The 57671-nt window shown below is 34.8% G+C and carries 69 protein-coding genes and 1 pseudogene (2 of these 70 only partly in view); 15 read left to right on the top strand and 55 right to left on the bottom strand.

Features of this window, described 5'->3' with window-relative positions; genetic code table 11:
• Window positions 1–728, top strand: the 3' portion of a protein-coding gene (locus tag ACU8YW_RS08630; RefSeq protein ID WP_142314798.1) for an alpha/beta hydrolase. The gene continues 133 nt to the left of window position 1, outside the view; only the last 728 of its 861 coding nucleotides appear in the window; its start codon lies beyond the left edge, outside the window; its stop codon occupies window positions 726–728.
• 18 nt (window positions 729–746) lie between these two features.
• Here ACU8YW_RS08630 and ACU8YW_RS08625 read toward each other — a convergent pair whose 3' ends face one another.
• From ACU8YW_RS08625 to ACU8YW_RS08595, 7 genes are all read right to left on the bottom strand, one after another.
• The gene (locus tag ACU8YW_RS08625) at window positions 747–1118 is read right to left on the bottom strand and encodes a hypothetical protein (RefSeq protein ID WP_046959012.1); all 372 of its coding nucleotides are present in this window, start codon (window positions 1116–1118) and stop codon (window positions 747–749) included.
• Window positions 1119–1207: 89 nt separating this feature from the next.
• Complete coding sequence (locus ACU8YW_RS08620) at window positions 1208–1783, bottom strand: histidine phosphatase family protein (protein ID WP_000208291.1); 576 nt, start codon at window positions 1781–1783, stop codon at window positions 1208–1210.
• Between the two features lie 157 nt (window positions 1784–1940).
• On the bottom strand, window positions 1941–2582 hold the full coding sequence (locus tag ACU8YW_RS08615) for a DUF3885 domain-containing protein (RefSeq protein ID WP_088610069.1): 642 nt from the start codon (window positions 2580–2582) through the stop codon (window positions 1941–1943).
• Between the two features lie 50 nt (window positions 2583–2632).
• On the bottom strand, window positions 2633–3724 hold the full coding sequence (locus tag ACU8YW_RS08610; protein ID WP_426933786.1) for a serine hydrolase: 1092 nt from the start codon (window positions 3722–3724) through the stop codon (window positions 2633–2635).
• Between the two features lie 98 nt (window positions 3725–3822).
• A complete protein-coding gene (locus tag ACU8YW_RS08605; protein ID WP_060489788.1) occupies window positions 3823–4458 on the bottom strand; it encodes a cupin domain-containing protein in 636 nt (211 codons plus the stop codon).
• 161 nt (window positions 4459–4619) lie between these two features.
• Window positions 4620–4781 (bottom strand): peptidase, encoded by a 162-nt coding sequence (locus ACU8YW_RS08600; protein WP_087983163.1) that lies wholly within the window; start codon window positions 4779–4781, stop codon window positions 4620–4622.
• Between the two features lie 65 nt (window positions 4782–4846).
• Window positions 4847–4963 carry a hypothetical protein gene (locus tag ACU8YW_RS08595; protein ID WP_002011946.1) on the bottom strand — a complete coding sequence of 39 codons (117 nt, stop codon included), beginning with the start codon at window positions 4961–4963 and terminating at the stop codon, window positions 4847–4849.
• Between the two features lie 41 nt (window positions 4964–5004).
• On the opposite strand from ACU8YW_RS08595, the gene ACU8YW_RS08590 reads away from it, so the two are divergent.
• Window positions 5005–5427: a YfmQ family protein gene (locus ACU8YW_RS08590; RefSeq protein WP_073529983.1), complete on the top strand. Its 423-nt coding sequence runs from the start codon at window positions 5005–5007 to the stop codon at window positions 5425–5427.
• Between the two features lie 52 nt (window positions 5428–5479).
• Here ACU8YW_RS08590 and ACU8YW_RS08585 read toward each other — a convergent pair whose 3' ends face one another.
• The 5 genes from ACU8YW_RS08585 to ACU8YW_RS08565 are packed head-to-tail and all read right to left on the bottom strand — an operon-like array spanning window position 5480 to window position 11271.
• Window positions 5480–6313, bottom strand: coding sequence for a hypothetical protein (locus tag ACU8YW_RS08585; protein ID WP_000755323.1), 834 nt, complete (start codon window positions 6311–6313; stop codon window positions 5480–5482).
• 20 nt (window positions 6314–6333) lie between these two features.
• Window positions 6334–7596, bottom strand: a complete 1263-nt coding sequence (locus ACU8YW_RS08580; protein WP_142291710.1) for an MBL fold metallo-hydrolase — start codon at window positions 7594–7596, stop codon at window positions 6334–6336.
• A complete protein-coding gene (locus ACU8YW_RS08575; protein WP_088062931.1) occupies window positions 7593–9263 on the bottom strand; it encodes an ABC transporter permease in 1671 nt (556 codons plus the stop codon). The genes ACU8YW_RS08580 and ACU8YW_RS08575 overlap by 4 nt, the downstream gene beginning before the upstream one ends.
• A gap of 12 nt (window positions 9264–9275) precedes the next feature.
• On the bottom strand, window positions 9276–10301 hold the full coding sequence (locus ACU8YW_RS08570; protein WP_088610066.1) for an ABC transporter substrate-binding protein: 1026 nt from the start codon (window positions 10299–10301) through the stop codon (window positions 9276–9278).
• Window positions 10279–11271 carry an ABC transporter ATP-binding protein gene (locus ACU8YW_RS08565; protein WP_088062929.1) on the bottom strand — a complete coding sequence of 331 codons (993 nt, stop codon included), beginning with the start codon at window positions 11269–11271 and terminating at the stop codon, window positions 10279–10281. Before ACU8YW_RS08565 ends, ACU8YW_RS08570 begins: the two co-directional genes overlap by 23 nt.
• 160 nt (window positions 11272–11431) lie before the next feature.
• Here ACU8YW_RS08565 and ACU8YW_RS08560 point away from each other — a divergent pair, with 160 nt between their 5' ends.
• Window positions 11432–12325: a LysR substrate-binding domain-containing protein gene (locus ACU8YW_RS08560; protein WP_097889321.1), complete on the top strand. Its 894-nt coding sequence runs from the start codon at window positions 11432–11434 to the stop codon at window positions 12323–12325.
• A gap of 40 nt (window positions 12326–12365) precedes the next feature.
• Here ACU8YW_RS08560 and ACU8YW_RS08555 read toward each other — a convergent pair whose 3' ends face one another.
• A complete protein-coding gene (locus ACU8YW_RS08555) occupies window positions 12366–12890 on the bottom strand; it encodes a DUF4398 domain-containing protein (RefSeq protein WP_088610065.1) in 525 nt (174 codons plus the stop codon).
• A gap of 126 nt (window positions 12891–13016) precedes the next feature.
• Window positions 13017–14285: an MFS transporter gene (locus tag ACU8YW_RS08550; protein ID WP_088062926.1), complete on the bottom strand. Its 1269-nt coding sequence runs from the start codon at window positions 14283–14285 to the stop codon at window positions 13017–13019.
• Window positions 14286–14403: 118 nt separating this feature from the next.
• Between ACU8YW_RS08550 and ACU8YW_RS08545 the strand changes: the two genes are divergently transcribed.
• The 5 genes from ACU8YW_RS08545 to ACU8YW_RS08525 all read left to right on the top strand — a co-directional run bounded on the left by ACU8YW_RS08545 (window position 14404) and on the right by ACU8YW_RS08525 (window position 17344).
• Window positions 14404–15618 (top strand): helix-turn-helix domain-containing protein, encoded by a 1215-nt coding sequence (locus ACU8YW_RS08545; protein WP_097889320.1) that lies wholly within the window; start codon window positions 14404–14406, stop codon window positions 15616–15618.
• Between the two features lie 66 nt (window positions 15619–15684).
• Window positions 15685–15864, top strand: a complete 180-nt coding sequence (locus tag ACU8YW_RS08540) for an H-type small acid-soluble spore protein (protein WP_097889319.1) — start codon at window positions 15685–15687, stop codon at window positions 15862–15864.
• Between the two features lie 176 nt (window positions 15865–16040).
• Window positions 16041–16376: an antibiotic biosynthesis monooxygenase family protein gene (locus ACU8YW_RS08535; protein ID WP_097889318.1), complete on the top strand. Its 336-nt coding sequence runs from the start codon at window positions 16041–16043 to the stop codon at window positions 16374–16376.
• A gap of 2 nt (window positions 16377–16378) precedes the next feature.
• Complete coding sequence (locus tag ACU8YW_RS08530; protein ID WP_097889317.1) at window positions 16379–16984, top strand: dienelactone hydrolase family protein; 606 nt, start codon at window positions 16379–16381, stop codon at window positions 16982–16984.
• Complete coding sequence (locus ACU8YW_RS08525; protein WP_097889316.1) at window positions 16985–17344, top strand: hypothetical protein; 360 nt, start codon at window positions 16985–16987, stop codon at window positions 17342–17344.
• 27 nt (window positions 17345–17371) lie between these two features.
• Here the strand turns inward: ACU8YW_RS08525 and ACU8YW_RS08520 are convergent, their stop codons facing one another.
• The 19 genes from ACU8YW_RS08520 to ACU8YW_RS08430 form a co-directional block, all read right to left on the bottom strand.
• Window positions 17372–17770, bottom strand: coding sequence for a DUF5367 family protein (locus ACU8YW_RS08520; protein ID WP_141542714.1), 399 nt, complete (start codon window positions 17768–17770; stop codon window positions 17372–17374).
• On the bottom strand, window positions 17763–18347 hold the full coding sequence (locus ACU8YW_RS08515; protein WP_097889314.1) for a TetR/AcrR family transcriptional regulator: 585 nt from the start codon (window positions 18345–18347) through the stop codon (window positions 17763–17765). Before ACU8YW_RS08515 ends, ACU8YW_RS08520 begins: the two co-directional genes overlap by 8 nt.
• An 87-nt stretch (window positions 18348–18434) precedes the next feature.
• Window positions 18435–18605, bottom strand: a complete 171-nt coding sequence (locus tag ACU8YW_RS08510; RefSeq protein ID WP_060489754.1) for a DUF3951 domain-containing protein — start codon at window positions 18603–18605, stop codon at window positions 18435–18437.
• 62 nt (window positions 18606–18667) lie between these two features.
• A complete protein-coding gene (locus tag ACU8YW_RS08505; protein WP_017672964.1) occupies window positions 18668–18979 on the bottom strand; it encodes a branched-chain amino acid transport AzlD family protein in 312 nt (103 codons plus the stop codon).
• A complete protein-coding gene (locus tag ACU8YW_RS08500; RefSeq protein ID WP_075310279.1) occupies window positions 18970–19695 on the bottom strand; it encodes an AzlC family ABC transporter permease in 726 nt (241 codons plus the stop codon). The genes ACU8YW_RS08505 and ACU8YW_RS08500 overlap by 10 nt, the downstream gene beginning before the upstream one ends.
• The gene (locus ACU8YW_RS08495; RefSeq protein ID WP_088610059.1) at window positions 19688–20524 is read right to left on the bottom strand and encodes a TrmB family transcriptional regulator; all 837 of its coding nucleotides are present in this window, start codon (window positions 20522–20524) and stop codon (window positions 19688–19690) included. Before ACU8YW_RS08495 ends, ACU8YW_RS08500 begins: the two co-directional genes overlap by 8 nt.
• Window positions 20525–20915: 391 nt before the next feature.
• Complete coding sequence (locus tag ACU8YW_RS08490; protein WP_426933788.1) at window positions 20916–22046, bottom strand: RNA-guided endonuclease InsQ/TnpB family protein; 1131 nt, start codon at window positions 22044–22046, stop codon at window positions 20916–20918.
• Window positions 22047–22869: 823 nt separating this feature from the next.
• Entirely contained in the window at window positions 22870–23643 is a 774-nt protein-coding gene (locus ACU8YW_RS08485) for a flagellar basal-body rod protein FlgG (RefSeq protein ID WP_088610292.1), read from the bottom strand.
• 42 nt (window positions 23644–23685) lie between these two features.
• Complete coding sequence (flhF, locus tag ACU8YW_RS08480) at window positions 23686–25005, bottom strand: flagellar biosynthesis GTPase FlhF (protein WP_426933789.1); 1320 nt, start codon at window positions 25003–25005, stop codon at window positions 23686–23688.
• Window positions 25006–25019: 14 nt separating this feature from the next.
• Window positions 25020–27086 carry a flagellar biosynthesis protein FlhA gene (gene flhA, locus ACU8YW_RS08475; protein WP_064476528.1) on the bottom strand — a complete coding sequence of 689 codons (2067 nt, stop codon included), beginning with the start codon at window positions 27084–27086 and terminating at the stop codon, window positions 25020–25022.
• 24 nt (window positions 27087–27110) lie between these two features.
• Window positions 27111–28157, bottom strand: a complete 1047-nt coding sequence (gene flhB, locus ACU8YW_RS08470) for a flagellar type III secretion system protein FlhB (protein WP_001040117.1) — start codon at window positions 28155–28157, stop codon at window positions 27111–27113.
• Between the two features lie 10 nt (window positions 28158–28167).
• A complete protein-coding gene (locus ACU8YW_RS08465) occupies window positions 28168–28929 on the bottom strand; it encodes a flagellar biosynthetic protein FliR (protein ID WP_270726158.1) in 762 nt (253 codons plus the stop codon).
• 15 nt (window positions 28930–28944) lie between these two features.
• Complete coding sequence (locus ACU8YW_RS08460; protein ID WP_001098085.1) at window positions 28945–29220, bottom strand: flagellar biosynthetic protein FliQ; 276 nt, start codon at window positions 29218–29220, stop codon at window positions 28945–28947.
• Between the two features lie 33 nt (window positions 29221–29253).
• Window positions 29254–30012 carry a flagellar type III secretion system pore protein FliP gene (locus ACU8YW_RS08455; protein WP_306008169.1) on the bottom strand — a complete coding sequence of 253 codons (759 nt, stop codon included), beginning with the start codon at window positions 30010–30012 and terminating at the stop codon, window positions 29254–29256.
• Window positions 30009–30329, bottom strand: a complete 321-nt coding sequence (locus ACU8YW_RS08450) for a hypothetical protein (RefSeq protein WP_000121176.1) — start codon at window positions 30327–30329, stop codon at window positions 30009–30011. Before ACU8YW_RS08450 ends, ACU8YW_RS08455 begins: the two co-directional genes overlap by 4 nt.
• A 12-nt stretch (window positions 30330–30341) precedes the next feature.
• Window positions 30342–30701: a flagellar motor switch protein FliN gene (gene fliN, locus ACU8YW_RS08445; RefSeq protein ID WP_064449843.1), complete on the bottom strand. Its 360-nt coding sequence runs from the start codon at window positions 30699–30701 to the stop codon at window positions 30342–30344.
• A gap of 10 nt (window positions 30702–30711) precedes the next feature.
• Window positions 30712–31698, bottom strand: coding sequence for a flagellar motor switch protein FliM (gene fliM, locus ACU8YW_RS08440; RefSeq protein WP_088121777.1), 987 nt, complete (start codon window positions 31696–31698; stop codon window positions 30712–30714).
• A gap of 14 nt (window positions 31699–31712) precedes the next feature.
• Window positions 31713–31937 carry a flagellar motor switch protein FliN gene (locus tag ACU8YW_RS08435; protein ID WP_000775712.1) on the bottom strand — a complete coding sequence of 75 codons (225 nt, stop codon included), beginning with the start codon at window positions 31935–31937 and terminating at the stop codon, window positions 31713–31715.
• Window positions 31938–31999: 62 nt separating this feature from the next.
• Window positions 32000–32785, bottom strand: coding sequence for a transglycosylase SLT domain-containing protein (locus tag ACU8YW_RS08430; RefSeq protein WP_330938458.1), 786 nt, complete (start codon window positions 32783–32785; stop codon window positions 32000–32002).
• A gap of 255 nt (window positions 32786–33040) precedes the next feature.
• Between ACU8YW_RS08430 and ACU8YW_RS08425 the strand changes: the two genes are divergently transcribed.
• The 5 genes and pseudogenes from ACU8YW_RS08425 (at window position 33041) to ACU8YW_RS08405 (ending at window position 37574) form a co-directional block, all read left to right on the top strand.
• Window positions 33041–33856 carry a flagellin N-terminal helical domain-containing protein gene (locus tag ACU8YW_RS08425; RefSeq protein ID WP_050843170.1) on the top strand — a complete coding sequence of 272 codons (816 nt, stop codon included), beginning with the start codon at window positions 33041–33043 and terminating at the stop codon, window positions 33854–33856.
• A 45-nt stretch (window positions 33857–33901) separates the two neighbouring features.
• Complete coding sequence (locus ACU8YW_RS08420) at window positions 33902–34717, top strand: flagellin N-terminal helical domain-containing protein (RefSeq protein ID WP_330938457.1); 816 nt, start codon at window positions 33902–33904, stop codon at window positions 34715–34717.
• 45 nt (window positions 34718–34762) lie between these two features.
• Window positions 34763–35587, top strand: a complete 825-nt coding sequence (locus ACU8YW_RS08415) for a flagellin N-terminal helical domain-containing protein (RefSeq protein WP_061685130.1) — start codon at window positions 34763–34765, stop codon at window positions 35585–35587.
• Window positions 35588–35672: 85 nt separating this feature from the next.
• On the top strand, window positions 35673–36539 hold the full coding sequence (locus ACU8YW_RS08410; protein WP_330938456.1) for a flagellin N-terminal helical domain-containing protein: 867 nt from the start codon (window positions 35673–35675) through the stop codon (window positions 36537–36539).
• 253 nt (window positions 36540–36792) lie between these two features.
• Window positions 36793–37574: pseudogene (locus tag ACU8YW_RS08405) on the top strand (flagellin N-terminal helical domain-containing protein).
• Between the two features lie 95 nt (window positions 37575–37669).
• Here the strand turns inward: ACU8YW_RS08405 and ACU8YW_RS08400 are convergent.
• The 22 genes from ACU8YW_RS08400 to ACU8YW_RS08295 form a co-directional block, all read right to left on the bottom strand.
• Complete coding sequence (locus tag ACU8YW_RS08400; protein ID WP_426933817.1) at window positions 37670–38617, bottom strand: DNA-binding domain-containing protein; 948 nt, start codon at window positions 38615–38617, stop codon at window positions 37670–37672.
• Window positions 38618–39198: 581 nt separating this feature from the next.
• Window positions 39199–40107, bottom strand: a complete 909-nt coding sequence (locus ACU8YW_RS08395) for a chemotaxis protein (RefSeq protein WP_064459934.1) — start codon at window positions 40105–40107, stop codon at window positions 39199–39201.
• A gap of 120 nt (window positions 40108–40227) precedes the next feature.
• Window positions 40228–40713, bottom strand: coding sequence for a LysR family transcriptional regulator (locus ACU8YW_RS08390; protein WP_106382795.1), 486 nt, complete (start codon window positions 40711–40713; stop codon window positions 40228–40230).
• Between the two features lie 318 nt (window positions 40714–41031).
• On the bottom strand, window positions 41032–41370 hold the full coding sequence (locus ACU8YW_RS08385; RefSeq protein WP_222660589.1) for a DUF3964 family protein: 339 nt from the start codon (window positions 41368–41370) through the stop codon (window positions 41032–41034).
• A 49-nt stretch (window positions 41371–41419) separates the two neighbouring features.
• Window positions 41420–42733 (bottom strand): flagellar hook protein FlgE, encoded by a 1314-nt coding sequence (flgE, locus tag ACU8YW_RS08380; protein ID WP_088062775.1) that lies wholly within the window; start codon window positions 42731–42733, stop codon window positions 41420–41422.
• 21 nt (window positions 42734–42754) lie between these two features.
• A complete protein-coding gene (locus tag ACU8YW_RS08375; RefSeq protein WP_106382794.1) occupies window positions 42755–43327 on the bottom strand; it encodes a flagellar hook assembly protein FlgD in 573 nt (190 codons plus the stop codon).
• 3 nt (window positions 43328–43330) lie between these two features.
• Window positions 43331–44446, bottom strand: a complete 1116-nt coding sequence (locus ACU8YW_RS08370; RefSeq protein WP_142291705.1) for a flagellar hook-length control protein FliK — start codon at window positions 44444–44446, stop codon at window positions 43331–43333.
• Between the two features lie 10 nt (window positions 44447–44456).
• Window positions 44457–44867 carry a hypothetical protein gene (locus ACU8YW_RS08365; RefSeq protein ID WP_000360879.1) on the bottom strand — a complete coding sequence of 137 codons (411 nt, stop codon included), beginning with the start codon at window positions 44865–44867 and terminating at the stop codon, window positions 44457–44459.
• 116 nt (window positions 44868–44983) lie between these two features.
• Entirely contained in the window at window positions 44984–46288 is a 1305-nt protein-coding gene (gene fliI / locus ACU8YW_RS08360; RefSeq protein ID WP_426933791.1) for a flagellar protein export ATPase FliI, read from the bottom strand.
• Window positions 46285–46971: a FliH/SctL family protein gene (locus ACU8YW_RS08355; protein WP_426933792.1), complete on the bottom strand. Its 687-nt coding sequence runs from the start codon at window positions 46969–46971 to the stop codon at window positions 46285–46287. Before ACU8YW_RS08355 ends, fliI begins: the two co-directional genes overlap by 4 nt.
• Entirely contained in the window at window positions 46958–47962 is a 1005-nt protein-coding gene (locus ACU8YW_RS08350; RefSeq protein WP_000883360.1) for a flagellar motor switch protein FliG, read from the bottom strand. Before ACU8YW_RS08350 ends, ACU8YW_RS08355 begins: the two co-directional genes overlap by 14 nt.
• 13 nt (window positions 47963–47975) lie before the next feature.
• Entirely contained in the window at window positions 47976–49550 is a 1575-nt protein-coding gene (locus ACU8YW_RS08345) for a flagellar M-ring protein FliF C-terminal domain-containing protein (protein WP_426933793.1), read from the bottom strand.
• Window positions 49551–49572: 22 nt separating this feature from the next.
• Window positions 49573–49872, bottom strand: coding sequence for a flagellar hook-basal body complex protein FliE (gene fliE, locus ACU8YW_RS08340; protein ID WP_000701682.1), 300 nt, complete (start codon window positions 49870–49872; stop codon window positions 49573–49575).
• Window positions 49873–49888: 16 nt separating this feature from the next.
• Complete coding sequence (gene flgC / locus ACU8YW_RS08335) at window positions 49889–50302, bottom strand: flagellar basal body rod protein FlgC (RefSeq protein WP_060489730.1); 414 nt, start codon at window positions 50300–50302, stop codon at window positions 49889–49891.
• 20 nt (window positions 50303–50322) lie between these two features.
• Complete coding sequence (flgB, locus tag ACU8YW_RS08330; protein WP_062822519.1) at window positions 50323–50730, bottom strand: flagellar basal body rod protein FlgB; 408 nt, start codon at window positions 50728–50730, stop codon at window positions 50323–50325.
• A gap of 363 nt (window positions 50731–51093) precedes the next feature.
• Window positions 51094–51366, bottom strand: a complete 273-nt coding sequence (locus ACU8YW_RS08325; RefSeq protein ID WP_097881648.1) for a flagellar biosynthesis protein FlgG — start codon at window positions 51364–51366, stop codon at window positions 51094–51096.
• Window positions 51356–51724 (bottom strand): flagellar export chaperone FliS, encoded by a 369-nt coding sequence (locus ACU8YW_RS08320; RefSeq protein WP_098134030.1) that lies wholly within the window; start codon window positions 51722–51724, stop codon window positions 51356–51358. The genes ACU8YW_RS08325 and ACU8YW_RS08320 overlap by 11 nt, the downstream gene beginning before the upstream one ends.
• Before the next feature lie 22 nt (window positions 51725–51746).
• Entirely contained in the window at window positions 51747–53123 is a 1377-nt protein-coding gene (locus ACU8YW_RS08315) for a flagellar hook-associated protein 2 (protein WP_262719594.1), read from the bottom strand.
• Between the two features lie 19 nt (window positions 53124–53142).
• Window positions 53143–54006, bottom strand: a complete 864-nt coding sequence (locus ACU8YW_RS08310; RefSeq protein ID WP_098134028.1) for a flagellar hook-associated protein 3 — start codon at window positions 54004–54006, stop codon at window positions 53143–53145.
• A gap of 41 nt (window positions 54007–54047) precedes the next feature.
• Window positions 54048–55346, bottom strand: coding sequence for a flagellar hook-associated protein FlgK (gene flgK / locus ACU8YW_RS08305; protein WP_088062766.1), 1299 nt, complete (start codon window positions 55344–55346; stop codon window positions 54048–54050).
• Between the two features lie 17 nt (window positions 55347–55363).
• The gene (locus ACU8YW_RS08300; protein WP_088062765.1) at window positions 55364–55816 is read right to left on the bottom strand and encodes a hypothetical protein; all 453 of its coding nucleotides are present in this window, start codon (window positions 55814–55816) and stop codon (window positions 55364–55366) included.
• A gap of 16 nt (window positions 55817–55832) precedes the next feature.
• A complete protein-coding gene (locus ACU8YW_RS08295) occupies window positions 55833–56297 on the bottom strand; it encodes a YaaR family protein (protein ID WP_000946323.1) in 465 nt (154 codons plus the stop codon).
• Between the two features lie 143 nt (window positions 56298–56440).
• On the opposite strand from ACU8YW_RS08295, the gene ACU8YW_RS08290 reads away from it, so the two are divergent.
• Together ACU8YW_RS08290 and cheR are read left to right on the top strand one after the other, a co-directional pair.
• Window positions 56441–56938, top strand: coding sequence for a hypothetical protein (locus ACU8YW_RS08290; protein WP_001020094.1), 498 nt, complete (start codon window positions 56441–56443; stop codon window positions 56936–56938).
• A 39-nt stretch (window positions 56939–56977) separates the two neighbouring features.
• Window positions 56978–57671 carry the 5' portion of a protein-glutamate O-methyltransferase CheR gene (cheR, locus tag ACU8YW_RS08285; RefSeq protein WP_000582890.1) on the top strand. The gene runs 89 nt beyond the window's last position, so 694 of the gene's 783 nt are visible here — the first part of the coding sequence; its start codon is at window positions 56978–56980; its stop codon lies off the right edge, out of view.

The raw sequence follows: 57671 nt of genomic DNA, 5'->3' as shown, positions 1-57671 counted from the left end.
CATACCATCGCCCAGGTTACGGAAAAAGTGAACTAGGAAATTATTCGCGTACTACAAGACAAGCGACAAACGAACTTCATATGTTACTACATGAACTTGCTATTCACGAGCCTATCATTTTAATCGGTCATTCCTATGGAGGCTTATGTGCACAACATTTTGCGATGTTACATGAAGATAAGCTGCAAGCACTTATTTTAGTTGATTCTACTTCTATGAGCTTACACCGATTAGATGAACTGCATTTACCAATTTCTGATCAAACGGATTCGGATGATATGTGGCTTCAAAAATATAATACATACTCCAAAATGGATATAGACATGCTTAATAATGAACTAAAACCTATACTCGTTGATCAATCAAGACAGTACATTGAATTTTCTACCTCCCCTCTATTATATAAAGCGACAGTTTCCGAACTATGTGAGTGGAAAAATTGTGCTCGCTCAATAAAAGAGCTATATAAAACATTAAAAGTACCGTTAATCGTTATCGGTAGAGACCCTCAATATTCTATTACTCAGTTGACTGAGGGTGGCATGCCAAAAGAGGAAGCGACACAACTTGAATCAATGTGGCAAGAACTGATTCATGAACAATTACACCTTTCAATATATAGCCAATATATACTTGCTGAACATGCTGGTCATGGTATAGAAAATGATCGACCAGATATTATTATTGAAGCAATTCACTCTTTGCAAATAAAAAAAGGAAGCAACTAACGCTGCTTCCTTACTTATCTATTCATAATCTTCTTCATCATCGATTTCTTCATAATACGAATTCCCATTACTTACATATATAGGACCATTCGCAACGTCAATACGTAATACCCATGCCCATGGCACAGCTAAACGCTTATGTATTGCTCGCCAAAAGCTCATTGATTTTCTTTCGTACTCCTGGAACTCCTGAAGTAACTCTTTGTAGGAGGAACCGTCTAACTGAATATTTGCTTCTAACAAACGAGAATGGGCATAGTACTGCAGCTCTAGTTCAGCAGCAATTTCCATTTCTTCTTCCGTTGCCATACCAATAATTGCTCCATCTGCTGGTACAATTTCAAATACGTTCTGAACTTCAATAAGCCCTTCTTTCTCTTTCTCAAACATGTAAACAGCCTCCTTTAACACATATTTTTTATGTTACAAAGTCATACTTCTACAATAACTTCTCCCTTTCCTCTTTTTTTGATAAACTTTTACAAATTATTTATCTGATAATCTGTAGACTGTATTCTTTCAGCAGAACTGAAACAATTATTATCAAAAGTTAATTTATACACGTCAGGCATATGAAGGGTTTTCCAAAACTGAAAATCATATTTCGAATCAAAATAATTCATTAGTAATACCATAATATTCCCATGAGTACCTATTACAATATTCTTACCTTTATATTTTTTTAATATACTTTGCATACATATTACAGCACGTCTTTGCGCTACATCATTTGATTCTCCGCCTTCGTATGCAAAAGTCCAGTCTTCCCATACCTTCTGAAGAGCATCATTAAAATCCTGTACTGGTTCTTTACTTAATAGCCTTTCCCGTAAATCTTCTTCCAGTTGTATTGATAAATTATATGTATTCGCAATTCCTTGCACAGTTTGCATTGCCCTTTTGTACGGACTAGAAATCACAACATCAATATGTTTATCTTTTAATAAGCGTGTTACATGCTGCGTATCTAACAAACCTTTTTCAGATAAAGGCCTTTCCCGTTCTTCTTTTGTATATGTAGAGTGGGCATGGCGAACAAAATATATTGTCGTCATTCATTCATCCCCCTTTTCTGTTTCTATCCAAATTCAATACATTACCATCAAATCCCTTTACCTTTATAATAAGTGCTGTCAAATTTGAATGTTGATTTTCATATTAATAAAAGGGAAACACCTCTATGGTATTTCCCTCATTTAAAATAGACTACATTCAATTAAATACTTTATCAATTTTATTTCTGTCGTATTCTAATATCCAATCATTATATGTATGATAAATATCTCTAATTGTATTAGGAGAGGTAGCTAATACATCACAACCCCTATCATCATAAACGTGAAATATAGTATTCTTGTTAATATTTATGAAATACACCCTATGAAAAATACGCGGTTTTATTCCCATATCTTGATTACAAATTGCTTTTAGCATAGGAATGTATTTCAAGTCTGAAACTTTACATTTCAAAGTATATCTATGAGTTTTATATACCCCGTCTTCATCGTCTTCTGGAAAAATATAAGGGATTGTATTTTTCTGTAACTTAAACAAATCGGACTTCTCTTTTACATACTTAGAAAAGATATTCAATTTGTGTTTGAAAATTTCACCGTCTGCATAGTCATTTACATCCACTACGATATAAATATCATCTTCTGTTGCATGTAAAGACTGAAATAAAGTAATCGCTCTATTATAAACGCCTTCTAAATATGGGCAGTTTTCATAAATGTTATTGCAATCATAGTTCACACCTAATCTAAAGCGAATACCAATATCCCCATTATAAAATAGAGGTGGTCTAAGTTCTAAATTTGGAAACATTTCAAGCATATACTCATTCAACCTCATCTCAACACCTAACTTTAATAGCACCTTGTTTACATAATAAAATTATTCTATTATAATTTATTTTTGAATTCCTCACTTGTTATAATGTCTCGAATAAAATAATCTACATTATTTCTCAGCTTTTGATATGCAACTTGATCTTCTATATCGTTAAACATAATGACAACTTCTACTTTATTCCCTTTCTTATCTGTAGTATACAAGCTTTTTGTCAATACGAATGCGGTAGAACCACCTTTTTGACCAGCATATTCGAACTTACTATTTTTAACTGTTCCTTTAAAAATGTTCTCGATTTCTTCTTGCATTGATTTTGGAAAATAATTTCTACTATTTATTTTTTCCATTATACTCATATAATCTTTAGCGTTTGCACTCACTAATCGATCTGACCAAATTCGCTGAAATTCCATATCTACCTTTAATGGAATATCCCGTTTTTTCCATTCTTCTTCATCTTTCATCCATTCATGAATTTGTAACACATGTTTATTATACTCATCCTTTGACATGTTACGTATCATTTCTAATGATTGATTTTCTGGCTCATGAAGCTCTTTTTCTACATACCCTCTCATATATAGTGAAGCAGTATACGAAGAGAATTTGTCATGACTAGTAAGCTCTAATTCTTTTATACTTTCATTTACCCTTTCTATTCCAAGCTTATCTAACAAATATGTTGTATTTGCATTAGAACTATAATGAATCATCCCTTTAGCGACTTCTTCTAAAGCGATCTGTCCATTTTTCACTAACTCTCTCGCTTTGGCATCTTCTAACCAGTCAGGATGAGCTCCACCATCAGTGTTTTTAACGTAATATTTTTCTAACTCCTGCAATGAAATTTGTTCATCCCGACTTATTTTTCCTTCTGACACTTGCTTAGCAAATTCAACTGCTATTACAATTTTGGCCATACTCGCTAATGGCAATTTTACATCTTCATTTATAGATGTTAATACTTCCCCATTTTTTCTAATTAGTAATGAACATGTTTTATCACCTTTATGCTCTTTTATGTACTGTAATACGTAATTAGGATCTTCTTTTGACAAATAGTACTTCATAATAAAAAAGAAAGCTATAGCGGCTACTATAATAATTCCTGCAATAATTCCTATAATCTTTAATATGTTCACAATATGCCCCCCTTTACTAAGTTCCCTACTATATAATTATAACGAATTGAATTACAAAATTATACAAAACAGAGTAACTCTTCCTAAAAAAGAAAGAGTTACTCTATTTCACATGATGTTATTTGTCCATTTAACGTAACGACTATATTTGAGTCGCCACTTTCTTTAGCACCTTTTAATCGATTGGAGTTAGGAGGACCAATGACAACTGACTCCTTAATTTGTGAAAGGTCCTTCCCTAATTTTTCCGCACTTACACCGTATGCAGCTTGAAATACTTCTGGCGGTGTTAATCTAAGTATGTCTGATCCTTCTGCTGTTTCAAACTGATCGTTATTGAAGAACAAATGTAATTGTACTTCTTCTGTTACCGCTGTGATCCAATGCCACCATCCCATTGGAATAAAGACGGTTTGCCCCGCTTTTACATGATAATTTTGCAATTGATTCGTTTCCGGATTTAAGATAGATGTAATCGCTTCTCCTGATACAACAACATCTAATTCCCACGCATTCGGATGCCAATGTGGTTCCCGCATGTGCCCTTTTGTCATAAATAAATCGACAAACGCTCCACCGATCATTGCTGGTAACTGCGTTGACGTAACTTCATAAGCAACGTTTTTCTCATCTCTTTTAAAAAAGATGTTTTTTCTTGAATCAAAGAAAAGGTTTGGAGTTCCTGAACTTTTCTTTAAATTTTTATTATCTGGAACATAACCTGAACTACTCATTTTATCCCTCTTTTCCACTCCGAACATTTCTAGTTTCACACTGTAGCGTATGGAAAAAATGTATGAATGTGCCTATCATTCACATAACAAAAAAACATGCCTTCATAAGGAGAGCATGTTTTGTGATATTCTTCACATTATTTAGTTAAAAAATAAATTTTTTACTTACCATGATGTAACATTAAATCACTAAGTTCTTCTTCAATGTGATTTAATTTCGCAACGCCTTCTTTCCATTTATGAATATAACGTGAAACCCCAACGATAAATAAAATGATAATTGTGGAAAGAATAATACCATACACGATTGTTACAGTACTCATAGTTACACTTCCTTATAATTAGTAATGTGGTTATTAGTTATATTTTTATTATAAACCTTTTTCTCTTAAAATACTTCGATTTCAACTTTTTGTAACAAAATTGATTTTTCTAATATTTCATTCGTAAAAATGGCATATTTTTCACAAATTATACAAAACTTCACCATATGTACTATTACCATATGAGTTATATTATTTAATAGGAAAAAGGGGATGATATACTATGACGACTTGGTTTATTGTTATGTTAGTTGTATTTGGGGCATTTAAAATTATCGTTTCGAGCCTTCCTAACACTGTTATTGAATCCATTATTAGCAAGTACGAAACACATCCGCAACTTGAAGAAGAGAATGCGACTGTTACAATCAATGGAAATAACTTAGAAGGCGAACAAAAATCCAAAATTATTCATGATTTTAACGAAGGTTTATTTTTAGATCGCTATTATGCACCGCCACACAATGAGGGTACGCCTTTAATAATCAATGCAAAACGTGGCAAAAAAGATTTTACATTTTATATTTATAGTCATGAGGAGCATGTTGATGTTGTAAAGCAACATAAAAAGAAAGTAGTTGCTTATAGTTTACGCTCTAAAAACCTTCAAAATAATGATATGTTCGTGTCAGCTGATTTAGCTTAATACTCATATATTAGAAAAAGGAATCCGTGGAATATGGATTCCTTTTTACTATTCACTGAAAAATAAGCTCTGTCTTCAAACTATCTTTCGGTAACAACCATCCTTTTTGTTCTAAACTCTTCATTAATAATTCTCTTTGTTTTGTTGCAATACTTTCCTCTTTTGTTTTAAACGATACTTCTATTACGAAATCATCTTCTATTTTCCCTGTATTACTTAGTGGCCAAACTTCAATATTCGTTTTAATATTTTCAAATTCAGCTGTATACCGTTTCATTAATACAGGACCGTAAATACGAGAATTGTTGAGCATTTCTTCTCCCCAATTCGTATACAACCATTTGTTCATTTTCCCTGGCAACTTTTCTATTAACATGTTTTGAGCATCTCGTTCGTTTGGTAAATCAAGTACTCCATACCCTTTAGCACTGTAGCTTTTCTTATTTGAAATACTTAACGTTTTCTTCTCAAATCCCCAATCTATTTCTGCCTCATAGTTATCAGTTTTACTATCAAATCCATCCTTTTTAGCCACTTCTAGTGCATCTTGAATTACACCATTTTGAATGGGATATCTTTTTTTATATGTTAGCTCAAAATCTTTACTAAATTCTTTCTTTCGAATTCTCGCAAACCAACCTTCATTACTTAAATTTTTATTTGCCGTATCTAAAAATTGCACTTGTATTCTTTCATAATTTGTACCAGCCTTGAAATATTCTAGTACCTCTTGATTTATCTCTTTGTTATAACCTAATACTTGTTCTGGTTTTAATAATAATTTCACTTCAAAACTAGGTGTCATCGGACTGGCAGCAAACCCTTCCTTAACGTTATAAAGGAAACAACAAAAGAAAATGCTTACGAATACAAATACTTTTTTCATATACCTATCCCCTTTACATTTCAAATGACTTCTATACGTTCCATAGTAAGTGAATGTACATTTTCATACCCTGCCGTGCTAAGCTTTTTCTGTAATCGATCCGTATCCTCTTTCAAAGCGTGTACTAACACCGTATGTTCTGGTAATAGTGTATTTAACATTGCCTTAACGTCACTTATACTTTGATGAACTTTATAAGGAACTCGCTTCACCCTACATTCTTTATTTACACGTTCTTTCATAACCTTTTCTGCAAAACTCCCTTTAGCAATATGTCCTGTAAATATAATGGAATTTCGTTCTTCATATCGCAGTTGTTCATAATATAACTGCGCTCGTTTCGTTTGCATATTCGCATCACTCATTACAACTATTCCATAACTATTTTGCGTACCGATGTCATGATCCATAGCGATTATGTTTCTTTTTAAACTCTCCATAAGCCCTTCAAGTTCTTCATTATTTTTGAGCCAATCTTTATATGCGAACATCTCCTCAAATCCATGCAAAATTTCTTGATCTACTATAATGGGAAGTTCTTTATATTTTTTATACAAATACAATACGATATCTTGCGCCCTACCAAGCGGTGGCAACGGTAGTAATGCTATTCCTTTCTTTTGCGCAACTCCCTCAATTTCTGTACATAGTTCGTTTACTCGTTCATGTTGCGAAACATCATCAGTATGATAAGCTGCATCAACAATTGCGACTTTTATATCAGCGCGCAAATTCTCAGGTAAATTAGCTCGTAGTATGTTAGACTCTGCTGAGTAATCGCCAGAATAAAATACATATGTATGACTCATGTCCACTAAAAACCAAACAGCCCCCAATACATGCCCACTATACCCCCATTGAAAACGCAATGTAGGTGTAATCTGTATCCATTCATTCGGATTACTAATTTCATCAATATATACATAATTTAAATCTTTAACATTTTGGTCGTTATAAGGTACATTCCATCCTTGCGTCAAATTATAGTTTCTCCATTTTTCATAATAAACGGGAAGTTGCTCCTTCGTATAACGAGTCGTCCAAATTTTTTTCTTATATCCATACTTCGCTAATAAAGGTAAGCCCATCGTATGATCTTCATGAATATGTGATAAAAATACTGCATCTAAAAACGGTACAACTTCCCTCTCTATTTTTGGATAACTATCCTCATATGATCGATTAATACCACAATCAAATACTATTTTCGTCTCTTTATTTTTTACGAAGTAGCAAGAACGACCGTATTCTCCCGCTCCTCCCCATACTTCTATCCTCATCATGCTACCCCTTTTCGTTTTTGCTCCATATGTTGCAGAAGTAATAAACATATTGTTGTAAGTCCAACTGAAACGACAGCCATTGCCATGCCAATAGATACTTCTCCTTGTTCAAATTGAGCAAAAATAAATGTTGCTGAAGTTTCTACTGATGGAGGCAGTACGAGAAGGGATGCTACTAACTCTCTTATCGAGATTGTAAATGTCATCGCCCACCCAGCAAGAACTCCCGGGATAATAAGAGGTAATATTATTTTTCTAAAAATATAAATATAATTTCCAGAAAAAATACTTCCTGCCTGTACTAGAGAATCATCAATTTGCACGAGCGATGCTTTTACATATTGCACCGTATAAGGTAAAAAAAGAACAACGTACGTTACGATAACCATGACTGGCGTATTGTAAATTGACATGGGCATATAGGGTGAATTCCAAAATAAAATAAGCCCTACAACCATCACGATTCCTGGTACCATATTCGGTAACATACCGCACATATCAAGCCATTTTTCAGAAGAGTTTTTCCCCTTTCGAATCATAAGCGCCAAAAACACTCCAATAGTAGCAGCAATAATCGCTGTTATAAGTGAAAAAAGAAAACTGTTCCATAAAGCCTCTAATCCTGGAGATCCAATTGTAAACAATGCTTCATAATGGCTCGTTGTAAAGTTGTTTATATGTAAGCCACCGCCTCTTAATTTTGATAATGAAGCAATCATTATAGAAAAATACGGGATTCCAATTGATACGATTAATAAACCAATTACATAGCCCCATGCTACAATGCGTGTAAATATAGACAAAGTATACCTTTTAGACTTCACACCTTTTCCACTAACCATTGCATATGAATACTTTCGATTCAATACATTTTGCATATACCAAATGAGCATACACGCACTAAGTAATAAAGAAGATAATGCTGTTGCACTACTAAAATCAATCGGCCAACTCGAAATAAATTTATGAATCTCTGATGTTAACACATGAAATCCTATTCTTCGTCCGAATGTAGCCGGTGTTCCAAATTCAGCGATCGTCTTTACGAAAATGAGTAAAGCACCCATTACATAACTTGATACTAATAGCGGCAATATTATTTTTCGTAAACGATAGAAAAAGTTTCCACCATGAACTGCTGCCGCTTCTTCTTTACTACTTCCAATTTGAAGTAACGTGTTTTTCAACATGAAGTAAAGAAATGGGAATAAATGCAGACTCATAATTAAAACCATACCACCTAAACTAAAAAACGAAGATGAAATCGTCTTTAGCATCGGAAAAAACTGTTCGAAATAGCCGTTCGGTTGCATGAACAAAATCCAGCCCATCGATCCAATATACGGCGGAGTCATAAATGGAATCATAAAAATAATATCCAATTTACTATACTTTCCAACATCTGTTTTGCTCATAATGAACGCCAATGGAAATGCAAATACGGTTGCTCCTATTACTACGAGTACACCTAGAAGCATCGAGTTTAGAAAAATCCCAGCTAATCCACCACTCTGCATCACTTCAAAAGGCTTTAAAAAATTCCAACTACTATTTTCATATACGCTAGAAAATAAAATGAGGAAAAGCGGAATGACGATTAACATCGCCACAAGTAATAACGCTACCGTCATTCCAACTTGTCTTACTGATACGAATCGATTTACCATGTAATCACCATCTTATTGAAATACTTTCTTAAATTGTTTTCCTATTTCATCTTGTTCTTTCTCAACTGTTTTCCAATCAATATTTAATACCGGAATCTCTTCTACATTCGGTCTATTTTCTGCTTTTATATCTGTTCTGCCTGGTAATAAATACGCTTTAGCAACTTGTTTTTGCACATCATCTGATAATAAATAATCAATAAACTCTTTTGCACCTTCTACATTTTTACTATCCTTCATAATACCTGCTGCACGTGGACTAATAACTGTTCCGCTTTTTGGATACACAATATCAACCGGTTCACCCTTTGCTTTTGCACTGTACGTCATATAATCAACACCAGCAATGACCATGTCTTTCGCACCTGTTACTACTGGATCTAACGCTTCTTGGTTTGCCCCTGCTACTGTAACTTCATTTTTCTTAAGCTGTTCAAATAAATTCCAACCATCTTTTCCATTCTTTTTCACATATCCTGTTACAAAGTCTAAAGCTGAACCTGAAAGTGCTGGATCTGGAAGATTCACTTTTCCTTTCCATTCCGCTTTCGTTATATCACTCCAATCTTCCGGCGCTGTCTTCACATTTTTTGTGTTATACACAATTCCTAACGCTGAAGCACTATATCCGAAATAATTTCCTTTATCGTCCGACCATTCAGAACGAAGCTTATCAGCTTGTTTCGCTTCTTTATAAGCTAACGTTTGCCCATCCTTTTTTAATCCTTCCATCGCTGGTAATGATGCAAGTACGACTACATCAACGACTGGATTTTTCTTTTCAGCTTCCATTCTCGCTAAAATCTTACCTGTTGTTCCTTGAAACATTTCTACTTTTATACCTGTTTTCTTTTCAAAGTCCTTTTGAATCTTTTCTGCTAATCCTTTTGGTCCTGCACTATATACAACAATTTTCTTTTCATTCGTATTTTTACTTTTTGCATCTGCATTACCTGTCTTTGAACTACACCCTGTTACTACAGCAGAAAATAATAACGTACATACAAATAAAGACTTAAGCGAACTGAATCTCTTCATACGATTCTCCCCCTATATGATGAATACATTTTTTTGGCACATATAACGATACTGGTTTACCGATGCTTAATTTACTATTGTGATAAACTGTCCATATTCCAAGTGCACCCATGTTTACTTTCATTTCATACCGTTCTCCTACATATGTAACGTGCTGAATTTCACCTGTATACATTTCGCAAACTTCATTTTTCGTCCAGCTCACATGCTCTGGACGAATCATTTGTTTACCCTCTACAAGCCAATTTGCCTTACCAACAAATTTTGCAACAAATTCATGAGATGGCTTCACATAAATGTCTTCTGGTGTTCCTTTTTGTAATACTTCTCCTTGTTTCATGACAATAATTTGATCTGACATTGACATTGCTTCTGTTTGATCGTGCGTGACATACAATGCCGTTAAACCAATTGAATGAACGATGTCCATAAGCTCTAATCGCATTTCTTCTCGCAAAATTGCATCGAGTGCACTCAGCGGTTCATCAAACAAAATAAAATGCGGTTTTGTTACAATTGCTCGAGCAAATGCGACACGTTGCTGCTGTCCACCAGAGAGTTCATGCGGATATCTTTTCTCCATCCCTTGCAAGCGAACTCTCTTTATTGCATCTTCTACTTTTTCCCGCAATTGATTCGTTTGCTTTGTAGCTCTTAAACCAAATGCAACATTTTCAAACACTGTCATATGCGGCCATAAAGCAAAATCTTGAAATACCATACCGATATTACGTTCATGAGGAGATGTTTTTATTTTTTTTGCACCAGAATACATGCACTTATCCCCAAAATATATTTCACCTTTATCTGGCTCTTCAAGTCCTGCAATCATTCTAAGTAAAGTCGTTTTCCCGCATCCCGAAGGTCCTAAAAGTGTGGTGAATTCGCCTTGTTTCATAACAATTTGTAATGGTTTCAACGCCTGTGTTTTTCCAAAGTTCTTTTCTAATCCATGAATTTTAATATCCATCGTATCACCTCTCTCCCCTTACTCTTAACCTGCTTTCATTCTATATGGAAGATTTATACTGAATGTTAATGTACTGTAAAGATTAAATTAAAAAACTTCTAATAAACTATTTATTTCTATAGATTTTTTCTATAGTTAGAAGAAAAAGGAGCAACTTGCCATGAATCTCTTAAAATTAGAAATTGTAGTGCTTATTAAGAAATATAAAAAACTTACACTTGTTGCAGAAAAACTTGGTGTTAAACAACCTACTATTACATTCCATATAAAAAGCTTAGAAGAGGAACTTGGTGTACCTTTATTTGAGTTACGATCCGGGAGATATTTCTTAACAGAGGCTGGTGAGGCATTGCATCATTATGCTTGTAAAATAGATGCACTTATGAAAGAAGCTAGGCGGGTCACGCAAGAGTTTAAAGATTTTCATAAAGGTGCTATAACAATTGGCGCTAGTTATGTACCAGCGACTTATCTTTTACCAGAAATGATTCACCAATTTCAATGCGAATTTCCAAATATAAAAATAACACTCATGGTAAAAACAGCTCCTGAAATTAGAACGATGCTACAAAATCATGAAATTGACCTCGGGGTAATTTCTGCAGCACCGTTTGATGAATCCCTTTTAAAACAGACGAATGTAATGCCTGATACACTTGTTCTTGCTTTCTCCAAAGAACATCATTTTTCAAAAAAAGAAAATGTATCACTACAAGATATCGAGAGGGAACGTATATTATTGCATCGTAATCCATCTACAACGAGAGATTTACTTACACAATGGACGTTAGCACATAACATTACGTTCCAATCTGAAATTGAATTAGATTCATTAGAAACGATGAAACAAATTTTAAAATACGGTAATGGAATTGCTTTTATTTCTAAACTCGCTATCGAACAAGAAATACAACGACATGAACTATGCTACATACCTATCCCTGGATTTGAATTTCAACGTAACATTTATACGATTCATCATGAGGACAGATGGAATTCTAAAATTATTTCTTTTTTACTACATAGCATCACTTCTTATGCCGCAAAAAATTAAAAGGCTGTCGTTATGCACGACAGCCTTTCAAACTATAACTCTATTTATTTTTCTTCGCTTCAACTTTTGCCTGCGCCTCTTCAGCCTTATCTAATGCTTCTGAAACTTTCTTCTCTTTTTCTTTCACGTCATCTATACTATCGACCGCTTTAATGAGTTTATCGATTCCTTCTTCTTCTACTTTTCTCCGCTTTGCCACTCTTTCATTTACTTTCTTTTCCACATCTTTTGCTTTTTGAAGCATATCCTCTGCATTTGATGTCACAGCTTTTTCAAGTGCATCGTCTTTTTTCTTTTGTAATACCTCATTTGCAATATCTTTCGTCTCTAAATACTTACCATCTTTTAATGATGTAGCTCCGCGCTCCAATAACTGAGCGACTTCTTTATATGCCTTCGCTTCATTTCCTGTTTTCTCTTTTTCCGCTTTTTCAAACCACATCGTTGCATCACTATATTTTTCATCTTTCAATGATTGCATACCTGTATCAATATACGTGCCATAATTACTACATCCAGCCATTACGGCTAACAGAAAAAGCATAACAAAACTTAATTTTTTCATGATGTTTTCTCCTTTTCTTTGTCTGCTCACTATACTGTAACATACATGAAAAAGAGTTTCAAAAACTAAAATACTAATTTGGTCATTTCCATGATGATAAGTCAAATTTTTATTATTTTCTTATTTTTAAGCAGACATATCTACTTGTTTTTTCGCCATATGTTGCTTTACTCCAACTAATACAACTAACAATAACCCCCCGCCTATCGTCATCATAACAATGCTAGTTGGCAACATATCTAATAATAATCCATATACAATCATACCGAGTGGTGCGATTGCAGTAGCAATTGTTTCAAGTAGGCCAAACACACGCCCTAAGTAGCTCGGATCTGTCGTTTTTTGCATATGTACTTGCATCGGAATATTTACAATCATAATTGCTATACCCGTTAACATCATAAAAGCAATATAGTAAATAAAACTTGCCCCTTTTGAAATGGTAACTACCAATGGGAAGACTGTACATAAACTTAAACCCGCAAACAAAAACAGCCCAGTATAAATAGAACGAAACGGATTATTCACTTCTTTACGCACCGATAAAGCAATCGCACCCATTAACATCCCGACTGCTAACATTCCCTCTACAGTACCGAGTTGCTTTGAAGATAGATGCAATGTATGGACGATAATATATGGAAGTGCTACGGTTAGCCCACACGCAAAAAAGTTTACCCACAATGCTATTTTCATTAAACCATATATTTCATGCTGTCGTTTTACATATGAAAATCCTTCTTTTATACTCGTCAAGAAACGCTCTTTACTCTCAGCCACTTCTTTTTTGTATAAATCAAATACAATAAATAATTGCAAAATAACTGCTAAAAAGAACGTAATACTATTTAACAAAAAGAACGACTTAATGGAAAAGAAACCAAATACAACTCCACCAATAATCGGCCCTAAAATATTTGATAAAGAAGCTGCCGTTTGATTTAAAGCACTCGCTTTTTGAATACGCCCCGCATCTACTAAATTAGGAATAGACGAAGTTAATGCAACAGAATAAAAACTTGCACAAATTGATAATAATGCCGCTGAAATATAGATAAAAAGAAGTGACGGTCCAAATATAGTAGCAAGAATAAACATAATAAGCATCGTTAAACTACTTAATAAATCAGTGCCAATGACAAGCCATTTTCGATTCACACGATCAGCTACAGCACCTGCAATCGGACCACAGATCATCCTTGGTAGTGATCCGCAAACGAGCGTAATAGCAAACCCCATCCCTGAACCAGTTGTCTTTAATACGTATAACCCCATTGCGAATGTATAAATACCTGCCCCTAATAAAGACGTCATCTTTCCAATCATCATCAAAATAATATTTCTCGTTGCAACTTTCATTCTTGAATCATTTTCTCCTATACTTATATCTCCCATAATGACTTTCTCCCCTTAAAAGTTAAATTGTGTTAAACTTATTATATAATCAACTTTCCAATTTTTACAACAAAAAGTTAAATACAATTTAACTTTTTAATTATAAAGGAGCAATAATATGGCAACTCTCGGTGAAAAAATTAAAGCGTTACGTAAAGAAAAAAAACTTACACAAACAGAACTGGCAGGTTCGGAACTTACAAAAAGTATGCTTAGTCAAATTGAAAATGGAAAAGCTACCCCTTCCATGAAAACATTACAATACATCGCTGAAAAGCTTGAATGTGAAGCGAGTTTTTTATTAGAAGATGATGATGGAGAAATTGTGGAACTCATTACAAAAATGGAGCAACTCATAAAGAAAAACAAATGTGATGAAGTGTACGAGACTTTACTACCTATCGTTCAAAAAGAGCTCCCTTCTACTTTAAATACGGCTCGTATATACAAACAATTCGTAACTGCTGCGGTGATTATGAAAGATTACAACATTGAATCTTACGTAGAAAAAGCTGTTTCTATTTTCGAAAAATATAAGTTATACCGAGACAGTACGGAAACAAAATTAAAATTATCTTTTGCGATATTCACACGTAAAAAGTATGCAGAATGTTTACAACTTATATCTAATATTAGAAATGATTATGAAGAGAAACATTTAGAAATGGATCTTATTATACATATTGATTTATGTTTATATGAAGCCATCATATTACTGGCATGTGGCGATTATGAAAAATGTGAAGAAACGATATTAGAGACACTCACATTTTCAAAAAAACATCAAGTGTATTATAAAACAGATGTATTTTACCGGATTTTATCTTATCAAAAAGTCATTACAGTTGATAAAGAGCGTTATTTATATTACATAAAGAAATCTGAGCAATTTGCCATTTTTACAGAAGATACTCTATCCATTGCGATGACTAATATTTTAAAAGCCTATTACTACAACACGATTACTAATGAATATATAATCGCATTAAAACATCTAGAACAATATCGAGAAAAACTAAAAGATCAGCCCATTTTTCAAGACGACGGATTGTATTATCTTGAAAAAGGAAAATCTTTATACGGATTAAAACGTTACGAAGAAGCTTTAGAAGCATTACAACGTGGCATTATACCGGATTATATGAACCATCCATTGGATCAATCGTGGCTTACAACAGCAGGTGCATATCGTGCACTTTGTTACGTTAAACTGAATGATAAAAAAAGAGCTCTTGAAGAAGCAACAAAAGCAAATGAAATGATACAATCGTATCCGGATTCTATTTTCTCTTCATTTATTAAAGAAACATTACAAATAATACAAAAACTTTAAGAATGTCTCGAAATGGTATATTATTCCTCTTTTTTAGCAAAGATAATAATGATGGGAGGAATATAAATGAATATTCAACGTGCAAAAGAGCTTTCTGTTTCATCTGAACAAGCAAATGTCAGTTTTCAAGGCATGCCTGTTACAATTCAACACGTCGATGAAAACAACGAAACCGCCCGCATATATGAAGTTAAAAATCCAGACCGCGAATTAACGGTCCCCGTTAATAGCTTAGAGGAAATATAAAAAATGCCGCTTCGATTTTGAAGTGGCATTTTTCTTACTTTCATATAAATTCTCTATACCCCCTTGTTTTACAACAACTAAAAAAATAAGAATCTTCTACTTCTTTTCTTTTTTTAACCTGCTAAAATACAAACTATAAATGAATTATTCGCACTATATATTAAGGGGGAAAGATAATGAAATCTGCTTTAGAAAAAAACAATCATTATTATGCAGTTATATTCACTTCTCATTTATCAAATGATACGACAGATTATAGTACCGCCTCTGAAAAAATGGAGGAACTTGCAAAGCAGCAACCTGGATTTTTAGGTGTAGAAAGTGCACGAAATCATTCGGGACTCGGAATCACAATTTCTTATTGGGAATCACTTGCGGCAATTGACAATTGGAAACAGAACGCCTTACATAAAGAAGCGAAAAAAAGAGGTCGTGAGCAATGGTATGAAAACTTCCACCTGCGTATCTGCCTTGTTGAAAAAGAATTTAAGTTTCATAGAGGTACATTGTAACGATGAAGAAAAAATTAGCTCTCGTTATTGTTCATGAAATATATGGTGTGAACGACCATATGCATCACGTTACCCAACACTTCACTTCATCTCATATAGATGTATTCTGTCCTAATCTTCTACAATCGCAACATGCATTTCATTATAGTGATGAAGAAAAAGCATATCAACATTTTGTAAATAATATTGGATTTGATGATGGAAAAGAACAAATTAAAGAATTCATCAATACTCTTTCAAGTAATTATACACATATTGGACTTATCGGATTTAGTGTTGGCGCTACCATCTCCTGGCTATGCAGTAACAATCCGAAAATAGATTTTATTATCGGCTGTTACGGTTCCCGTATACGTGACTATATTCATATAAAACCAACATGTGCTACCTTACTTATTTTCCCTGAAAAAGAAGCTAGTTTTTCAGTATCCTCTTTCATTCAATCGTTGCAGCAACAAAAAAATCCTTTATTAGAAATAAAACAACTACACGGTGAACATGGATTTCTAAATCCGTACACAGAAAAATATAACGAGCACTCTACAAAGCAAGCATACAATGTAATAGATGCATTTCTTGTAAAAAACACTTTTATAAAGGAGCTATAAATGACGCTTACATTATTCTTACTTATTTTCATATTCATTGCCTTTTTCTCAGCACTAACTATCATTATTGTAACTATAAAAAAGGGGGAGTTTTCCAACCGCCCCTACTTACAATCTATTATCGTTTTCGTTTTATTTTCCACAAATTGGATTTTATATGTAACATCTTTTTATTCGTTACTCCCAGAGAAAGTTAGCAAGTTTATATTCTTGCCGATTTGGTTTTCCCTTTGTATGTTAGGGCTTATCGTTTTCTGGCGCGAATGGAGAAATAATCGTGTGTTCTCGATATGTATCGGTTTTCTTTCCTTTATTAGTTTTTTATTTGGGTTATTGTTGTTACTTCTGTCGGGGATGTAATTGTTGTAAAGAGGATAACATACCTCTTTACAACAACTTTTTTCGTTCCATGGCGAAAGGGATTAGTAAATATAAAGCATAAGCAATAACCATCCAAATGGTAAATGATATAATTTGCTGTGAGGAGAATTGTGAGAATAGATTAGAAGAATTATATAAAATGTAAGTATCTAAAATTAAACCGATTGCTGTACCGCATATACCTAACTTAATAACTGCATATTTTGTAGTATCTAGTTTTTTGTATAACCACATTACAAAGTATAAAGCTATAGCCGTTCCTAATTCAAGAAACGTCAATTGTAGAAAAAATCTATTTGAAGTATATTCTAATAAAATGGAAGAACCAAAAATAATGAAAAATGCTGAAGCAAAAAACCAAACGCCAATCGAAAATAAAATGGTGAGCCAAAGTCTATTATCCACTGACATTACCTCCCTTTTGTAGCACTGTAAGCTTTTCCAAGAGCATATACAAATCACCATATACTTTGTCTGTAGAAAAAGATGGATTGAATAATGCTTGCAATGCCAATCCGTCAATTAATGCATTACATAAAACGCTCCATGTTTCCGTTGAAATTTGAGATGTCATTGTATCTCCTATTTTTTTATTTAACACGCCTTTTAATTTTTGATTTTCATAATGTAACAATCCACCAATTTTATCTTTCATCGCATCATTTTGTAATCCACTTGCTACTAATTGAAAGAACAAATGATGATACATTGAATCTTTCACACATCTACTTTCCGCGGACTTTAAAGCCTTCTCTAACTGTACATCCTTTCCTATTTGTTCCCACGATGCTTTACAAAACGATTCAGTTACTTCAAGTAATAATTGATCCTTCGTTTTAAAATGATAATATACGGTACCTTGTGTAACTTGAGCACTTTCTGCAACTGCTTTTAATGTCAACTTTTCCATCCCTTGCTCTGCAATAATTGCTTTTGCTGCTTCTAATAACTTCTCTTTATTAACAACATTCGGTTTTGCCACTTCTACGACCTCCTTTTAAGTTAGTTGTATAACTAACTTAAATTATACAGAAAAATCAGATAAAACAAAAGGAAGAAAAGCCAACATTCAACTTTTCTTCCTTTTATTTTTACCTTTATCTTTCACTGTCACTGATTCACAAGGTGTATAATATATTTGAGGTGTCGCCTTATCAACAAACATCATAAACGTAATAAAGCCGATAATAAAGAAAATAAACAACGTTAACAAAATTGCTCCTATCGTTAAAAGTATCATAACACCACCCCTATATTTTTCATGTTATTACACTTTTCGCTATTATATGAGTGTAATCCTTTTTAGAAAAAGAAACGTAACAAAATAATCACAATCACTCCCGTTAATACTGTACCTAATAAACTACGAGTATATATTGCAACAAGAAATGTTGGGATTGCTGCGATAAGGTAATCCCACTGTATCGTCTCATGCATAAATAGTACTTGTGCTAAAAGTGCTGCTAATATCGCAATTGGTATGTAATTTAGCCATTTTAAACCCCAGTCTGGAATTTGTAGTTTGCTAAATACGAGTAGAGGTAAAATACGTGGCACGAGTGTGACAGCTCCAGCTGCTAGTAAAAGTAATAGTACGTCTAATCTCATTTCCATTTTTCAATCACAACTCCAATCGTCGCAGCTAGTAATGTTGCGATAATAACCGCTATACTATCTGGCATAAATAAGTGTGAAACGTATGCGATCATAATCGCTACAATTGCAACAGTAAGATGAATTGCTAGTTTCGGTTTACTACTTATGAGCTGAAGTACAAATAATCCGATAAACATTGCTGGTAATGCATAATCCATCCCGTACGTATGTGGATCTGGTATCCACTCACCAAACAGCCCGCCAATAATAGTAGCAAGAATCCAATTTAAATATGCTGTTACATTTAAGCCCATCATCCACCTGTCGCCTACATATCCTTTTTGCGCTGCATGCTGCACTGCAACGCCGAACGTTTCATCTGTAATTTGAGAACCGATAAATACGTTTTTTAATAGCGGAAGTTTCGTAAAGTATGGTGCAAGCGCAGCACTCATTAGAAGGTGGCGTAAATTAACAAAAAAGACGGTGAAAATGATTGCTGAAGCAGGAGCACCGGCTGCATACATACCAGCTAATATAAATTGGGCAGAACCTGCATAAATTAAAGTGGACATAAATGCAATTTCAATGATGGAGAAACCTGCTGTTTTTGCAATTACACCAGCTGCTATACCGATGCTTAAATAACCAAATACAGTTGGTAAACAATCTTTTACTCCTTGCTGAAATGTATCATCGCTCTGCAAAGCTACATGTGCCTGAGCCTTACTCATCCATATCATCCTCCATTCTTTCCATCGCTCTTTTTCCTGTTACGACATGAACTAAATCTATATTTTCACGCCACAACGTATCTAACTTATCAGCCCCAAATTCCTTCGTAATTTCTTCGACCATAATATCGTGCCGCACATACTCTGTAGCAACGAGCACTAAAGCTGGGTCATACGTTGTTACGGCCCATGAGGTACTATCATTTGAAAAGTTCGCAATTAATACTTCCTCTCCATCACGAGCAATAACAGTTAAATGACCACCCATTCTCTTTTCAACAACGTGGGGCGTCATATAATTATGGTGAAACGTCGCGCCTATTTTTGTATTTGGAGCGCCAAATAAGATTGAAAATATATGTACACCTTCCTCTTCCTTTTGACGAATATATGGCTCAATTTCATGCACTTGATCTTCCCATACAGAAATCCATAACTCGTCCTTTGCCCTATTAATTATATTGCATATTTCTTTTACAACACGATCATTGGAGCGAATATGCGAAATTACATCTATTTGTCTCTCTTGTTCTAAACAATTTAATTTCCGGTCTAAAAATTCAAAGGACTTTTCAAAATCTTTTCGCATTCGATCCATTAGTTCCGTAGCTGGTACTGGTACATATTTCACTGGTTCAGTAGGAACGATATGCACTGCTCCTTTATCCATCAATTTACCGAGCACTTCATAAATCATCGAACGAGGTACTCCTGTCTGTTTACTCACTTCATACCCAGTTACTGGGGAATGTTTTAATAATCCAATATACGCTTTACATTCGTACTGGGAAAAACCTAACTTTTGTAATTCCTTTATTATTTCATCCAACGGTAATCCCTCACATTCTATATAACTCTCATCTCAAAACGATACATATATATTAGTAGTTATTAGTATACCTACTAATATAAAAAAACAGACCTACAAAGTCAATTGATAATTCTGAAATTTAACCCAAAAATAAAAAGCCTTTCATCAGAAGGCTTTTTCTACATACTATTTCACTTATTTTAGTTGCAACGTATTTGATAGATTCTCCTCCAAATGCTCCCGTAAAGTAGAACCTGTATACTCTTCCGATACGATAAACTTAACTAAATCTATACAATTCAATCAAATTTATACAAATTAGTGCTTCATCGTGTTCTCGCAACCCCGAGGGGACGAGGGGTATAACACTCCACACGAGGCAGTATCGTTACCTCCTATTATCAAGCATTTATTTTACCCATCTTGATAAATTTATCGAAGCATTTACATCCCTATCATGATGGCTATTGCACCCAACACAACACCACTCACGTATTTTTAAACTCCACTGTCCTTCTGGTTGAACTGAATGGTCGTATTTTACTCCGCAACATGAGCAAATCTTGCTTGAGGCGAACCATTTATCAGCTTTTACATACTCAATGCCATACTTCTCGCACTTGTATGATAAACATTGAAAGAAGAAGTTTAATTTTTGAAATGAAAATGCTTTCGATAGTTTTTTGTTTTTTAACAGGTTTGAGATAGATAAGTCTTCCACAACAATCCTCATTGGTTTGGTTTTCACCAATTTAGCTGTTGCTTGATGGATATGGTTATTTCGGATATTCATAATTTTCCTAGATAACCGCAGGTGCTCAGTTTTGGCTTTTTCATATCCGGCAGATTGAATTTTTACACCTTTTTTAAATCTCCTAGACATATCTCTTTGCGCTGACTTTTTCCTTTTCAAAAGTTTTTTAACCTTAGCATCTTTGTTTATATTTCGTTCTTTCGTACCATTAGAAGCTACAAACAGCTCTTTTAAACCAACATCCACACCAATCGACTCATTGGTTAGTTCTTGTGATGCAAAGTCTTCTTGGAACCCTACACTAATCCACCAGTGACGACCATCAAAGGTAACTCTTGGATTTGATGGCTTTTTGTTTCTTGGTAGTTGTTGGCTTGTTTTCACTTCTCCAACGGACTGAATATGAACTACTTTCTTTCCTATAATCAGTCTTTCATAATTAGCATAAAATCCTTGGATTAAATCTTTTTTGGATTTATAAGAAGTGTGAGAACCATTTCTGTACTTTTTGAACGAATGTTTCCTCGCCTTATCAAAATCTTTTGAAGCCTGTTTGGGAACTTGTGCGTTGATGTCATTTAACCACTCATATCTCTTTCGCTTCTTGATCTTTGTAAATCGTTTCTGTAAAGCTAACTGTGAAACAGATTTTCCAAATAGCTTATAGTATCTATCACTCATTCTTTTACAATAGTTATAAGCGAATCTTGCAGCACCAGCATGGTTTCTAAGCACTTTTTCTTGTTCAGGCGTTGGAATCAGTCTGACTTTCTTCGCCAATATCATCAGAAGCCTACTCCTTTACTGTGCGATTATTCGGGCACTCACCTTTCAGATAATGAAAGATTTATTCTTCTGAATAGTAGCGTACTCCACCAGCATTCTCCTAAGACTACTAGGATACAAACCTGTTAATTCCGATACTTGACTAACTCGTGAAAATTTCATTATTATTCTCACCTCATTGAATCCACCATAGCACATACGTTCTATATATTCAATGAAGTTTGATAGATTCAATAAAATTTATCTCGTTCAACTAAGGGCGCAATTCCTTAGCCAGTTCTCTTATGAACTTCTCATGTTTTCACATGAGCGCAGACTATATGTTTATCTCTTTAGAGATAGAGGATTTTCCACCACCATAGGCTTGTGGTGTACTCTCGTCAGTTATACGAGATAGTCGTTGAACGTTCATCTTATCCATTTTGACTTAGATGATTCGAGGCGGAAGACCCATTATTCTAATGTTTAGGATTTAACCTTGCACCATCTGATTGATTTTTTCTGCTTTCGCGACATTCACACTCGCTATTTCTAGCCACGTTGTAGTTCAATCAGCTTTAGGGATTGCCCGCAGTTACCCCTCACTACTAGCCAATCACTTGACTAGCAGGGCTTGCTGATATATTTAATTAACTTTGGTTATAATTGGTTAAATAAATCGTAACAGTTAGTTACCCCTTTTTTAATTCACTTAGTTAAATAAACATTGCTATCATTATGAAATTCTATCCTCACAATAACGATGTTGATAATCATTATCATTTTATGATGTAACTGTAATAAAAGCAATAATAAAAAAAAGACTTCCGCTATGGGAAGTCTCTTATCTCAATATTTCATTCGCTTCTTTTTCATAAATTTTATCAAATGAAGTCATAACACGTTGTGACGCTGAAATCATTTTTTGATCTGTCATAAGATCAGCCATCTCTTTCGTCATATCTACATTTGAATTTTCTAGCATATGATTTTTTACTGTCCCTGTTCCGTTCGGTAAATCAGCAATGTTTCCTTCTGCTAGTGTAAAGCTTTTGTTCTCTCTTTGTACGAGACGATTATTCGCTTCTGCACCTACTGTTTTTGTTTGCAGGCGGGCAATATTATTTTGTGTTACTGCATCATATAACGTACCGTCTGCTTGTACAGCTACTTTTGCTCCTTCTGGAATACGAATACGTTCATTATTCTCTCCCATTACGAAAGCGCCTGAAGTTGTTTGTAAATAACGATCACTATTTAATGTAAAACTACCGTCTCTCGTTAAAAACGTTTCATTATTTTTAGATGTAACGAAAAACGATGATGTGCCGGCCGTACCGTCATCTAAAAAGAAATCTGTATCACTATTTGTCATTTGTATATTTCCTTGTACTAAGTTCACATGCGTTGCGGCTGGTACTACAGCGTAATCAGTCGAACCGATATTTGTCACAGCCCCATCTCCGCGGCGATATGTGTCTTGTACATCAAATACTTTAGAAGTCATATTTTCTGCTTTAAATCCTGTCGTTTGAGCATTTGCAACGTTATTCGAATGAACATTAATGCGCTGCATGTAATTCATCATACCCATAGAACCTATATAAAGACCGTTCATAATCGTTTGAATAAGGCAGTTGCCTTATCCTTCACCTCTCTTCTATGATGTTTGCAACATTTGTTTCGCTAAATGTTCAGCTGTAGCGATATGTATATGTTGCTTCACGTCTTGTCCGTCTGTCATTAATACAATTGGAGCTGATGATACTGCTGGAATTTTCAACAATTCACCACTACTTGCTGTTTCATCAAATTTCGTAAATACGATACCATCAATATGAATATCTTTAAAATTCGTAATGATTTCAATCATGTCTTTACTTTTCATCGAAGCTGATAACGTTAAACAAATATAATCTGGCTCTACTTGTCCCATCGTTTCAATCATTTCTTCTACTGTTTCTGACGCACGATAATTTTTTCCGGCTGTATCAATTAAAATATAATCGACGCGCGCTTCTTCTTTAAAATACGTAAGCGCTCTTGTCATTGCAGCTTCATCACGTACAGCGATTACTTCAAATCCAATTGTCTTTACGTAATCTTGCAGTTGCTGTACTGTTCCAATGCGCGAATGATCTGTCGTAATAAAACCGACCGTTTTTTTCTTACCGTGAAACTGCCATGCCATTTTCGCAAGAGTCGTCGTTTTTCCAACTCCAGTTGGGCCGATTAATGCAATTGTTTGCACTTCTTTTTCAAAAACGTTTTCCGTATTGAAATGAGATCTCATATCTTCCAATATGTATCCGATCACTTCTTCTTCTGTAATCATCGTTGCATTCTCAAACTTCACTTTTAACTTCTCAGCATATGCATGAATGAAATATTGTTCTACATCGTTTTGCTCTAGCATGCGAATTACTTTTTGAATAATAAACGGTACAGATTCTTGGTTTTCTTTTTTTACAAACACTTCTTCTTTCTTGACCGGAACAACTTTTTTCACAGTTTTTTGCTTTTTTGTTACTTTCGCTACTTTCGTTTCTTCCGTCTGTTTCACAACGACGATACCTTTTTCAAACAGCTTTAATAGTTTCTCTTTCTTTCTTGTCCATTCTTCACTATTTCCTGTTTGCATCGCCGCATATGACATAGAAGTCGTCACGTTTTCTAAATTGTGCAGTACCGATTGAATTCCGTTCGCCTTTACAATTTGTTCTGAAGAATCGTTTACAACATCCATTAGTTGTTCATGAAATTGAGCTGTGCCTTCATTCACTTCTTCCTGTTTATCCTCTGGAAAAGCAACTAACATTTCATAATTCTTTTTCCAAAAAAACGGGATATTTCGTTTTACACTTTCATCGACAACGTAATAATAATCTGTACCATATTGGTCAAATAACTTTCGATACAATTCATTTTTCGAAGCTGCTTTTATTCGCATTAACGCTTCTTTCTTTTCTGTACTTTCCATTACTTCACCCCCTACTATTCAATATAGGCAATTTGATCTACAACAATTTCCGGTGCTAATTCGCTAATACAAAGTACTTGCGCTTCTACTTGATAACGCTCAAGAAGTCTTACAATCGCAAATCTGAAATCTTTTCTACGCGTTAGTAATACTGGTTCTCTTCCCATTAAACGAGCTTGTTTAAAGACACGCTGTACTTGTTCAACAACACGTGTTTCTAAATCTAAATCCCAGTTTAATAAGTAACCTTGGTATGAATTATTTACAACATCCGCATCTAACTCGATTGAATCTGAGAAGAGCGCCGCATAAATTTTACCGTCAGGATTTTTCGCATTTTCACAAATCACTTTTGAAATACATTCACGGACGAATGACGTTACACCGTCAACGTGGTTTTGATAAATTTCTTTTCCGTCAATAATACCTTCAATAATGGTTGGTAAATCACGAATAGAAATACCCTCTTTTAAAAGTTGTTTAATAACATTTTGAACGAGTGATAAGTCAATTTCTTTCTTCTTAATCTCTTCTAATAAAACACCGTTATCATTTTCAAGCGAGTTAATTAAGTCTTTTACATGTTGACGCTGAATTAACTCATGAAGATTACGTCTAACGACAACATCTAAATGTGTAATTAATATGCTAAGCGGCTCTAATACTTGATAGCCTTTCATTTGTGCATCTTGTACCATATGCTCTAAAATCCAATATCCATCTTCACCGAAAATTGGATCTTTCGCTGGTTCTGCATCTAAATCGGCCATTACATTTGGTGTTTTCAATGCTAATAAATAACCTGATTTTAAAACACCTTCAGCTGCCTTCGCACCTTTAATACGAATAATGTAACGTCCGCGTGGTCTAAAACTCGTATTATCTTTAAAGTTAATGCCAGGAACGTTAATACCAAGGTCGGTAATAATCGACTTCCTCATAAGAACAACTTTATCACGAGCTGTTTCCCCGTTAATCTTCTGCTTTACAAGTGCTGCTAAATCTAAACCGAGTTCTACAATAATTGGATATTTATCTGTAAATACTCCGAATGAATCTTCCACTTGTTGCAGTTGTTCATCTTCGCCTTGAATCATTTCTAATTCTTTTTGAAGCTCGTCTTCTTTTTCTTTCTTTATTCGGTTTTTATTACGAATTCCTAAGAAAATAATTGTTCCACCAACAAGAGCAAACGGTAGAAATGGTAGCGGAGTGAAAATACCCATCGCAATAAATAAACCACCAAGCGCATATACAACAACTTCATGTGCTAATAACTCTTTAAAGATACCTTCAGTTACCGTATCCGCTGAACCATCAAATACACGTGTTACGATAATACCTGTTGAAATCGCAAGCATTAACGAACCGATTTGGTTTACGATTCCGTCACCGACAGTTAGCTGTGTATAGTGAATAGCTGCTTCAGCAAAACTCATGCCCTGCTGCATCATCCCGACAATTAAACCGAAAATAATGTTTACGAATAAAATGACAATCCCGAAAATAACGTCCCCTTTAATGAACTTTCCGGCACCATCCATCGCTCCGTAAAACTCTGTTTCCATATTTAATTTCTTTCGTTTTGCCTGTGCATCTTTTTCAGTAATAATACGCTGGTTTAAATCAGCATCGATCGACATTTGTTTCCCGGGTAAAGAATCAAGTGTAAAACGAGCTGCAACTTCAGCTGTACGAGATGCACCGTTTGCAACGATAAACTGGAATATGATTAATACTATGAAAATAACGATACCAATTAATAAGTTCCCGCCAATAACAAACTGACCGAACTCTTCAATAACATGCCCCGCATTTCCGTCTGTCAAAATCGCTCGCGTCGTCGATACGTTAATCGATACGCGGAAAATCCCGATTAATAACAGCATCGTCGGAAATGACTTTAATTCATCCCACTCGTTAATACTTGTTGCTCGCATATAAATAAGCACTGACATACTTAGTAAAAAAACGATAACGATATCAAGTATAAATGGTGGAAGTGGAATTAAGAGCGCCACTACGAATGACGCTGCTAAAAAGATAGAAAAATAGGTTCTTGCAGAATCTATCTTAAACACAAGAGATCTCCTCCAACCGCGCTATTATACTTCAAGTTCATTCGTTTGAATTAAATAGCGCATAACTTCAATTACAGCTACGTATAAATCTTCTGGAATCGTCTCATCTTCCTCGACTTGATAATATAAAGAACGAGCAAGCGGACGGTTTTCCACCATTGGTATTTCTTGTTCGCGGGCAAGCGTTCGTATGTATAATGCGAGCTCATCTTCCCCTTTTGCAACGACAATTGGCGCCGCATCAACCTGTTTATTGTACCGAAGTACGACCGAAATATGAGTCGGATTGTTTACAATAAACGTTGCACCATCCATCTTCTTCGCAATTGTCCCTTGCAAGATGGCATGCATAAAGTTTTTTCGCTTTCCCTTTACTTGCGGGTCCCCTTCATTATCTTTATGCTCTCTTTTTACTTCTTCTTTTTTCATCTTAATATCTTGTTCGTACTCCCATTTTTGATAAATAAAATCAATAATAGAAAGAACGATTAATATAATTAAAATAGCTAAAAAGATAAATTTAATTTGCCTAATAATTTCAGTAAGTGACGCAGTCCAGTTAAATCCAATCATACTAACGATTTTCTCTAAATTCTTTTTAAAGAGAACGTAAGCAACGTAGCCGATTAATCCCATATAAAATAGTGATTTCAAAATATCTACTAAACTTTTACGACTAAACAATCTCGTAAAATAGTTTTTGGGGTTAATACGCGACGCTTTCGGCTTAATAACTTTAGAAGAAAATAAGAAACCGACTTGAATCATATAATTAAATAAATGAAAAGCGTATACGAGTATTAATATCGGCGCGGATACTTTTAATAATAAAATCCCCATTAAATAAAAATACTCAGTTGAATCTGTATTTTTTCCAATTTGATCAAACAGCACCGCTACAGAATTTGCAATCTCATATCCGAGCCAATCTCCGAAAAAGTAAACGACAACTGCTAATACAAGTATGGAAAATAAATTATTTAAATCTTTACTCCGGGCAATATTCCCTTCTTCACGCGATTTTTTACGCTTCTGCGGGGTGGCCTTTTCTGTTTTATTATCCTTTGCCATGCGCGTCCCCCTACTTCGTTAAGAAAAAGTTAAATAGTTTCGTATATTCCTCAAGCAATACATCCGTCATATTTTTAAACACATAACCGAGCATTGGTACACTCATCGCAATAAACAAAATACCACATGTAATTTTAATAACATACGCATTCATAAAAACGTTTAATTGCGGAGCGTTTTTTGCGATTAAAATTAAAACAAAGTTAATGATAAATAAACTTCCCATAAGCGGAAGAGCAATTTCAACCGCTGATGTAATCGCAAATAATAACGTTGCGAGTAGACTATCTAAAAAACTAGTCGTCAGCAATTTTGAAATCGCCTCTGTATATTGAAACGACTTTAAAATCGTGGCAACGAAATAATTAATGCCGCCAAGTGAAATAAAAATAATGAGGAAAAATATATCAAAAATGGTTGATAGTAAAGTAGACTGTGCACCTGCATTTACATCAAACAAACTTGCCTGTGATAAACCGATATCAAAGTCTAAAATATGTCCCGCCATTTTCGGAATGTTCCACAGCATTTCTACAATTTTTGAAAGTGATAATCCAATTACAATTTGCGTACCTGCATAAGCTGCTACGTCCCAAGTTGTCTTTATGTGAGAGACATCAACTTGATCGGCCACTGTTATGGAAAGAGCAAGTCCAAATGTAACCTTCGCCATTGCTGGAATAGATCGGCCTGAGAAAAATGGTAAAAAATATAAAAATGAAGTAATGCGGCAAAACGCAAAAAACGTCGCCGCCCATAATTCCATATTCATTTCAGTTCACCTATCTTAGTACGAACGCAATAGCGATGGGATTTTATCAAATAAATCTAAAATAAGCGTCGTTAACTCTTGAAACATCCACGGACCTAAAATGATAATAACGAGTACGATACTCGCCATTTTCGGTAAAAACGTCAGCGTTTGCTCTTGAATTTGCATCATCGCCATAATGACAGCGATGATAATAACGACAATCATACTTACGCCGGCAACCGGCATTAAAATCATAACCCCTTTATAAAAAAAGGTTTGAAAAATATCTATAATTGGTGACGTATTCATTTATATGACTCCTATCACATAGCATCAAACGCTTCAGGCGACTGTTTTAAACATAATGTCGACGATTTTTGTATATCCACCTAAATATACGAAAACGAGTATTTTAAACGGTAAACTTAAAATCATCGGCGGTACCATCATCATCCCGAGGTACATTAACAGTGTACTAATAATCAAATCTATAAATACAAACGCTAAATAAATGAACATCCCCGTTAACAATCCTTTTTGGATTTGCGTTAACGTAAAGGATGGTACGAGCGTAAATAAGGAAAGATCTTTCAAATCTTTCGGCAACTCTTCTCCGCGCACTTTCAGCATCATTTTTAAATCATGCTTATACGTATGCTTTGACATATACTCTTTCATAATCGGAGCTGTCGTCTCTGCAGCTTGACTTACTGTTATTTTCTCTTTCGTCATCGGATCCCACACATCGCTCTTTAGCTGCCCAAGTACAGGCTGCATCGTAAAGAGTGATAAAAATAATGCAAGTCCAACAAGCACTTGGTTTGGTGGTAAATTCATTACTCCAAGTCCTTGACGCGTAATCCCAAGAACGATCATAAAATAAGTAAAATGTGTAAATAATAGAACGATAGATGAAGATAATGACAAAAGTGTAACGAGCGCAAATAGCTGAACGCTTGAATTACTCGTAAACTCTTTTCCATTTTCGAAATTAATAAAACCGTTTTGGGCGGCATACGCTGGATTTACAAAAATAATTGAAAAAACGATAGAAAATACGAAAATAACGGCTAATACTGATAAATGTTTCTTTATTCTCATGATGGATCCTCTACTTTTTTCGTTTCACTCTTCACCGCGTCTTCTAGCGCTTGTTGAAACTGATTTCCTGTTCCTGTTAATTGCACGGATTGCACACCGTTATTACTAATAACAGTGAACACTTGCTTGCCGTCCACTTCAAATAAAAAGGCGCTCGTTTGATGATTTAAATAAACGCCGTCCTTCACTTGAATATGGCCATTTTCACCTTGTTTAAAAAACTGCTGTTTGCGCGTCTTTTTCGTCATATAATATGCACCGTAGCCGAGCGCGCCAAACAGTAAAACGACTTGAAATAAGGTCGTCATATACGACATATGACTCCTCCTCTACTCTTTATCTTGCATTTGACTTTGCGCTTTCATAAGCGCGGCTTGCTTCTTGTCAGCTTCAATTTCAGAAATGATAATACCGAACTTTTCGTCCATTACGATCGCTTCACCGATGCCGACTTTCATATTACTTAAATACACATCTACTTTATGTCCTAAGTTTTTCTCTACTTCCAGAACATCGCCCACTTTTAATTGCTTCACATCACCGAGCGTAATAGATGCCTTCCCAAGCTTTACACCAAGTTCAATAGAAATATCTGAAACAGTATCAATATGTGCCTTACCTGCTTCATTTCGCTTTCCTGCAAAATCTTCTAATCCCATTAATGATACAGGAGATACTTCATGCTTCATATGGATCCTCCTACTCTACAAAACTTTTAAATAAGAGCGCCTTACGCGTTCCATCTTTTCCAATAAAACAATTAAATTTATGCTTTCCATCTACATAACCGAGTAATTCATCCGAAACTTTCGTATGAAGCGGAATAATATCGCCTTCTTCAATTTGTTCAATCTCGCCCATTGTCATTTTTTGCTCACCAATTGCAACGTGAACAGGTTTGTACACTTGATTTACTTTCACTTCCACTTCAGACGTATACTTTTTACGTTTATCCGAAGAATGTTCGACAATATTTTCAGATGTTAACTTATCCATAATTTCTTCAACAGATAAGAATGGAATTCCGATGCGCACCGTCGTATCCCAAAACTCTGTTTTCATATTTACATTCAGTAATGAAATAATATCGCTTGCTGTCGTAATCTTTAATGCATTCGGGTCTGTCTCCGTCGTTACAAATTTTGGTTCAATCGCAACAACGCTTTCAAATGATTGCTCTAAATTTTTACAAAGGAGCATAAAAATATTATCCAGTGTTAAAAACTCAAATGCGGTAAGTGGTCTGCGCATCGTAAAGTTACGCTTACTATCTCCACCAAGCCAACATTCATGAATATAAATAACGAACGCTAAATCAATTTCAATGACAATTTCTCCAAGCTCTGGAAGGCCAAGATCAATAACGCAATATAAATAGTAATCTTTCGGCATTTTCTCCACATACTCACTCGTGAATGGAACTTGTTCAACCGTAGAAGGCTCTAACTCAATCGGAATACGCATACGCGCTGACAACGTCTGTGACGTCTGTTTACCAAATGTAGAGGCAATTGCTTGCAAGCTACGTAAATGCTCAACACCGAACTTCTCCGGTCTATTAAAATCATACTCTTGAAATTTCTCTTGCTTTCCTGCTTCTTGTGCAAAAGCTGGCATTTCCTCGCCTTCATTTACCGCCTTCAGCAGGGCATCAATTTGCTCTTGGCTTAATTTTTCGCCACTCATGACAATCCCCTTCCCTACCTTTTCAATTCAACGATTTCAACGTACATCTTCCCGTTTTTCGTCAAAATCTTTCCGGTTCCAATCTCTTCATTCTCAAGCATAAGACGCACCGTATTTTTCGTTGAATTTTCAAGACGATACAATGTACCTTTCGTAATATGAAGCAAATCTTCAATTTTCTTTTTCGTATTTCCGATTTCAAAATAAATTGTTAACGGAATATCATCTTGTAATTTCAAATCTAGCCAACTCCCATATCATGTTCACGAAAATTTCATGTTCTCTCTATATATGAAACTTCTTATTTTGAAACGTCGATATTTAATATTTTTTTAATATATCCTTGCGTTTCTTTAAATGGTGGTACGCCTCCGTACTTTCTCACATTACCAGGACCCGCATTATAAGATGCAAGCGCTAATACGAGATCGCCGTTATTTTTCTTCAAATAACCGCTTAACTCTTTCATACCGCCCTCAATACTTTCAGCTGGTGAAAATGGATTTTTTATACCCATCTCTTTCACATTCGCTGGCATAAGCTGCATAAGACCCATCGCACCTGCATGTGACACCGTTTTCGGATTAAAATCAGATTCTACTTCAATCATTTTTTGAATTAACGTTTTCGGAATTCCGTATGTACGACTTACACGATCTATAATATCCTCATACTTCCCTTCATTGGAAGAACGTATTTTTTGAATATTATACTTCTTCGTTAATCCCCACGTATCAACAGCCTCATTTTTCGTTTCTGGGAAACGTCGTTCAAACTCTTTTTGTGCGACTTGTACTTCATCTACGCTCTTCGTTTCAGCCTTTTCTTCAGGCTTACTCGCTTCCTCTACTTTATTAATAGATTCTTTCGGTTTATTTACGACCGTTTCTATTTTCGTAGATTGTACCGGCTGACTCATATCCTCTACATTTGCCGGCTGCGTAGTACCCCTCGTCTCCTTCGCAGGTTCACTCTGCAACTTCTCTTGAAAACGACTACTAACGAATGCTTGTGGACTACTTAGCTTTTGCTGAATTTGTCCTTTCTTATATGCAAGCACTTCTTTTACTATATTTCCAACTATCATAATATCACCTTTTCGGTAAACAAAGATAATCTAATATTAGAGTTTTTTTTAAAAGTTTGCAATAATCCTTTTGATAATATTGTAATAAAAAAATGAACAAATAGGAAATTATCATTTTTTTATATTCATTAATTACAATTATTCGTTGACACGATATATACCAAGGATTACAATTAATCTCGAAATTGATTTTTTTGCATATTTATGTTTAACAATTAACAGAAAAATCAATATAAAAAAATGGGGGTTCTTAACATGAGAATTAATACAAATATTAATAGCATGCGTACGCAAGAGTACATGCGACAAAACCAAGACAAAATGAATACTGCGATGAATCGTTTATCTAGCGGGAAATCTATTAACAGTGCGGCTGACGATGCGGCTGGCTTAGCTATCGCTACTCGTATGCGTGCAAAAGAAGGCGGATTAAACGTTGGGGCGCGTAACACGCAAGACGCTATGTCTGCTTTACGTACAACTGACTCTGCTTTGAATTCTATTTCTAACATCTTACTTCGTATGCGTGATATTGCAACTCAATCTGCAAACGGTACAAATGATACAAAAGACCAAGATTCGTTAGACCTAGAATTTCAAGAGTTAAAAGGTGAAATTACTCATATTGCTGAAAAAACAAACTTTAATGGAAAAACTTTATTAGCTGGAGTTGCCGCTGCAAACAATATTGACGTTCAACTTTCCGATGTATCTGGTGATAAACTTACAATTACAGCAATTGATGCAACAGCTGCTACGCTTAAAATTACTGGAGATGTTAAAAGCACCAAAAACGCATCTGACTCTATTACGGCTCTTGACGCAGCTATTCAAACAGTTGCTGATAATAGAGCTACCTTTGGCTCTCAATTAAATCGCTTAGACCATAACTTAAACAACGTAAACAGCCAATCTACTAATATGGCGGCAGCAGCTTCTCAAATTGAAGATGCGGATATGGCAAAAGAAATGTCTAACATGACGAAGTTTAAAATCTTGAACGAAGCTGGTATTAGCATGCTTTCTCAAGCTAACCAAACTCCTCAAATGGTTTCTAAATTACTACAGTAAAATTCATTTGATGATATAAAATAAAAACTACTGGAGGCTCTTAACATGAGAATTAATACAAACATTAACAGCATGCGTACGCAAGAGTACATGCGCCAAAATCAAGACAAAATGAACACTTCTATGAACCGTTTATCTAGCGGGAAATCTATTAACAGTGCTGCTGATGATGCGGCTGGTCTAGCTATCGCTACTCGTATGCGTGCGAAAGAAGGCGGATTAAATGTTGGGGCGCGTAACACGCAAGACGCTATGTCTGCTTTACGTACAACTGACTCTGCTTTGAATTCTATTTCTAACATCTTACTTCGCATGCGTGATATTGCAACTCAATCCGCAAACGGTACAAACGAGACAAAAGATCAAGCGTCTTTAGACTTAGAGTTCCAAGAATTGCACAAGGAAATTGATCATATCGCTGAAAAGACAAACTTCAATGGTAAGAATTTATTAGCTGCAACAGGAGCGGATATTGATATCCAGCTTTCTGATGTATCTGGCGATAAACTTACAATTGCATCAATTAATGCAAAAGCTGATACACTACTTACGGCTACTGGTACCAATGTTAAGACCACAGGAGATGCAAGTACTGCTATTACTAATCTAGATAAAGCTATCCAAACAGTTGCTGATAATAGAGCTACTTTCGGTTCTCAATTAAATCGCTTAGATCATAACTTAAACAACGTGAACAGCCAATCTACTAATATGGCGGCAGCAGCTTCTCAAATTGAAGATGCAGATATGGCAAAAGAAATGTCTAACATGACGAAGTTTAAAATCTTGAACGAAGCTGGTATTAGCATGCTTTCTCAAGCTAACCAAACTCCTCAAATGGTTTCTAAATTACTACAATAAAATTCATTTGATGATATAAAATAAAAACTACTGGAGGCTCTTAACATGAGAATTAATACAAATATTAACAGCATGCGTACACAAGAGTACATGCGCCAAAATCAAGACAAAATGAACACTTCTATGAACCGTTTATCTAGCGGGAAATCTATTAACAGTGCTGCTGATGATGCAGCTGGTTTAGCTATCGCTACTCGTATGCGTGCGAAAGAAGGCGGATTAAATGTTGGAGCGCGTAATACACAAGACGCTATGTCTGCTTTACGTACAACTGACTCTGCTTTAAACTCTATTTCTAACATTTTACTTCGCATGCGTGACCTTGCTACTCAATCTGCTAATGGTACAAATGACGGTAAAGATCAAGATTCCCTGAACTTAGAATTTAAAGAATTACAGGGGGAAATTGATCATATCGCTGGAAAAACAAACTTTAATGGGAAGAGTTTATTAGCTGCAAAAGGAACTGATATTGATATCCAGCTTTCCGATATATCTGGCGATAAACTTACAATTGCATCTGTAGATGCAACAACAGGAGCCGATGGACTCAATCTTACGAAAACTATTGCATCTACAGGAAAAGGTGGAGATGCTGCGGAATCAATTAAGGAACTTGACAAGGCTATCCAATCCGTTGCTGACATGCGTGCGACATTCGGCTCTCAATTAAACCGTTTAGATCACAACTTAAACAACGTAAACAGCCAAGCTACTAACATGGCGGCTTCCGCTTCGCAAATTGAAGATGCGGATATGGCAAAAGAAATGTCTAACATGACGAAGTTTAAAATCTTGAACGAAGCTGGTATTAGCATGCTTTCTCAAGCCAACCAAACTCCTCAAATGGTTTCTAAATTATTACAATAATTTGTTTAATGACTTAAAATAAAAATAACTCTCTGTAATACAGAGGGTTATTTTATATAACTAAAAACTACTGGAGGTTCTTAACATGAGAATTAATACAAACATTAATAGCATGCGTACGCAAGAATACATGCGCCAAAATCAAGACAAAATGAACACTTCTATGAACCGTTTATCTAGCGGGAAATCTATTAACAGTGCTGCTGACGATGCGGCTGGTTTAGCTATCGCTACTCGTATGCGTGCGAAAGAAGGCGGATTAAATGTTGGAGCACGTAATACGCAAGACGCTATGTCTGCTTTACGTACAACTGACTCTGCTTTGAATTCTATTTCTAACATTTTACTTCGCATGCGTGACCTTGCTACTCAATCTGCTAATGGCACAAATGACGGCAAAGATAAAGATTCTCTAAACCTGGAATTTAAAGAATTGCAGGAGGAAATTAATCATATCGCTGGAAAAACAAACTTTAATGGAAAAAGCTTATTAGCTGCGGCTGGAACAGATAAAAATATTAGCATTCAGCTTTCTGATGTAGCTAGCGATAATCTTACAATTACGGCTGTTGATGCGACAACAGGTGCTACAGGACTTGGCCTTACAAAAACTATTGGAGCACCCGCAGCACCTGTAATACCACCCGCACCACCCGCACCAGCTGCAGATAACGATGCTGCGGGTGCCATTGTACAACTAGATGCAGCTATCCAAAAAGTAGCTGACATGCGCGCAACGTTTGGTTCTCAGTTAAACCGTTTAGATCATAATTTAAACAATGTAAACAGCCAAGCTACTAATATGGCCGCTTCTGCTTCTCAAATCGAAGATGCAGACATGGCGAAAGAAATGTCTGAAATGACTAAGTTCAAAATCCTGAACGAAGCTGGTATCAGCATGCTTTCTCAAGCTAACCAAACTCCTCAAATGGTTTCTAAATTATTACAATAAACCATTTGATTTAGTTTCATGAATAAACCTCTCTGCTTGCGGAGAGGTTTATTTTTTCTATATAGATAGATTAAAGGCTCCCCTTAGCTGGAAGAGAAGATTTAGCCATATTTAGAAGCAGTCAGGGCTGATTGTAGCCTGGTCCTGTGTATGAAAACAAAAAGATAAAGTAAGTACAAACCCTTTTATACTTCCATATCCGTTTATTGGCTTTAGAACACTGACTATATCAATTTTATAAGGAGTGTCTATTATGCGTATTGGTACGAATGTTTTAAGTATGAATGCTAGGCAGTCGTTGTATGAGAATGAGAAGCGTATGTATGTTGCAATGGAACATTTGGCGACTGGTAAGAAGTTAAACCATGCTTATGATAATCCTGCGAATGTTGGCATTGTGACTCGTATGCATGCGAGAGCCAGCGGTATGCATGTGGCGATTCGTAATAATGAGGATGCAATATCGATGCTTCGCACGGCAGAAGCTGCACTTCAAACTGTGATGAATATTTTGCAGCGTATGCGTGATTTAGCTGTTCAATCTGCAAACAGTATAAATTCAAACAAGAACCGTGATGCACTAAATAAAGAGTTTCAGTCTTTAACAGAACAAATTGGCTATATTGGTGAGTTATCTGTATTCGACGATAAAAACCGTCCAGTTACATTAGACAATATCAGTCATACAGTAAATATAACAAATCATATTTCCCTTCCCCTACACAACCTGACATCAAGATTTCAACAGAACAAGAAGCAAGAGCGGCAATTCTTAAAATGGAAGAGGCTTTACAAAATGTATCACTTCATCGTGCTGATCTTGGGGCTATGATGAATCGTTTACAGTTTAATATTGAAAATTTAAATAGCCAAAGTATGGCCCTAACAGATGCTGCATCTCGAATTGAAGATGCGCATATGGCGCAGGAAATGAGCGATTTTTTAAAGTTTAAATTGTTAACTGAAGTTGCACTTAGTATGGTTTCACAAGCAAATCAAATTCCGCAAATGGTTTCCAAGTTACTACAATCTTAAAAAATCATCTTCCTTCTTTGAAACGATTCCATACAAAACAAAAGGGAAATACATATAAACTATGTATCTCCCTTTTATTTTGTACCCAAATTTTATTACTGCGTTACAGTCATAACCTGCCCACTACGATCAACCATAATTTTCATTTTACCGTCTTGTGCGTTATATAACCCTAATTTATGCAAATCTTGTTTACATTCTTTTACGAAGAAAGGTAATGTGCGAATTTGATTAATATCAGAGCTCGTAATGAAATGAATTAAATGATGCGTCATTTCTTTTATATCATGAACAAGCTCTTCCTTTTCTCGTTTTAGCCTTTCATTTTCAGCTCGTAATACATGTAATTCGCCTTCGAGACCACGAGCATTCTTTTCATCTTTTGAACGCTCTGCAGCCATGCTAGAAAGCTTATAGATTCCTTCCATGAACTGATGTAGTTCATGCTCTTTTCTTTCACTACACTGGCTAATCGTTTCAAAATTATCAACAATACCAGATATAACTGTTACAAGGCTTTTTTCGTTCTCTGTATTTGGAACTTCATTTCTTAATTCTTGTTTGTTTTCTTTTTTCATTTCAACAATTGATTCTTTTACAGGCGTATATTTTCGCTTTCGTCCTGGTTTTTGTTTTTCAATATTTTCAAACGGTATTTCACATTTTTTTAATTTGTAATACGTATTTTGCAATTGACTTGCTGTTTTTGGAAAAAGATTTAGTTCTTTTTTACTAATGTATTTTGAAATATTAATAATGTTTAAACCGTGACGTTGGGAAAATTGATACACTTCATACAGTAACTCTAGCTCAGACTTCAGCCATGTAATTGTAGATTTTTCATACGCTCGCATCCCACCATTTTTTTCGATATCTATTTGAAATAATACCATTCTATTATATAAATCAATTAATTCTTCATACTCTACTCGGAATTGTTTTTCTATTTTTTTAAATTCCTCTTCTAGTTGTACATCGTTCATTTTATTATTTGACATGTTTTGTAAAAGATTTAATACATTGATTGCTGTGTGGTGATACATAATCTGTGTCACTCCCCCTCATCCTTTCACAATTCTCATCTGACTCCCATGTCTTCTCAGAAAATAGCAATTTTTACATATCCATATTATAACATTTCGAAATTATCTGTCAAATATTAAACATACAAAAATGTATAGAAAGTATAGAAATATAAAAATTATTTTTAATTAATATGTATAATTACATATTAATTATATTATATGGTATTTCGGATATATTTTCACCGAAAAAGTTTGCGTTACTACGCAACCTTACTAGCATAATCCAAAAATACAATCTCTTATATTTTCAAATAAACAAGCCCGCTATTTATTCATTAAACAAATTGAAAATCTCGAAATAGAGACTATTCATACAGCCACAAACACTCTAGAAACGTTTAATCTTTCTACCTGTACAGAGTATAGAATACTAAAAAGGAACTAGCCAGTATTACTTACACATGGCTAGTTCCCTCCTCCCTACTAAAAGAATAGAGTTGTATATCGGTTCTTCAAACCCTCAATTGAAGGCTCTATTAGGCACTGACCCCACTTCCACACTTCGCTAGATTCTCTCTTCCAGCTACTAATAAAAGCTTTTAAAGCACTAACTTATCAACTAAACCAATTAACTCTTGAATATCTGGCTTACTTACTTGCGCATTTGCTCCTACAGCTTCGCCTTTATGGAATAATTCATTTGTAATTAATGAAGAGAAAATAATGACTGGTAAACGATTCATTACTTCACTATCTTTAACTACTTTCGTTAAATGATGTCCATCCATTTTCGGCATTTCAATATCAGTAATTAGCAAGTGAATATGTTCAAACATTTTTTCCCCTTGCTCTTTCGCTAGCTTTTCAATTTGTGCTAATGCTTCTGCACCATTGCTGAAGAAATTCATTTTCGTATATCCAGCTGATGATAATGTTTCTTCTAATATTTGACGAAGCATTGCTGAATCTTCTGCAATATAAATAACTTTTTCAGCTCGATCCGTTTTTTGCTCTAAACCTGCAAGTGATTTATTGTCATAGCCAGTACCGCTAATTTCACATACAATTTTCTCGTAATCTAATAGTAAGATGATTTTTCCATCTAGCTTTACAATACCAGATGTCGTTTCCTCTAGTCCCATAGATAATGAAGCTGGCTCATCAATTTGTTCCCACGAAATACGTTGAATACGATGCACTTCATCAACGCGGAAAATAACTTTCATTTGGTTTAATTCAGATATAATAAATTTCGTTTGATCAAGTGGCTTTGTTGATTTTAAATTAAGAGCCGTTGCTAAATTAATAACAGGTAAAATTTCACCACGTACTTGAACAACACCTTCAACTGCATGATGAGATTCTGGAACAGTTGTAACAGGGAATGGATTAATGATTTCACGTACTTTCATTACATTAATACTAAATAGGTTTTCACCAACAGTATATGTGACAATCTCTAATTCATTTGTTCCACTTTCTAATAAAATACTTTGTGCTTGTGACATAAAGGTGTCGCTCCCCTTCCATTAATTCCGTATATCTAATTATTAAGCTTTATTAAACCGAAAAAGTCAACTACCTATATGAAAAATATAGATAGTCGAACGATTTATTTTAAAACACGCTTAATCTTGTATAAAAGAAGCAAGTGCCTCTAATAATACTTCTTGTGCTCCTACAATTTCTGTCGGCAGTGCTTCCCACTTTTTCGAAAGCTCCGTTTCTACTCTTATTCTTAGCTCCGAATCCATTTCTTCTAGCACATATTCTTTCGTCGCTATATCAACATCAAGTAGCGCAAGCGCATATAATTCTGGATCATTTATTTTTTTAAATAATTGTTTCAATATAGATGGTGCTATATGTTTTAATTTTTCAATATGAATTTCCTTATCCGAAAATAGTAACTCATATTGAATAAATGTAACATTTTCTTTAATCACTTTAAAATAGCAATTATTTTTTTTATCATTTACAAAATAACCGTTCGGATCTGCAATAATACTCTCTACTTTACGAATTAAATCCGGCAAACTACTCGCCGCCATTACAGTCCGCTGCTCAACCTCACTTGGCGAAATGAATGTAACGCGATACTTATTCTGCGCCATCCTCCTCACCTCTCCTTTTATAGAAATCTATCGTCACATACTATCCAGAAGGCACTGGCCTAATATGAAATGATTATCTCATTCCAAACCATCTCCGTAAGCCTCCATAGCTCTATTCTTACAAATAGGAGCTCGTCTGGATCATAACTGTTTATCCACACTAAACTTTGCTTACCTCTTCTTATACTACCCTAGTAACTCTCCATACCTCTGTCCTTACACACCAGTCGCGGCCCTATTAGGCACTAACCGCTCCAAAACAACGCTAGGTCCTCTCTTCAACCCTAAAAAGAGCTTTTAAGGTCTTTTTAGATCTTTTTAAGAGCTTTTCAATAACTCGATGTTATTGAACCAAAATGCAATCTGCTGATCCGTTATCCCTGATAGTGTAATAAAAAACTCACGGCACTTCATCTCGTCCTTAAACAGTTGATACTTCCATTCTCCTTCGCTACCAACACTTACGAAATAAAACTCATGAATACGGCCAATGATTGATTGCTTTTCACCAAATGAATATGCAGGTACTTGCTTAATTTCAAATTGATCAGGTAAATATATATGCTCTTCTCGTTCCATTTTTAACACTTGCTCTGCAAGTTCACATTTATTTTCGAAAAAAGGCAATTGTAAAATTCGCTCTTGTCTTGTCGTCATACGAATAAAAAACCCTTTCTACTACATTACAATTTTACTTTATGATATATTATCGAATTAAGTTTACAACTTCATTTAATACTTCATCTGAAACTTTAATTACTTTCGCATTTCCTTGGAATCCACGTTGATAAAGCATTAAATCAACAAATTCTACGGATAAATCTACGTTTGAACTTTCTTTTGCTGATCCTCGTACATTACCTGCACCATTCTCACCAGCAACACCTATCCCCGGAATACCCGCTGATGGTGTCGCAACGTAATTTCCATTCCCAGTTTTCATTAATCCACCTGAATTTGGGAATGTAGCTATAGCTAGTTGTCCTACAACTTTCATACTACCATCCGAATATTTCATCATAACGAAACCACCGTCAGAAATAGAGTAGTCATTTGCAATTGCAGCTGGACGCCCCGTTACTTCTGTGGTAGAAATCGTTTTCCCTGTCGGATAATTTGTTAATCCGCTTAAATCAAGTGTTAGACCACCACCAAAAGGAATTTGAACAGATCCACCTTTAGTGATTTTACCAGTTACTGGATCTTTTTGTACAACCTCATCTGTCTCCTTTAAATTTCCTAATGTATCAAATTTAAGATTTTTTTCACCCGTCATGCCTTCGACAGGCTTAAATTCTTTTTCGTTTTTAGAATCATTCCTTACAGAAACTGTATATGTATATTCGCCTGGCACTGGCTTTTCAACTTCTTTACCATCTACAGTCTCTTTTGTAGTCTTTTGTTTAATATTTACACGTAACGTTAACGAGTTCCCTTCCGCATCAAAAACTGTAAATTCGTGAGATAATGCATTTTGGTTTCTAGGAAGGTTTCCGCCTATTGTCGCTTTATCTGTTTGAATCCCACCAACAGCTGATCCCATTGGAATATGAATTGGGCTTGGTCGTGAAGAAAAATCTACTTCTTGTGTTCCTGTTTTTACACCATAACCTAGTACATACTGTCCACCTGTATTTGTAACATAGCTATCTTTCGATACACCGAAAGACCCTTTTCTCGTATACTCTACATTTCCAGCATTACGATCACCAACTAAGAACAAACCGTTTCCTTCTATCGCTGTCTCCATCTTATCACTAGTTAAAGTAATAGAACCATCACTAAAATCTGTAGATGTCCCACTGAACTTTACACCGTTACCAATACTCTTTGGATTCGTGCCAGCATAAGCACCATCACCACGTGAACCAACCGTATTATTATATAGCAAATCATCAAAAATAGCCTTTTGCTTTTTATATCCAACTGTTTGTGCATTTGCAATATTATTTGAAGTCACACTTAATGCATTTTGTGCTGCATTCATCCCTGTAATACTTGTATATAACGCTTTAATCATAACCCTTGTACACTCCTTTTATTAATCTGGTTTAACCTCTTCATTTTTTTCTATATCATCTTTCTTCTCATCTTCCGGATTAGTTTCTGTTATCGGTTTATCAGAAACCCTCTCTATGAAACGAAGTGAGACAACTTGATTATCAACAATAAGTTGCACCTCGTTATTTTCAGCAAGTCGAACTGTTTCCACTTGACCAGTCACTTGCTTTCCATTATTGCTTACACCTCTAACGTACTTTCCTAAAAACTTCATCCCCCCATCAAGAGCTGTCGAATACATCGTTGATTGCAGTTTATCTACTGCTTTCGTCATATTCTGTACTTGCTCCATAAGCGATAGCTGTGCTGTTTGGTTCATCATTTGGTTCATATCCATCGCATTAAACGGGTCTTGATGTTGAAAGCTTGCTAAAAAAAGTTTCAGGAAATCATCTTTATCCATAATACCGGGTGTTTTTTGAGTACTTGCTGATACTCCGTTTGCTTGTTGAGCTGTCGACTGTGCACCAGTAACAGATGCGTTTTTTGTTTGTGCTCCTGCTTGTAACGGAATATGATTTGTACTCGTTGTATTTAATCCAACTGTTGGCACACTTTATTCCTCCAATAATCCCGCAAATTCTTTTGAATGTTGTTTTTCATGTTTCGTACTTGCTAATTTTTGTTTTTGTCTTTGCTCTTGTTCTCGCTGTTCTTTTCGATTTTCATCTTTATCTGAATAGCTAATTTGAATATTGATTTCTTTTTCTTTTAACTTCAATCTCAATTCATCAAAAATGATTTCAACACGTTTTTTCGCATCATGTTTTTCCATTTCTACGTGAACATCAATTTGATCTCCATTTTTTTTCATAAACACTGTTAATGTACCAAGTTTTTCTGGATTTAACTGAAATAAAACACGCTCTTGTTTCACTACAAATTTTTGCAATGCTTCTACTTGCGCTTCCATTTTCTTTCCTAAATCAGGCAATGAAACTTTCTCAGCGCCACTATTTGATTTTCCTATTTGATCCGTACCCGTTGCTTTATTTAGCAACTCCGCACCCGTTGAACTCGAATCGTTTAACACATCACCTTCCGGCAACTCTATCTTTACATCATCGCCCTCAGCTTTTGGAAGATCTACATCTAAGTCTTTGGAATCTTCTTGTTTTTTTGCGATATTACAAGTTTCTGTTTCTACAACTTTCAATACTTGCATCGTTTGCTCTGGCATCTTCACTTTATCTAACGCCATTTGCATTGTATCTTCTAAACATATAGCATTTTTGATATTCATATTTGAAAGAAGCTCTTGCAACTGTTGTAATTCATTGGCGGGTAATTCGTTAAGTTTTATATTCCCATATTCTTTATATAGCTCTTGTATTTTTTGTATGTATTGATATAACAATTCCGGTTGCACACGTAATTGCTCAATTGCAACCATTTGCTCAGATACAGCTAATAGTAACTGTTCTGTCTCTTTTTTTTCTTCTTTCTTTACAATTGGCTCTTCTTTCGTTACTGATTGTTTAGAAAGAATATATTCTTTTTTTTCTTCTTTTGGTGCTTCTTCTTGTTTCATTTTCTCCGTTTTCGGCTGCTTTTTATTTTCCATTCTCATCGTACGATCGAATGAAGAATCTTCACTTTTTGATTGTACTTCTAGCCCTTTTTCTTTTTGCGGAGGTAAACTTTGTTGCACCGGTAATACAGACTGTATCACTATATTCACCTCATCCATTCATACACATTTTCAAATCAAGAAGCATTTTTTCTTCCTGCTTTTCTCGTACTTTTGCAAGCTTTCTACAATCTTCTTGATACATCTCATCAATGACACGTTCTTTTTCTTTTACTTGTTCTAAAAGGCTTTCATTTTTTTGAATAAAATCTTCCGTTTTTTTAATTTTCCGATTCCATTCTTCTATTCTTTCAGGTGAAAACGTATGTGACGAAAGCATGCCGGCCATTATACGCTGCCCAGTTTGTACGACTTTACTACGCGATTTTACTACATATAAATCATATTCTTTTTTTTGTTCTATTTTTCTTTTTTCACCTGTTAATTCATACACTTCTTTCAAAATCTGTTCTTTTTCTTGATTTATTTGCAATTTTATCGTGTCGTACTGCTGCTTATCCACCTGTTTTCATAGCCCCTTCCTATTATAACGTTCTCTTTTTCTATTATATAGTTTTTTTCCAAAAAAATCTGTGAAATATTAAAAAACAAAAAAATAAGACCTCTTGGGCAGAGGTCTTATACTGTATGGTGCATCGCTTCAACAATATCATCAAATTGGAAACTATCAGATCGACCTTGTTTTAAAAACGTATTTATACCTTCTACTTTGTTTTTACATTCAAAAATATAAGCATTTTCTGCATTTTCTTGAATCGTCCCTAATTTAAAATACAATTCATTTTCTTTATAAACAGATAAGATTTTTCTCATTTCATTTGCAAGTTGCCAATGAGTTGGCGAAACGATTTCTTCCATAATCCTACTCACTGAGTCTAGCACTGAAATAGCAGGGTAATGACTAAGTGTTGCAAGCTCACGTTTTAATACAATATGTCCATCTAAAATACCACGCGCTAAATCTGGTACAGGGCCGTTTAAATCGTCTCCATCAACGAGTACGGTATAAATACCTGTTATGGATCCCTTTTGTGTTTTCCCAGAGCGCTCTAACAGCTTCTTCATATAACTTTCCATTAAGAGTGTTTTACCACCGATTGGCAACTCTTTAACGGCAATATCAACACTTCTACGCGCATCAGCAAAACGAGTAACAGAGTCCATCATAAGTAGTACGTTATTACCTTGATCACGGAAATATTCAGCAATAGACGTTGCAAGTTTCGCTGCACGAAGTTGCATTAGGTGACTTTCATCTGACGTCGCTACAACAACGACGCTTTTTCGCATTCCTTCTTCACCTAATTCTTTTCGAATAAAGTCTTTTACTTCCCGGCCACGTTCTCCTACTAAGCTAATAACATTAATGTCAGCTTTTGCATTTTTTGCAATCATTCCGAGTAAAGTAGATTTACCAACACCAGAACCTGCAAAAATACCAATCTTTTGACCGATGCCAATTGTTAGCATAGAATCAATCGATTTAATTCCTGTTTCAAATACATCGGTAATCTCTTCGCGTTCAAATGCATGAATAGGCGGGGCATCTAGTTTTATTTTTTGTAATGGAATATTCTCTGCATCCTCATTTAGTAATTCGCCGTTTGCACTTAACACTTTTCCGAGTAAATGATTACCACGAGGTACAACAACATCTTCTGCAATTAGTGTAACTGAATCTCCATAACATACTTTTTCTGTTTGTTCAAATGGAAGTAACATGTTGTTCTCTTTTTCAATTGCAATTACTTCACATAAGACGCTATGTTCTCCAACGAAACAAACATCTCCTATTTTCGCCTTTGGCCCTTTCGCTACAAAAAACTGTTCTTGTACACTATGAACTTTACCGACTTTCGTATAAAACGGCGTTTCAATAAATGTATTCCATTTTTGGTTTTCATTCATTAATAGTCGATTCATACATTTTGCTCCTCAAATAACTTCTCTTCTTCCCATTTCTGGCGAAGTTTCGCAAATATAGGTGCAAATTTAAATTCAAAGAACTCTTTCTCTTCTTCTAGAACAAATTCACCGAACTGTAAGGAGAAATCATATTTCCATTCTACTAATTGTAGTAACCAATATTCTTTCGTATTTTCCTTCTCTTCTTGAATACGTTCAAATGTTTCTGGATGTACGGTAATGATTAATTTTTCAAACGAAGTAGGCAACGTTTGAACGATACCAGTTAAAATGGGTAACACATCAAGCAATCGTGAATCTACCGCTTGATTCACGATTTTTTCTGCTAGTTGAAAAGATTGATCCCATAATAACTCTGTCCATTCATATGCTGTTTCTTGTTGTTCTTTTTGAAACTGCATACGTGCTGCTTCCATCTGTTCCATTTGTTCATGAATATGCATTTGAAATTGTTCTTTATCTTGTAATAGCTGTTGACGCTCTCGTTCTAACATTTGTTGTTCTTGCCTTAGTTGATTCAGTTCAGTATGTAATGATTGTTGCTGTGCAAGAAGCTCTTCATGGTCCACCTGTATTTCTTCTTCTACTTGAACTGGTATTGGTTTTGGAAATTGTAATTCAAACGTTTCTTCAGAAAAAGAAACAGAATTCTTCGGAATTCTGTTTTTAAATAAGGACATCATCTTCACCTCTTTGAACGATAATTCTTCCTTCCTTCTCTAGCTTTTTCACTGTGCCTGTAATCGTTTGCTGTGCCTTTTCAGCATCTGTCATCTTAAGCGGTCCTAAGCCATCTAATTCTTCTAGAATCATCTCTTTACGGTTTGAAGACATACATGTAAATAATTTCTCTTTAATTTCTTCTTTTGCAATTTTAAGTGCTTTCGCAATAACACCGTTATCTGTAATTTCTTCTAATACACGACGAAGTGCAAGATCTTCAAGTCCGAGTAAGTCTTCAAATACAAACATGTTTTCTTTAATTTTCTCAGATAACTCATAATCCATTTCATCCAGCTTTTGAAAGACTGTTTTTTCAACACCTCGTGAAACATTATTTAAAATGTTTACTATTGTTTTCAAGCCATCCGTTTTATTAATTGCATTAAATGCCATATTATTTAATTTTGATTTTAATAAATCACCAATTTGATTTATTAATTCACCATCAACTTGCTCTAGCTTCGCAATCCCCATTACCGTTTCTACTCGCTTATGATCTGGTAATCTCTCAATTAATTGAGAAGCAAGCTGCGGTTTAATATAAGAAGCGATTATCGCAATCGTTTGTGGCGATTCATCATTAAGTACAGTAAGAAGCGGTTCTAAATCCGCAAGTGAATTTAAGAATTCAAACGGATTATCTTTGTTATACCAAAGATCTTCCAATAATTTTTCTAATTCGTCTTCTGGCATATTTTTAAATATGCGACGAATATATTCTTTATCCGGAGTCACTAGGTTTAATTCTTTTACATTTAATTCATATAAGAACTCCCCTAGTACATTTTCTAACGTTTCCGGTTTATATACACGAAACTTCGCGATTTCACGAAGTAATACTTCTTTTTCCTCAGCCGTCATATATTCAATGACTTTTGCTGCCACCCCTTCTTCTAATGTACGAATAAGGATGGCAGCTTTTTCTTTGGAGGAGATTTCATCTAACATCGTTGTTCCTCCCTTACTGTCCATTTAACCATTTTTTAATTACTTTTGCAGTTCCTTCTACATGTTCTTTCGTAGCATCATGCACTTGTTCATCTAACGTTGGTTCTTTCGGTTCTTCTGGTTCTGGTTTTGGCTCTGGTACTATTTTTTCTTCAGGAATTTCCATAATACTTTCATTACTTGCAGCAATTTCCTCTTCTGCTAAGTATTCTTCATATTCCTCTTCTTCTTTCTTTCTCTTACGTCTTGCTAATAAGAACCATACTAGACCACCAATCGCTAATAAACCAGCTGGAATTCCACCGAATAACCACCAGTTTATACCGCTTTCTTCTGGTTCTTTCTTCTTCTCTTCTTTCGGCTGATCAAACTGAACAGTTACAACGTTAACTTGACCGTTTGTAAAGGTTCCATTCGGATCAGCTTGAAGCCCAGCAGCTGTGCCGATTGCTTCTTTGAAAGTAGTCATATCTATTTTTCGTTTTACTAACGTATCATTGTCTACCCATACTACAACATTTGTTTTCGTTAATTCTGGGTGTTTCTTAATTGTTTCAACTGTTTTATCTATTTCATAGTTTTCAATTTTGTTACCATTTTTATTATCATAGACGATTTTACCATTTTGATTATTGTTCGTACCGTAATTTGGTACTTCACCGTTCGCTGTAATACCAGCGCCTTGTTTCGTCTCTGCTCCTTCTTGTGCAGTAGAGCTTTCTTCTTGCTCTTGTTTACTACGAAGTACACCTTTATCACCATATTTTTCTGACTGGCGTGTAACTTCATCATAGTTTACAGACACTTTCGTATTCACTTTATATTCATTCGGTTTAAACATCGTCATTAATGTTGCATCAATATCTTGCTTTAATTTACCTTCAATTTGTTGCTGCATCTCTACTTCTTTTTCATAAGAAGAGGAACTAGTAGAATGCGCTTCATCTGCTCCTTTTGAGATAATACCTTTTTTACTATCAATCACACTTACTTCTTCTGCTTTTACACCTGGAACTGCTGCACTAATCATTTGCTGTATACCTGCAACCTGATCTGCAGTTAATAATTGGCCACGTTTCACACCTACAGTAATTGCAGCTGTTCCTTTTGCTTTTTCTTCATCAAAAATTGTCTCTTTTTCAGGTAATGTAATTTGAACATTCGCCGTTTCAACTGTCGCAAAGTTTCTTACGATATCTTGCTCCAATTGCTTTTTCGTACCGACAATTTGCTTCATTTTTTTATCTTGCTCACTTGAACCGAGCGAGCTTTCTAATAAAATTTCCTCACCGCTTTTAGAATTAAATGGTAAGCCCATCCCATTCATTTCTTTTCGAACCCATGGAGCATCATTCTTTTGCACACGAATCGAACCATCGGCTGCTAATTGATAATCGACACCTAACTTCGATAATTCTGCTGTAATCTCTTGCTTATCTGTATCATTTAAATTTTGATATACAACAACATATTTATCTGGCAAGGTGAAGTATAAAAGTGCTCCTGTTACAATCGCTAAAAGCGCAGCACCGATTACTAACTTATGCCACGTTTTTAATGATTGGATAACATTTTTTATCTTTTCCATTTAAACACACCCGTCCACTTTCCTAAATTTGCATATTAATTAGTGACTTATAATTTTCGATAAGATTATCACGTACGAGAGCAGCCGTTTTCATTTGGGACTCTGCCTTCTTCTGCTGAATTAAAACGTCATGCGTTTCCCCTACCCCTTTAGTTAGTAAATCGTATACTGCTGTTTGCGCATTGTTTTGCGTTTGATTCATATCTTCCAATAAATCAATAAACTTTTTCCCCTCAACTACAGATGTTTGAGACGTTTTCGGTGCACCAATTGACTGAATTGCTCCAAATGGTTGTGTATTTAACATTGGTTGAATTTTCATATTACTATATTCCCCCTTATCCTCGGCCGATTTCTAAATCTTTATCCAGCATTTTTTTATTCGCATTTAATACACTTGTATTCGCTTCGTACATTTTTTGGGCAACCATTACATTCGTCATTTCAGCAGTCACATCAATATTTGGATAACGTACATATCCTTCTTCATTTGCATGCGGATGTGTTGGATCATACACTAAGTTTTCAGTTTTATCTGCTTCAATACTTTTTATTTTTACTCCATTTGTAGGAGACCCCTCTAACATATTTGCAAAACTATTGTTTGATTCTAGCACTACACTACGACGCTCATATAAATTCGCCCCCGGAGCAGCCGTTGTATTTGCATTTACAATATTGTTAGAAGTAACTTCCATCCACTTTCTCGCTGTCGTTAGCCCTGAGCCACTTGCATTAATTGCCTGAAACATCGTTGTCTCTCCTTCTACTTTTAACGTCCGCGTGCCGCTTGGTTAATTGCATATTGTGTATTAATCGCGTTAATTGAAATACCGTATAACTGATTTGCTTTCATTAAATCTAGCATTTCTGTCGTTACATCCACACTATTTCCATCTTTATTCGTTTGCATTGATTTTGTTTGCATCTTTGCATATGTATTTTTCGCATTCACTGTCGGTAAGTGCATTTCATTCGTTTGATATAAATCTGGATTGCTCTTTAAGTCCGCAGCATTGTTTTTATATAATGCACTACTTTTATTCATTTGCTCAGCAAATGTTACATCTTGTGCTTTATAGCCGGGTGTATTCGCATTTGCAATATTACTAGAAACAGTATTTCGTTTCGTCACTAAATAATTCATATAATGGCCTACATCACTCACTAGATCTGGCATATTCCACACCCTTTCTTTTTTAACTTAATGATCCACTGATGGAAGTTTCACTTCATTATTTATTTTCTTATATGTGTTTATTAAAATATTAACAATCATGTACCCTTACATATTTTATTCCATTTTTCCATTGTTGTCTTTAGAAAAATACAAAAATATAAAAAAAGAATACAAAAAAATGTATACACGTAGTAATCCATGAAATATTTCGATATATGGAATACAAATCAAAGTCAATTTTTATATTATTTAGATTATTTTCTCATTACAGGCATAAAGTGAAACCTCAATCAGCGGAACTCTTTATTTAAACAAGGAATGGATTCCCTTTTAAAAAGGGGAATCCGTTTCCATACTTTATCATTAATATTTACCATAAAATGAATTAGCTTTCATTCGCCCATCATTTTCCATAATCATTTCTTCCAAAATCTTTTGCTTATCTCGAATATGCTGCGCTGCCTTAATAATCCACGGGGTAACTTCCATTGCAACTTGCGTGCGCGTTTCTTCATCCAATGTCATCATCCAACGATTTAACATCTCACTTTTCTCAGCAAATTCTTCATCTGAAACCTGCAATTCACCGATTCCATTAAAACAACTGACAAACGTTCGATAAATATCATTGTTCATTTTCGAGCGCTCCACGGTAACCGTCTATTAAATCTTGTAACACTTGTACAATCGCATCAATGTCTTTTGCTTGGCGCGTTACTTTCATCGTTTGAATTTGAATGCTAATCCAATCGTATAAACCAAATAGACTGTCATATAAATCTTTCGAAATATCAGGATTTAATTGAAGCTTCAACTCTTCAAATATACGTTCTAACTTTTCAAGAAGGTCGTCTCCTTCTTGAAGTTTAAATGTATTTAAAAGTTCTTCTAATTTACGAAACTCTACGATACATCTTTCATAAATAAATATTGTATTTTTAATCGGATTACTCGTCATAATATCGTTTTGCATATAACGTTGCCATGCTTGCATATAATCACTTCCTCAGCTTTCATTAATCATTACTTTTTGTTTTTGTCATTGCTTTGATTGTCTGCAGCTGACTATCAAGCAATGCTAGCTGGCTTTCCAACTTTGCATATTTATCAATAATTGATTCTTGTTTTTTCTTATTAATTGTATCAATATCTTGAATTTTTCTCTCTAAATCAGTTACTTGCTTTTCAATACTTTTAGAGCGTTTTCCAATAATCCCTTCATCTCCAAAGATTCCCTCGAGCTTTTTATCTATATCATGACCAATGCCATTAAAACCAAAGAAAAATTGTTTTGTAGATTCTGGATTCTCTTTAAAAGCTATTTTCAATTTCTCTTCATCAAGAGTCATATTTCCTGTTTTATCAATTTGAATTCCAAAAGAAAATAAATACTTATCATCTTGGGAAAATCTAAAAATGCTTGTCATTGCATTACTTATAGCAAATGAAACATTATTCCCTTGCATTACTCCATTTTCACCAGAAAACAAATCTAAGCTTTTAACAGCGTTATTATACTCATCTTTCATTTTTTTGATTAAATCTATCGAATTTTTTAAATCTGAATCTTCGATAGTTAATTTAATTGGCTCTGTAGTTACCTTTTCTAAGTTAATAGTTAATCCTGGAATTGTATCAATCTTATTTGTTTTACTAGTTCCTTTAATTCCATTTATTGTATATTCTGCATTTGCTGCCCCTGTCACTTGATGTGCAATGGCATTCGTTCCATCCGTATTTTTCGCAGAAGTAACCAGTCCTATATTTTGTAAAAAGCCATTGGCACCATCCGTTAATTTCAGCTCTCCCTCTGTTCCTGCAATAGTAGATGTAAAAAATAGTTGATCCCCTAATGTGTATACGGATACACCATAATTTCCATTATTAATTTTATTGACAAGATCTTTATACGTCATATCTCCCGAAATTTTAACTTCTTTTCCATTTATCTGGAATACATCATCTATTCCAAGCTTTAAATCTAAACTGAATTTTTGCTCCGTACCTTCAGGAGTTTTTGGGGGAGTAAGTGGAGCTGTAGTTATTTGATGCCTTTCTGCTACTCGCTCTACTGTAATTGTGTATGTTCCAGGAATTGCAGCAGCATCCGCCTGTGCTGTCATAAAACCATCTTTGGATAGAGTTGTTTTCTTTTCATCACCTTTAAATGTGTTTAAATCTTTGAATACTTGCACAAAATTTGCAAACTCTTTTTTCATGCTCGCATACACTTTGTTTTCATTTGTTAACGTTTGTTTTTGTGTAGTATATGGTGATTTTTTCATTTCCAATGCTTGTAACTCTAAATCTACTAATTTCTTTGTATCTATCATGTTATTTCCTAAATTCCATATTTGCTGTCTGTCACCATAATTAGATATTGTCCCTGCCATATTTTTCACTCCTTATCATTTACATGTAATCTAAAATACTCGTTTTACTCATCGTACTAACAGCTTTTAATGTTGCTTCGTACGTTGCGTTTATATAAGCTAAATCAGAAATTGCGACCGCTAAATCAACATCCTCAATTTCTTTACGGTTTTCTTGAAGTGCTACATTTTGCTCGCTTAAAATTGTTTTAAACGTCTCCATTGTGTTCATTGTCGAACCAACTTCAGTTGTACGATTAATGATGCCATCTAAGTTTTGCTTATTTCCTTCTAATAACGGTTTTAACGCTTTTGGGTCACCGTTTTGCATCGCTTCACTCATCTGTTTTAACGTTTTTATAACTGGGGATAATAATGCTTCTCCGTTACGAAACGCTTTGAATTCATAACCGTCATTTAGTTGCCAGTTCACATCATTTTTTCCACCTTGGTATGTACCATCTTCTGTAAACGGCGGCTTCTCTGCACTATCACCACCGAAAATATAACGGCCTTGCTCTTTCGTATTCGCTAAATATACAACTTGTTTTAAAATTTGATCAATTTCTACACCAATAGCCTTCAATTCTTTTTCACTATTTGTTCCATTTAATGCTTGTACTGTTAATTGATCTGCTCTTGTTAAAGATTTCAAAACACCTTGTAAAGTATTTTCAGTTTGTGTTAACACATTTTTCGAATCCGCTATATCTTTTTGCATTTGTTCAATATTCGCCAATGAATGTTGAATCGCAAATGATTTACTTGCTGCAAGTGGATCTTCACTCATAAGAAGGTTTTTCTTCCCTGAAGTTACTTGATTTCGATGGTATTGTTGTTGCACATTTAAATCCATTAACTGATTCTTTGCCCAGCTTGCATTTTGAAATGTAGATACTCTCATTTTTATCTCCTCCTTATATATTTCCAATCAACTACTATCACTTATCGAATAATCGAAAATAGGCTATCAAACACTTCATTCATCGTCGTAATAGCTTTAGAGTTTGCGACGAAATATTTTTGGAAGGCCATTAAATTAACCATTTCCTCTTCCATATTAACGCCTTCAACACCCATCTTTTCTTGCTGAATTCCCTCTAATAAATCCCCATGGATTTTTTGATAAGCATTCACTGCACTTTTATCAGATGCTACACCAACTATAAATTGGTCTAATGCTTGTTTATATGTAAGTCCTTCTTTATAATCATCATTCGTAATTGCTGCTAGGTTATTTGCTGTTTCAGCAGATATTTTCATTTTCGAAACATCTTTTGCAAATTCAGGGTTTAATTTCATATCTTTCGCTTGATCTTCCACAAAGAACTCTTTTCCCATTTCTGTGTTCACTTCATTCTTTACAGAAATCATTAATTCTTCAAGGTTTTTCTTATAACTAGCAATCTTCGCTTTCGTATCGATCGCTGATTGGATTGCTCCACTAGTTAAAGGAATTTCCGAACCGTAAATTTCAGCAGTCATTGGTTCTTTTTCTTTATTTAATTGAAGTGGATATGTATCTTGTCCATTTACTGTTAAAACACCATTCATTCTAACACTCGCGATATTAGGATTCATAGATTCATAAGACACTTCTATATTTGCATACTTAGACATTTCTGTAATGATACGATCACGTTCATCCAAAAGTTGATTTGGCACTTGTGTACCTGCTTGTCCAATTTTTTTATTCGCTTCCGCTAAGCTGCCAGCAAGACGATTAAATTCATTTACATGCGCTTCAATATCTTCTGTCGTTTGTGCTTCTGCTGTATCTAAGCCTTTCGCTAGACGATTTACTTGACTTGTAAACTTCCCAGTTTCAGAAATTAATGTATCGTAGTAATTTGGTTGTTCTGGATTTTTTGCAACTTCACGAAAGGCATTAAAGAAGCCATCCATTAAACTAGATAATGAATTCTTTCCTGTCGTTCCAACCATAGATTCTACACGTGATAAAGTCGAATTCATGTAGTTATAGTAAGAGAGTTGAGATAATTGATCGTTAAACTGTTTCGTCTTCACTTCATCTGTAATACGGTCAATGCCTAACGTTTGTACACCGTAACCTATTTTTTGTTCCGGTGAATAGCCCTGACTTGCTCCAGCCGATCCGTAATTCACCATTTGACGCACATAACCAGGCGTATGAATGTTTGATAAATTTTGTTTCGTCGTTTGTAATCCCATTTGTGCCGCTAACAAACCCGATAACGGCGTATTATAATCAGATAGTCTCATAATGTTTCACTTCCCCTTTACAATAGTTCGTTCATAAAGATTTGTGAATTATTGTTTCGCTCTAAATTATATTCAGAAACGGAATCCACAATACTTTCTGTAGTTTTTAATAGTACGTTTAAGTAATATTGATTTTTCAAAAGAATCATTTTTACATTCTCTTCTAATTCTGTTAGGTTTTTTTGTAATTCTTCCATTTTTTCAATTTCTTCATGAGAAAAATACGAAAATAACGCACTTACGCGAAATGCTTCCACTCCCTGTTCTTTACAAAACTGAGCAACCATTTCTTCAAATGAACTTGATAACTTTTTTAAACCATCAATGTACTGCAATTGCTCTACTTGTAACTTTTGAACTGCATTTACATTTTTATGTTTTAAATTCTCATATATTTGTTCTCCAAGTATTTGAATGTTTTCATATGCTTTTTGAATAATAACGAGCTTTTCATATAATTGTATGTACATATAGCTTCCTTCCCTTTTACAAGACTAAATTTACAATTAAACCGTGGATTTCTCCAATTTGATTTAACATTTCTAAATGTCCTGTTTTCGTATTAATTAAGTTCATAACATCTTCTAACTCATTTAATCCCATTTCCGCCTGTTTCACAATCGTCATTTTCTGTGAATATCCGTAACGCGGATGACGAGACATGACATCTTTATATTGCAATACATTATCTACGTAAAAATTCAAAAATGATTTTACTGTATTTTTGTATTCCATTACATTATCAAGCGTTAATTCCATTTCAATTTTCTCTTTAATTTCTCCAATGTTATCGACAAATGCTTCCATTTGTTCTAGCAATTTATCTTTTTTCGGATCTGCATGCAAATTATCCGAAAATGCAAGTCCTGTCCTGACATTTGCTTCTTTCGGCATTTGAGTAGCAGGCGGTATATGCGATAAAATTGGATTATGCGAGATCGAACGCAGCATATATATCACCTATTTATTTTTTTATTTCTTCCTAAACTTAATCGTAAAATCCAGTTATTTATAATTATACTCTGAACACTAATATTTTGCAGTTATTTTTTATAAAAGATATGTTACAATTTAGCATGAGGTGGCACAAATCTATGAATATTTTTCTTTGTGGTTCAAATCAATTAACAGCATTAGATCAAGAAGAAATAAAAAAATTTTTAACTGACTATGCTCACAAACATAAAATTTACATATTATGTTATAAATCTATCGAAAATGAGATTCTTCGTTTTTTCATCGAAAACGAAAGACTCGCTCAAAATTTATGCCTTTACACGCTACAGCCGTTACAAGCATTAACAGATGAATTTCAAGAGGTCGTTGATTACTTAAAAAAACACGGAGCCGAGTATGTCGCTTTTGATCATCCTTCCGACTCCATTTACCGATCAGATTATATGTTTTTTGTAAAACAAATAATCGAAGATACCGATTTAGTTCTCTGTTTTTATAATGGGGACAAGCATACTTCTGTCATTCCCGTTGACGTTGCAAAAGAAGCAGGAATTGATGCTGTTATTTATGATTTACCAGGTTTACATGAAAAACAGATGAAAAAAAACTTTGAACAAAAAATCCGTATGATGTAAAGGGGGAGGCACAATATCGTTATTGTGCCTATTATAAATATGATAATTGAACAAGATTATGATCATTTTATCGCGAGTTTTAAACAACAATTCAATATGGATATCGCTTCATATAAACAAGATAGAATGCGTCGTAGAATCGATGCTTTTATTTCGAGAAAGGGCTTTGAGAACTACACTAGTTTTCTAAGCAATTTACGTACCGATCAAAATTTATTTTTAAGTTTTATTGACTATATTACAATTAACGTTTCAGAATTTTTTAGAAATAAAGAACGTTGGCAAACGTTAGAGACGAAAGCACTACCAAAATTACTTGAACAAAATAACGGAAAATTAAAAGTATGGAGTGCCGCTTGCGCTGCCGGTGAAGAACCATATACACTCTCTTTGATTTTATCGAAGCATCTAGCTCCATTTCGTTTTGAAATACAAGCAACAGATCTTGATTTTCACATTTTAGAAACTGCAAAACGCGGTCAATATACAGAACGTTCTTTAAAAGAATTACCTATCGATTTGAAAGAGCGTCATTTCACAAAAGAAAATGATATATATTCATTACATCAAAATATTAAGCAAAACGTCACGTTCAAACAACACGACCTGTTAATGCAGTCGTTCGATACAAATTACGATTTAATCATTTGTCGCAACGTAATGATATACTTTACTGAAGAAGCAAGGGTAAAACTTTATGAAAAGTTTAGTCGTTCTTTACGAAAAGGCGGCG

Source organism: Bacillus pretiosus (assembly GCF_052947655.1).
Note: the sequence above shows the minus strand (reverse complement) of the source record. Positions and strands in the feature narration are given on the sequence as shown.

Excerpts from the sequence above, each read along its gene's own strand:
- ACU8YW_RS08290 (WP_001020094.1), top strand. The coding sequence starts at position 56,441 with ATGAATATTTTTCTTTGTGGTTCAAATCAATTAACAGCATTAGATCAA.
- ACU8YW_RS08420 (WP_330938457.1), top strand. The coding sequence starts at position 33,902 with ATGAGAATTAATACAAACATTAACAGCATGCGTACGCAAGAGTACATG.
- ACU8YW_RS08455 (WP_306008169.1), bottom strand. The coding sequence starts at position 30,012 with ATGAGAATAAAGAAACATTTATCAGTATTAGCCGTTATTTTCGTATTT.
- ACU8YW_RS08530 (WP_097889317.1), top strand. The coding sequence starts at position 16,379 with ATGAAGAAAAAATTAGCTCTCGTTATTGTTCATGAAATATATGGTGTG.
- ACU8YW_RS08450 (WP_000121176.1), bottom strand. The coding sequence starts at position 30,329 with ATGTCGTATATGACGACCTTATTTCAAGTCGTTTTACTGTTTGGCGCG.
- ACU8YW_RS08540 (WP_097889319.1), top strand. The coding sequence starts at position 15,685 with ATGAATATTCAACGTGCAAAAGAGCTTTCTGTTTCATCTGAACAAGCA.
- fliN (WP_064449843.1), bottom strand. The coding sequence starts at position 30,701 with ATGAAGCATGAAGTATCTCCTGTATCATTAATGGGATTAGAAGATTTT.
- ACU8YW_RS08580 (WP_142291710.1), bottom strand. The coding sequence starts at position 7,596 with ATGATGAGGATAGAAGTATGGGGAGGAGCGGGAGAATACGGTCGTTCT.
- ACU8YW_RS08460 (WP_001098085.1), bottom strand. The coding sequence starts at position 29,220 with ATGAATACGTCACCAATTATAGATATTTTTCAAACCTTTTTTTATAAA.
- ACU8YW_RS08510 (WP_060489754.1), bottom strand. The coding sequence starts at position 18,605 with ATGATACTTTTAACGATAGGAGCAATTTTGTTAACGTTGTTTATTTTC.
- ACU8YW_RS08550 (WP_088062926.1), bottom strand. The coding sequence starts at position 14,285 with ATGGGAGATATAAGTATAGGAGAAAATGATTCAAGAATGAAAGTTGCA.
- ACU8YW_RS08560 (WP_097889321.1), top strand. The coding sequence starts at position 11,432 with ATGAATCTCTTAAAATTAGAAATTGTAGTGCTTATTAAGAAATATAAA.
- flgC (WP_060489730.1), bottom strand. The coding sequence starts at position 50,302 with ATGTTTCAGGCAATTAATGCAAGTGGCTCAGGGCTAACGACAGCGAGA.
- ACU8YW_RS08430 (WP_330938458.1), bottom strand. The coding sequence starts at position 32,785 with ATGATAGTTGGAAATATAGTAAAAGAAGTGCTTGCATATAAGAAAGGA.
- ACU8YW_RS08600 (WP_087983163.1), bottom strand. The coding sequence starts at position 4,781 with ATGAGTACTGTAACAATCGTGTATGGTATTATTCTTTCCACAATTATC.
- ACU8YW_RS08295 (WP_000946323.1), bottom strand. The coding sequence starts at position 56,297 with ATGCTGCGTTCGATCTCGCATAATCCAATTTTATCGCATATACCGCCT.
- fliE (WP_000701682.1), bottom strand. The coding sequence starts at position 49,872 with ATGAAAATTCAACCAATGTTAAATACACAACCATTTGGAGCAATTCAG.
- ACU8YW_RS08620 (WP_000208291.1), bottom strand. The coding sequence starts at position 1,783 with ATGACGACAATATATTTTGTTCGCCATGCCCACTCTACATATACAAAA.
- ACU8YW_RS08575 (WP_088062931.1), bottom strand. The coding sequence starts at position 9,263 with ATGGTAAATCGATTCGTATCAGTAAGACAAGTTGGAATGACGGTAGCG.
- flgK (WP_088062766.1), bottom strand. The coding sequence starts at position 55,346 with ATGAGACTATCTGATTATAATACGCCGTTATCGGGTTTGTTAGCGGCA.
- ACU8YW_RS08615 (WP_088610069.1), bottom strand. The coding sequence starts at position 2,582 with ATGAGGTTGAATGAGTATATGCTTGAAATGTTTCCAAATTTAGAACTT.
- flgB (WP_062822519.1), bottom strand. The coding sequence starts at position 50,730 with ATGCCAGATCTAGTGAGTGATGTAGGCCATTATATGAATTATTTAGTG.
- ACU8YW_RS08395 (WP_064459934.1), bottom strand. The coding sequence starts at position 40,107 with ATGTCACAAGCACAAAGTATTTTATTAGAAAGTGGAACAAATGAATTA.
- ACU8YW_RS08545 (WP_097889320.1), top strand. The coding sequence starts at position 14,404 with ATGGCAACTCTCGGTGAAAAAATTAAAGCGTTACGTAAAGAAAAAAAA.
- ACU8YW_RS08605 (WP_060489788.1), bottom strand. The coding sequence starts at position 4,458 with ATGAGTAGTTCAGGTTATGTTCCAGATAATAAAAATTTAAAGAAAAGT.
- ACU8YW_RS08505 (WP_017672964.1), bottom strand. The coding sequence starts at position 18,979 with ATGGAAATGAGATTAGACGTACTATTACTTTTACTAGCAGCTGGAGCT.
- ACU8YW_RS08350 (WP_000883360.1), bottom strand. The coding sequence starts at position 47,962 with ATGTTAGATGAAATCTCCTCCAAAGAAAAAGCTGCCATCCTTATTCGT.
- ACU8YW_RS08385 (WP_222660589.1), bottom strand. The coding sequence starts at position 41,370 with ATGACGACAAGACAAGAGCGAATTTTACAATTGCCTTTTTTCGAAAAT.
- ACU8YW_RS08320 (WP_098134030.1), bottom strand. The coding sequence starts at position 51,724 with ATGCAAGCATGGCAACGTTATATGCAAAACGATATTATGACGAGTAAT.
- ACU8YW_RS08625 (WP_046959012.1), bottom strand. The coding sequence starts at position 1,118 with ATGTTTGAGAAAGAGAAAGAAGGGCTTATTGAAGTTCAGAACGTATTT.
- ACU8YW_RS08525 (WP_097889316.1), top strand. The coding sequence starts at position 16,985 with ATGACGCTTACATTATTCTTACTTATTTTCATATTCATTGCCTTTTTC.
- ACU8YW_RS08390 (WP_106382795.1), bottom strand. The coding sequence starts at position 40,713 with ATGGCGCAGAATAAGTATCGCGTTACATTCATTTCGCCAAGTGAGGTT.
- ACU8YW_RS08585 (WP_000755323.1), bottom strand. The coding sequence starts at position 6,313 with ATGAAAAAAGTATTTGTATTCGTAAGCATTTTCTTTTGTTGTTTCCTT.
- ACU8YW_RS08300 (WP_088062765.1), bottom strand. The coding sequence starts at position 55,816 with ATGTACATACAATTATATGAAAAGCTCGTTATTATTCAAAAAGCATAT.
- flhB (WP_001040117.1), bottom strand. The coding sequence starts at position 28,157 with ATGGCAAAGGATAATAAAACAGAAAAGGCCACCCCGCAGAAGCGTAAA.
- ACU8YW_RS08325 (WP_097881648.1), bottom strand. The coding sequence starts at position 51,366 with ATGAACAATGATATTTATCGAACGTTTGTCAGTTGTTTTAATGGAATC.
- ACU8YW_RS08555 (WP_088610065.1), bottom strand. The coding sequence starts at position 12,890 with ATGAAAAAATTAAGTTTTGTTATGCTTTTTCTGTTAGCCGTAATGGCT.
- ACU8YW_RS08500 (WP_075310279.1), bottom strand. The coding sequence starts at position 19,695 with ATGAGTAAGGCTCAGGCACATGTAGCTTTGCAGAGCGATGATACATTT.
- ACU8YW_RS08315 (WP_262719594.1), bottom strand. The coding sequence starts at position 53,123 with ATGGCAGGGACAATATCTAATTATGGTGACAGACAGCAAATATGGAAT.
- ACU8YW_RS08355 (WP_426933792.1), bottom strand. The coding sequence starts at position 46,971 with ATGTCCTTATTTAAAAACAGAATTCCGAAGAATTCTGTTTCTTTTTCT.
- ACU8YW_RS08490 (WP_426933788.1), bottom strand. The coding sequence starts at position 22,046 with ATGATATTGGCGAAGAAAGTCAGACTGATTCCAACGCCTGAACAAGAA.
- ACU8YW_RS08565 (WP_088062929.1), bottom strand. The coding sequence starts at position 11,271 with ATGGATATTAAAATTCATGGATTAGAAAAGAACTTTGGAAAAACACAG.
- ACU8YW_RS08400 (WP_426933817.1), bottom strand. The coding sequence starts at position 38,617 with ATGTATCACCACACAGCAATCAATGTATTAAATCTTTTACAAAACATG.
- ACU8YW_RS08345 (WP_426933793.1), bottom strand. The coding sequence starts at position 49,550 with ATGGAAAAGATAAAAAATGTTATCCAATCATTAAAAACGTGGCATAAG.
- fliI (WP_426933791.1), bottom strand. The coding sequence starts at position 46,288 with ATGAATCGACTATTAATGAATGAAAACCAAAAATGGAATACATTTATT.
- ACU8YW_RS08590 (WP_073529983.1), top strand. The coding sequence starts at position 5,005 with ATGACGACTTGGTTTATTGTTATGTTAGTTGTATTTGGGGCATTTAAA.
- ACU8YW_RS08425 (WP_050843170.1), top strand. The coding sequence starts at position 33,041 with ATGAGAATTAATACAAATATTAATAGCATGCGTACGCAAGAGTACATG.
- ACU8YW_RS08570 (WP_088610066.1), bottom strand. The coding sequence starts at position 10,301 with ATGAAGAGATTCAGTTCGCTTAAGTCTTTATTTGTATGTACGTTATTA.
- flgE (WP_088062775.1), bottom strand. The coding sequence starts at position 42,733 with ATGATTAAAGCGTTATATACAAGTATTACAGGGATGAATGCAGCACAA.
- ACU8YW_RS08535 (WP_097889318.1), top strand. The coding sequence starts at position 16,041 with ATGAAATCTGCTTTAGAAAAAAACAATCATTATTATGCAGTTATATTC.
- ACU8YW_RS08410 (WP_330938456.1), top strand. The coding sequence starts at position 35,673 with ATGAGAATTAATACAAACATTAATAGCATGCGTACGCAAGAATACATG.
- ACU8YW_RS08465 (WP_270726158.1), bottom strand. The coding sequence starts at position 28,929 with ATGAATATGGAATTATGGGCGGCGACGTTTTTTGCGTTTTGCCGCATT.
- fliM (WP_088121777.1), bottom strand. The coding sequence starts at position 31,698 with ATGAGTGGCGAAAAATTAAGCCAAGAGCAAATTGATGCCCTGCTGAAG.
- ACU8YW_RS08310 (WP_098134028.1), bottom strand. The coding sequence starts at position 54,006 with ATGAGAGTATCTACATTTCAAAATGCAAGCTGGGCAAAGAATCAGTTA.
- ACU8YW_RS08485 (WP_088610292.1), bottom strand. The coding sequence starts at position 23,643 with ATGAACGGTCTTTATATAGGTTCTATGGGTATGATGAATTACATGCAG.
- flhF (WP_426933789.1), bottom strand. The coding sequence starts at position 25,005 with ATGGAAAGTACAGAAAAGAAAGAAGCGTTAATGCGAATAAAAGCAGCT.
- ACU8YW_RS08415 (WP_061685130.1), top strand. The coding sequence starts at position 34,763 with ATGAGAATTAATACAAATATTAACAGCATGCGTACACAAGAGTACATG.
- ACU8YW_RS08595 (WP_002011946.1), bottom strand. The coding sequence starts at position 4,963 with ATGGTAATAGTACATATGGTGAAGTTTTGTATAATTTGTGAAAAATAT.